A 57,671-nucleotide genomic window follows, 5' to 3' on the forward strand; every position below is an offset into this window, starting at 1 on the left:
TACGGATGCCGGTGGTGTTCTCGAATTTCTGGCGCGGTCCGCGGCAACGGCTCAGCAAATCCCCGCCGGGAGGGCGGTAGAGCAGGCCACGAATCTGTTTTCGATCTTCCCGCGGCGCTTCGCGATCGGGTAACCTTGAATGATACAGTGGAAATCTGCCGATTTTCGGAGCGCCGTTCGATCAGCCTTACAATGGTGCATCAGAACCACACTCGATTTCCGATGGTCGAATTTTACCGTACCTCACAACCTGCCCATCGCCGTGCCATGCCTGGCGTGTCCGACCGCCTGTCCCAGTCGACGTCCGATCCTCGCCTGCCAGCAACCGTATGAGTCAGAATGTCCTCGTCACCGGCGCCCACGGATTTGTCGGTCGGGCGGTGTCGCGTGCGCTGCGGCAACGCGGCGATGTCGTCACAGGCTTGGTGCGGCGCTCGGGTGGTCTAGGTGAAGGCGTGCGTGAATGGGTCGTCGATCATGACGACTTTCAATATCTCGACTTTGCCTGGCCCGAATCTCCGCGCTTCGACTGCGTCATTCATCTCGCGGCTCGTGTCCATCTGCTCAACGATACAGTGGCGGACCCGCTTGCTGCGTACCGCTCAACGAACGTCACTGGCGCCTTGCGTGTCGCCGCAGCAGCCCGCCACAAGGGCGCGCGTCGTTTCGTTTTTGTCAGCAGCATCAAGGCCGTTGGGGAAGCCAGCGCCGGCCGCCCTATCACCGAAGCAGACGAACCCGCGCCCACCGACCCCTATGGCATCTCCAAGCTCGAAGCCGAGCGCGCGCTGATCGAATACGGTCGTGAATCGGGCCTTGAAATCGTGATCGTGCGCCCACCGCTGGTCTACGGCCCGGGTGTGCGCGCCAACTTCCTGCAATTGATGAGCGCCATCGCCAAAGGCATTCCGCTGCCGCTCGGCTCAATCGCAGCCCGTCGCAGCCTTGTGTTCGTCGACAACCTGGCCGACGCGCTCGTGCACTGCACAACCGACCCGCGCGCCGCTGGCGAGACCTTCCATGTCACTGACGGTCGCGATTTAAGCGTCTCGGAACTTGCTCGTGCGCTCGCGAAGCAACTGCACGCACCCGGGCGCCTCGTACCGGTTCCCGTCGGCTTACTGCGCGTTGCCGGCCGGCTGACCGGTCGCTCGGCCCAGATCGACCGGCTAATCGGCGAACTGCGCCTCGACAGCTCGCACATCTGCGAACGCCTCGGCTGGTACCCGCCTCACACAGTCGAACATGGCTTGCTGCAGACAGCCGCCTGGTATCGCTCAACGCACTGACCGCACTGAACCCATTCTCAATGCCGATCGTTTCGCTCCTTGCCTCCCCCGCCGTGCACCTGCTCCTTTGGGGCGTCGCAGCGCTGTGTGCGTGCGCGGCGGTTCTGTGGTTTCTGCTCCGGAGCGGCCTTGCCTGGCGTCTTGCCACCGACATCCCGAACGACCGTTCGCTGCACACGCGCCCAACGCCGCGCGTCGGCGGCTGGGGCATCGTGCCGGTGGTCGTGATCCTGATCTGGCTCGCCGCCCCGGCGCTATGGTTGCCCGCGCTGCTGGCGGCGCTGCTGGCCGCGTTGTCGCAAATCGACGACCGCCGTGGTTTGCCCGCGCGGGTCCGGTTCGGTGGTCATGCAGCCGCTGTGGTTGCGCTGATCATCGTCTACCCGGCCGATGTGCCTTGGTGGGCCTTGGCGGCACTGGCGTTTTTACTCGTCTGGCTGGTCAATTTGTACAATTTCATGGATGGGTCGGACGGCCTCGCCGGCGGTATGGCTCTGTTCGGCTTCGGCGGCTACGCGATCGCCGCGTCCATTTCGACCCATCCGGCCCCTGAGCTTGCGCTGGCGTGTCTCGTGGTGGCGGGGGCGGCAGCGGGTTTTCTGCTGTTCAACTTTCATCCCGCACGGATCTTCCTCGGGGATGCAGGATCGGTCCCCTTGGGCTTTCTAGCGGGCGCGCTTGGCTACTGGGGCTGGCGCGAAAGCGTCTGGCCGATCTGGTTCCCGGCGCTCAGTTTTTCTCCGTTCATTGGCGACGCCTCGGTTACCCTGCTCAAACGACTGCTCCGTGGCGAAAAATTTTGGCAAGCGCACCGCGAACACTACTATCAAAGATTGGTGCAAGGCGGTTTCGGGCACGCGTCGACGGCACGAATTTGGTATTTCTTCATGGCCGCGGGCATAATGCTTGCTTTATGGGTACTGAGTTTTGCTGTGGTTTATCAATGGCTTGTTGTCGTCGCATGGGCTGCAGTGCTTGTGCTCGCCGGGCTTTTCATTGATCGCTACTGGCGGCGCCATGTGTCCCGTTCCGGGAAATCCTGAGGTTCTGCGCAATGAAAAGATTCAAAGCCCGATGGCTTTCGTTCAGTGCGTTTGCGTTCGACTTGTGCGCGGTGGCGCTGGCCTGGATGCTGGCCTACGTGATCCGTTTCAACGGACCGGTGCCCGCCCCGTTCTGGTCGAGTGGTCTGCACGCATTGGTCTGGGTGCTGCTGGTCTACGCGGTCATGTTCCGCAGCTACGGGCTGTATCGCGGCATGTGGGTCTTTGCCAGCTTGCCCGATCTCGTGAGAATCGCCAAGGCGATCGGCGTCGGCGCGGTGGTCGTGGTTATCGGTTCGGCACTGCTGCAGCCAGCCCCCGTCGTGCCACGCTCTGTCCTGATTGTTTCGCCGATGCTGCTTTTCCTCGGAATGGGCGGTTCGCGCGCGCTATACCGGGCTGCGAAGGAGTTCTATCGCTACGGCGGCCTCGTCGGGCAGGGCAAGCCTGTGCTGGTGCTGGGTGCGGGTAACGCAGGCGCAAACCTTGTGCGTGAGCTGAAACGCTCGGGCGAATGGCGTCTCGCGGGTCTGCTCGACGACGACCCGGTCAAGCAGGGCCGCGAAATATACGGCTACCGAGTGCTGGGTGCTATCAGCGATCTGCAGAAGATCACCGCTGAACTAAAGGTCGAGCACGTCATCATTGCGGTGCCTTCGGCTTCGGTAGAAGCGCATCGCCGCATTGCCACGCTGTGCGTGCGCGCAGGCGTACGCGCAATGACGCTGCCGGCGCTCACGCCGCTTACGCAAGGCCAGGCTTTCCTGTCGCGCGTGCGGCAGATTGATCTGGAGGACTTGCTAGGCCGCGATCCGGTTATGATCGACACGCAGCACGTCGAAGCCCTGCTCAAAAACCGCGTCGTGATGGTGACCGGCGCAGGCGGTTCGATCGGCTCGGAACTGTGCCGGCAAATCCTGCGTTTCGGACCAGTGCAACTGGTGGCATTCGATATCTCCGAGTTCTCGATCTACCGCCTCAACGAAGAGCTGCGTGATAAATATCCCGAAGTATCGGTGGTTCCGATCATCGGCGATGCGAAGGATTCGTTGCTTCTCGACCAGGTGATGGGGCGTTACTGTCCGCATATCGTTTTTCATGCTGCGGCCTACAAGCACGTACCGCTGATGGAAGAAGTGAATAGCTGGCAGGCGGTGCGCAACAACGTGCTCGGCACGTACCGGGTGGGACGCGCGGCAATCCGTCACGACGTCGCCCACTTTGTTTTGATCTCCACCGACAAGGCCGTCAATCCGACCAACGTCATGGGCGCAAGCAAGCGCCTTGCGGAGATGGCTTGTTCAGCGTTGCAGCAGGGCGCAAGACGCACGCAGTTCGAAACCGTTCGATTCGGCAATGTGCTTGGCAGCGCCGGCAGTGTGATCCCGAAGTTTCAGGAGCAGATTGCGCGCGGCGGTCCGGTGACGGTTACGCACCCTGAAATCACCCGCTTTTTCATGACGATTCCGGAGGCATCGCAACTGGTGTTGCAGGCGTCGAGCATGGGGCATGGCGGCGAAATTTTCATTCTCGACATGGGCAAGCCGGTGCGAATCGCCGACCTCGCGCATGATCTGATCCGTCTTTACGGTTTTACTGAAGAGCAGATTCGTGTGGTGTTCACCGGTCTGCGCCCGGGGGAAAAGCTGTACGAAGAATTGCTGGCAGACGACGAAACGACCACCCGTACGCCGCATTCGAAGTTGCGCATCGCACGGGCGCGTGAAGTGCCGGACAGCTTCATAGACAATCTGTTGCCCTGGCTCATGCAGCACCGCGTACTAAGCGACGACGAAGTTCGCCGCGACCTACGCCGCTGGGTACCGGAATATCAACCGGCCACTGCACCGGCATTGCGCAGCGTCAGCAACGTCACACCAGTGACACGCGTTTCCTAGCACTCATTCGCGGCACGGCTCCCCGCCGTTGTTGCTGTCACACATTAAAAAAGGCGCTCCAAGCGCCTTTTTTACTACCGCGACACATTCACCAAGCTAGCCAGAACCGCAGCAAAAATCAAAAACCCGCACAAGGATTCGGTGCCGCGGTAGTCGTGGCCTTGGTCGCCACCGCTTCCAGGCAACCCAAGCACCGATTTCATGCGCGCGGCTCACCGCTTCCCCTTCCTCACCACCATCCACCGCGGCGACTTGAACCGCACAATACTCACATAAAGCCAGACATAGGTCAGGGCAAACACCACCACAAAGCAGAACAGATGCAGCGTATGCCGCCAGAACAACGTCGCCGGCACGACCGCGATCAGACACAGCAACCAGAGGTACGGCGAGGTCAGCGAGTTCCGCCGCGTCAACTCCCGCGCTGTTCTGGTGCCGACCGCCCAGCGCATCAAGCGCTTATAAACCAGCATATGCAGATGCACGCCATCGGGAATCCCCGGCGACATCCCGCGAATGAACTTCTTCCGGTAGATCGAGAAGCAGGTCTCGAAGATCGGGTACATGAAAAGCAGCACCGGATACCACGCCGACACATCGCGATTGCGCATCACCAGCATGATCGACAGCTCGGCGAGCATGAAGCCAATGAAATACGCGCCGCCGTCGCCGAGGAAAATTAGCCCCGCCGGGAAATTCCAGATGAAGAAGCCGAGCACTGCGCCCATCATCATGAACGACGCCGACAGCACGATCGGGTCGGACACCTGGAACGCCACGTAAGCGAGCGAAGCGAACATCATGAACGCGACCATGGAGGCCAGGCCATTGAAGCCGTCGATGATATTGATCGCGTTGGCGAGCGCCGCGACGGCCAGCACGGTGACCGCGCAGGAGATCACCGCATATGAGAGCAGAAAGTCGAGCGGCGGCACGCTGATGCGCGTAACGGCGATATCCAGCAGGAAATAGGCGAGGGCGGCCGCTGCCATGGTGCAGACGAGCCGCGCGAGCGGCGACACGCGCTTGGTCAGATCCTCGGCCAGTCCTGAGCCAAACGCCGGCATGCCGCACGCGATCAGCCCGAGGATGCCGCCCGATACGGCGGGATAGGCATGGTGCAGTTGCACGGCGGACACGATCAGCCCGACCAGAATCCCGGCGCCGCCGATGCGGGGCACCGGTCGCACATGGAATTTCTGCACGCCGGCCAGATCGGTATCGGTGGAGAATTTTTCATGCAGATGCGCATAGCGCACGATCAACAGCGTGATCAGCAGTGAAACGAGAAAGCCGAGCGCGAAACTAAGCATGAAAGTGGGCCTGAGCGAAGACGCCGAATTATACAAACGAAACGCATGCCGTCCTGAAAAGCAACGCTTGCGCCAATTGCACGGGAAATCCCAGATAGTGACGCCCGAGGCGTCCGCAAACCCGTGCCCGTCATGGATTTCACCTATTTAACGAGGTCTTTGGGAGGCCGTTAACCTGGATGCGGCGAAGTATAAGTTGCAGGCGAAAAGACGGTCGCCGGCACATCGCGGGGTTCGCCGCCGATCAATGAGACGTTCCGGAGACCCAATGCTTAACAACCTCACCATTCGTGGCGGCCTGACGCTGGTGATCAGCGTATTCGTCGCTTTCCTGCTGATTGTGATCGGCGTCGGCTATGGCGCGCTCAAGCTCGCGAACAGCAGCCTCGACGAAACGCAGCATAATGCCGTGGCGCTGTCGCATCTGAAGGCAAGCTCGGAGAAGCTGCTGCAAGTGCAGCTCGCACTCGGCTCCTATCAGACACTCTTTAGCGTCGGCAAGCAAACGGACGACCTGTTGCCGGCCGCGCATAAGGTGCTGGTCGAATCGAACAAAGACTTCAGTGGTTACATGGCCGGCCCGTTCGCGAGCGAGGCTGAGAAGAAGCTGGCGCAGAGCGTCGAGCAGGCACGCTCCGCGCTCGTCGATAAGGCAATCGAGCCAGAGTTCAAGGCATTGAACGACTTCGACTTCAACACCTTCCGCAATATCCAGGGCGAAACGGCGAACGCCTTTTACGCCACCTATTCGAAGGCCATCGATGCCCTGCAGCGCTTGCAGATGGACAGCCAGCGCAAGCAGGCCGATTCGGCGGCCCAGCAATTCCAGATGGCGACGCTGCTGTTCGCGGCGATCGGTGCGATTGCCATTGTGATTGGAGTGATGGCGCGGATCGGTTTGTCGGCGGCGGTGGTCAAGCCGGTCAATGCGACCATCAAACATTTTGAGCGCATCGCCGCGGGTGATCTGACGATCGCAATCAAAAGCAAGTCGCGCAACGAGATGGGCCAGTTACTGAGCGCGCTGACGAAGATGCGCGACGGCCTCGTCGAGACGGTCGCGAAGGTGCGCGGCAGCACGACGGCGATTACGCAAGGTGCAAACGAGATTGCCTCGGGCAACGCCGATCTGTCGGCGCGCACCGAGCAGCAGGCGGCAGCGCTTCAGCAGACCGCGGCAAGCATGGAGCAGTTGTCGGCGACGGTGAAGCAGAACGCGGACAACGCGAAGCAGGCCAATCGGCTTGCGCATGGCGCGTTGGATACGGTGACGCGCGGCGGTACCGTGGTGTCGAGCGTCACCAAAACGATGGACGGAATCACCGAGTCATCGCGCAAGGTGGCGGAGATCATCGGCATGATCGAGGGGATCGCTTTTCAGACCAACATTCTGGCGTTGAACGCCGCGGTGGAAGCGGCCCGGGCCGGCGAGCAGGGGCGTGGGTTCGCGGTGGTGGCCTCGGAAGTGCGCAGCCTCGCCCAGCGGTCCGGCACGGCGGCCAAGGAAATCAAGGCGTTGATCGGCGATTCGGCGGCTCAGGTGCAGCAGGGAGCCTCGTTGGTGGCGGAAGCGAGCCGGACCATGAATGAGGCGATGCAATCGGTCGAACGCGTGACGGGCATCATGGGCGAGATCGAGGCAGCCGCGCTGGAGCAAAGCGAAGGGATCGAGCAGGTGAACAAAGCGATCACCCAGATCGATGAGGTCACACAGCACAACGCTGCGCTTGTCGAGGAAGCTGCTGCAGCGGCTAAGTCGCTCGAGGAGCAGGCCGCCGTTTTAAGGGAAGCTGTAGCGGTGTTCAGGGTTGATGATTCGCCGGCGAAACAGGAGAGGCACGTAGCGGCGGGCAACGCCAGGTTGGCTGGCGCGCCTGTTGCGTTTGCTGCGTCCTGATCCTGAACTGGTTGCTTACACGGTATCGGGTTGTCTGTTTGCCCTAGGCAAACAGACAACCCCGCCGCGGCCCGTGGCAAAAATTAGGCGCTAAACCCCTGCGGATTCGCCGACTGCCAGCGCCAGTGATCCGCGCACATCCGCTCGATCCCAAACTCCGCGCGCCATCCGAGTACATCCAAAGCCGCCGCCGGATCCGCAAAACACGAAGCCACGTCGCCCGGCCGGCGAGCCACGATCTCATAGGGTACAGGGCGCCCCGAAGCCTTCTCGAACGCCTTGACGACGTCGATCACGCTATACCCCTGGCCCGTCCCGAGATTCACCACAAAACTGGCATCGCGTTTAACCAGCGCATCCAATGCGGCCAGATGTCCACGCGCCAGGTCCACAACGTGGATATAGTCCCGCACCCCTGTGCCGTCCGGTGTTTCATAGTCGCCACCAAACACGCGCAGCTTCTCCAGCTTGCCGACAGCCACCTGGGCCACGTACGGCATCAGGTTATTCGGAATACCCGATGGATCCTCTCCAATCAACCCGCTCTCATGCGCGCCCACTGGATTGAAATATCGCAGCGTCGCGATCCGCCATGAAGCATCCGCCACTTCCAGATCACGCAAAACCTGTTCGGCAATCAGCTTTGACTGGCCATAAGGATTGGTTGCCGACAGCGGAAACGATTCGTCGATCGGCGAGCTCTCCGGCACGCCATACACCGTCGCCGATGAGCTGAACACGAACTGCTTCACGTTGCGATCGCGCATCACGCCGAGCAGCGCCAGCAAACTGCCGACGTTATTGCTGTAGTACTCGATCGGCTTGGCGACCGACTCGCCCACCGCCTTCAGCGCGGCAAAGTGAATCGCGCCGGTGATCGGGTGTGCGTCGAAAATACGATTGAGCGCCGCTTCATCGCGCGCATCGGCTTCGTAGAAGGTCACGGCCTTGCCGGTAATTTTCTCCACGCGCCGCAGCGATTCGCGGTTGCTGTTCACGAGATTGTCGATTACCACAACGTCGTAACCGCCGTTGAGCAGTTCGACACATGTGTGCGAGCCGATAAATCCTGCACCGCCCGTTACCAGAATCGTACCCTTCGTGGTCATGCTGTTGCTCCGTTAAAGTAAAACGCCCGTCATTTTCTGCACCAGGTCTTTATACGTTTCGACGACCACACGTTCGTCGAACTCTTGCGCGACTTTCTGTCGACCGCGTTCAGCCATTGCGCGGCGCTCGGCGCTGCTCATGTCGAGCATTTGCGCCAGCTTCGCCGTGAGACTCTCTACATTGCGCACTTCGCACAACAATCCGTTGACGCCGTCCGCCACCACTTCACGGCAGCCAGGCACATCCGTCGTGACAATCGGCCGGCCCATCGCAGAGGCTTCCATCAGCGTGCGAGGCACGCCTTCGCGATATGACGGCAGGACAACGCAGTCTGCCGCGGCGATGAAAGGCCGCACGTCGTGCGCCTCGCCAAGATACTCGATGATGCCTTCCTGCTCCCACGCGGCCACCTCTTCGCGTGTGATCGCGCTCGGGTTATCGACACCGACCGGGCCGAGCAACTGGAACCGCGCCTGCGGGTAACGTTCACGCAAACGCCGCGCCGCTTCGACATATTCGCCGACGCCCTTATCCCACAGGAGCCGCCCGATCAGCACGAACTTGAACTCCGCCTGCTCCGGCAGCGGCGTGAAGGCGAACTGTTCGAGATCGACGCCTTCACCATGCAGGAGCCGCGCACGCTCAGGATGCACCAACAAATTCTGCTCGACAAACGCGGCCTGGTCGTCGCGATTCAGAAACCAGATCTCACGCGGGAAGCGGAAGGCGAAACGGTACAGTTTTTTGGCGACCTGCGCAGCGCGGCTCTGCTGGATGAATACGTAGCCGAGCCCGGTCGTCACCGCCACCGACTGCACGCCCGCCAGTTTCGCCGCGACCGAGCCGTAGATGTTCGGCTTGATCGTGTAATGGAACACGACATGCGGGCGAATGCTTCTATACAAACGATACAACGACAAAAGTGTGCGCAAATCGTCGCGCGGGTTGGTGCCTTTGGACGCCACCGGCAATTCGATGCAGCGGCATCCCATCGCGGTGAGCAGCTCGAACGTGCGGTCGCGCGGCGCGAGCACCGTCACATCGACGCCGCGTCCAACCAGCATGCGGATCAGTCCTTGCCGATACGTATAGATTGCCCAGGCGGTGTTACAGACGAGTGTAATGCGTAGCGCGGGCGTCGACTTCAAGGCAGGCTTCATGCGGGAACGGGCTCGACGGTGAGTAACGGGTGAATGACGGGTGACTGACGGAACGGCATCAATGGCTCGCACGCGGCGCGAGCAGCGTGCGTTTGACCCGCTGCAATGCGCGGTAAGGTGTCACGAGATGCAGCAGATTTTTCGCGAGGCCCAGCCAATCGTACGGATTGGCGGCGTTGAAGTAGCGCAGTTGCAGTCGCAGCGTCGAGTTGACCTGACGGCGCCGTTTGGTCGCGCTAATGCCGCCTTCGTTCAGCTCGTAGTAGAGCCCGAGTTCCGGCAGATTCGCGCAGTCATAGCGCTCCATCAGGCGCACGAACAGATCGAGGTCTTCGGCGGAAGGATAGGCCGCGCGATAGTTGCCGACGGTGCGGACCGCGTCGATGCGCAGCATCATCGAAGGATGCGCGAGGCATGAGCGGAAGAAGCGCAGACGCCGAATTTCATTCGGTTCGGCGGGCGGCGTCAGCATGAAAAGTGGTTTGCCTTCACGCGTAACAACTTGCGTCCACATGCCGAGGCCGGCCACTTGCGGATGTAATTCCATGAACACGCGTTGTTTGGCAAGCCGTTGCGGCACGCTGCGGTCACCCGCGTCGATGCGTGCTGCGTAGCGAAAGCCGCGCTGTGCAAGGGCGTCGATGCCGGTTTGCAGTGCGCGTTCGATGCCGCCGTTCTGCGGCATACGCAGCACTTCGATCTTCATGTTCGAGATCGCCGGCGCGACGATCGGCGGCGTGCTGCCGTCGTCGACGATCAGTACGTGAACCAGCGCGCTTTCGCTAAACGAAGCCAGCGTGAGATCGACGTCGGCCTGGCCGTTGTACGCGGGCATCAGGACCGCGACGTCGTCGAGGGAATGCGCTGCGGCGGATGAATTCGTCATGGGCGCAATTTGAAACGAATGTAATAAAGATTAACTGACGCGGCAGCGAGATAACCGCCCGCAAGACCGACCAGCGCACCGTAAGCGCCAAGCCGCGGAATCGCCAGCAGATTGACGATGAACGCAACAGCCAGCGCCAGCAGCCACTTCGAGAGCAACACGAATTTGGCTTGATATTTCAGCACGATCAGATTGCCGATCGCTTCGATGCCGGCCGGCACGGAAAGCCACACGGCCCAACGGAAAATCTCGATCGCGCCTTCGAAGTCCGGTCCGAACACGCGGCGGATAATGAAGCCGGCCAGCAGATCCAGCACGAGCGCGCCGCTCACCATCAGCGCGGCGGTCATGGCGGTGAGCCGCCACACGTTGCGGCGCAATTGCGCGGCGTCCTGCACGCGGTAGACAAAGGCGGGCGCAATCGTCTGCGCGAGCATCAGCGCGAGCGTGATCCAGTTTTCGTTCAACTGCTGCGCGGCGGAATAGCGCCCGAGGTCGGCGAAGGAAATTGCCCGCTCGAGCATCAGTCTGTCCAGTTTCAGGAACAGATACATACAGATCAGGCCGAGCCAGAACACCGTGCCCGCAGTCGCGAAGTGCTTGAAGAGCGAACGGTCGACATGCCAGCCAAGCTTGCCGCCATGCCGGCGCATGTAATAGATCAGCAGAACCGCGCCGATCAACGCCGATTCGGCGGCCCACAGCCAGCCAAAGCGCGCGGGCATTGCCATCGCGCGCACCAGCAGATAGACGAAGCCGGCCTTCAGCACGGCAGTGCTCATGCTGGTGAGCAACTGCGGCTTGCTGTAGGTCATGCTTTGCAGCCACGCATTGATCACGCCGACGAACGGCTCGCGAAACAGCATTGTCACGGCGAGGCCGGCGAGCATCGCGCCCACCAGCGGGTCGAAAAAGTGCAAAGCGATGCCGATCCAGGTCAGCAGCAGCGCCGCGACGGAAACCGAAAAGCGCAGCGCGAAGGCGCTGCCGAGCACCGTGCCTAGCTGGGTGGGCGGCCGGCCGACGATGGTAGGAACCAGAATTTCCGCGCCGCATACCCAGGTGATCGGCGAAAGTACCGGCAGCAGCGTGTTCGCGTACTGCCATTTGCCGAAGGTGTCCGGCCCGAAGTAGCGCGCCAGCATGCCGCTGATCACGATCGCCACGCCGATCTGCGTAAGCCGCTCCAGCCCTAGCCAGACGATATTGGTGAAGGCGCGCGTGACGTCAGGATTGGCGAAGCGTTTGAGCGTCAGCATCCTGTGGACACTCGCCTATGCGGTTGCACGCGTTGTAGGTGTTGTACGAGGGGCGCAACGTGCGCCAGGGCGCTATATGTAACAGCCCACCTGGCCGGCTGTCGCGGCAACATTGCAAAAGCAGGGCGTCTAAGCATTAGAATGGGCGTCTATTAGGGCATGTCCGGAAGGCGCAATTATAAGTTGGAACCGGATCGCTTCCGGCAAGGGCGCGTCGCTCGGGTTTCAGATAGTTTTACCGATCCCTCGGCAATGCGCCGGTCAAAATTTTCCATTGCACGCAAGTGAGCCAACATGATCTCCAAATCTATTTTCAAGGCGTATGACATTCGCGGCGTCATCGGCAAGACGCTCGACGCCGACGCAGCACGTTCGATCGGCCGCGCATTCGGCAGCGAAGTGCGGGCGCAAGGCGGCGACGCCGTGGTGGTCGCGCGTGACGGCCGCCTGTCGGGTCCCGAGCTGATCCAGGCGCTGTCGGACGGTCTGCGTGCGGCTGGCGTCGACGTGGTGAACGTCGGCATGGTGCCGACTCCGGTCGGCTACTTCGCGGCCAGCGTGCCGTTGAAGCTCGACGGCGGCGAACGCCGCGTCGATTCGTGCATCGTCGTGACGGGTAGCCACAATCCGCCTGACTACAACGGCTTCAAGATGGTCCTGCGCGGCGCGGCCATTTACGGCGAGACGATCCTCGCGCTGCATCAGCGCATCGTCGACGAAAATTTCTCTGAAGGTAGCGGCACGTACACTGAGTACGATATTGCCGATGCGTATCTGGATCGCATCACCAGCGACATCAAGATCTCACGCCCGATCAAGATCGTGGTCGACACCGGCAATGGTGTGGCTGGCGGCCTCGCGCCGAAGCTCTTCAAGAAGCTCGGCTGCGAACTGGTCGAACTGTTCACGGAGATCGACGGCAACTTCCCGAATCATCACCCGGACCCGGCTCATCCCGAGAATCTGCAGGACGTGATTCGTGCGCTGAAGGAAACCGACGCTGAAATCGGTTTCGCGTTCGACGGCGACGGCGACCGTCTCGGCGTCGTTACCAAAGACGGCCAGATCATTTATCCGGACCGCCAGTTGATGCTGTTCGCCGAAGAAGTGCTGTCGCGCAACAAGGGCGCGCAGATCATTTACGATGTGAAGTGCACGCGCAATCTGGCCAAGTGGGTCAAGGACAAGGGCGGCGTGCCGCTGATGTGGAAGACCGGCCACTCGCTGGTCAAGGCGAAGCTGCGCGAAACCGGCGCGCCGCTGGCAGGCGAAATGAGCGGCCATGTGTTCTTCAAGGACCGCTGGTACGGTTTCGACGACGGCCTGTACACGGGCGCGCGTCTGCTGGAAATCCTCACACGCGTGGCGGATCCGAGCAAGCTGCTGAACTCGCTGCCGAACTCGAATTCCACGCCGGAACTGCAACTGAAGCTCGAAGAAGGCGAAAACTTCGAACTGATCGCGCGTTTGCAGCAAAACGCGAAGTTCACGGGCGCGGACGAGGTCGTGAAGATCGATGGCCTGCGTGTCGAGTACCCGGACGGCTTCGGCCTTGCGCGCTCGTCGAATACGACGCCGGTGGTGGTGATGCGTTTCGAGGCCGATAGCGACGAGGCGCTCAAGCGCATCCAGGAAGACTTCCGCCGCGTGATCATGGCGGAGAAGCCGGACGCGAAGCTGCCGTTCTAAAAGCTTGAGCGGCGCCGTGGTTCGTCATGAACCGCGGCTGCCGTCGAACGCGGCGCGGGTTTCACTGACCGCGCCGCGTTTTTTCATGCTACTTAGCTGTGGCGCGATAGAATTGCCGTCCTCGTGAGAAAACGCAGGGCCGCCCCAAGTTTTCTCACCCCCCCTCGGGGGGCCTGGCGCGAATGCGACAGGTTTGGGGGCTCTCTCAACGCATCTTCGGGCCGGATAGCCGGTTTTTCCACACTTGAGCGTGCAAAAGATACTGATCGTGAGGGTGTCGTCTTTGGGCGACGTCGTTCACAACATGCCGGTGATCGCCGACATCCGACGCCGCCATCCCGATGCCCAGATCGACTGGCTCGTCGAGGAAAGCTTCGTGGGGCTCGTGGAGCTCGTCAGCGGCGTGCGGCGGGCGATTCCCGTGTCGCTGCGGCGTTGGCGCAAGCGTCTCTTTTCGGTCGATAACTGGCGCGAGATCGGCGCGTTTCGCCGCGCGCTCGCCGCCGAGAACTACGACCTTGTGATCGACTGCCAGGGGCTCATCAAGACCGCGTGGGTCGCCAGCATGGCGCGCGGACCGGTGGTCGGCCTCGCCAACCGTACCGACGGCGCGGGCTTCGAATGGCCGGTGCGCTTCTTCTACGACAAGCGGGTGCCGATCGAACCGCGTACCCATGTGGTCGAGCGCACGCGCCAACTGGTGGCCGCGGCGCTGGACGACCCGCAGCCCCAACCCACCGATGAAATCGACTTCGGCCTCGACACCGGGCGCGCGGCGCTGGCTTTGTCGGAGGCGAATCTGAACCTGCCGGTGCCTTACGTGGTGTTCGTGCACGCCACCTCACGCGCCGACAAGCAGTGGCCCGATACCGCGTGGATCGAACTCGGTCAGTCACTGGTGCGGCGCGGTGCCTCGATCGTGCTGCCGTGGGGTAGCGAGGAAGAGCGCGTCACCAGCGAACGTCTGGCGAAGGAATTCGGCGCTGCGGCCATCGTGCCGCCCAAGCTGTCGTTGCCGGCGGTGGTCGGCCTGATCGAAGGCGCCGTCGCGACAGTCGGTGTTGACACAGGTCTAGTTCACATTGCCGCGGCGCTGAAGCGGCCGACAGTCGAGTTGTACAATTTCGCCACCGCGTGGCGTACCGGCGGCTACTGGTCGCCGAACGTCGTCAATCTCGGCACGGCCGGCAAGCCGCCCACGCTGCAGGAAGTCAAGTCCGCACTGGCCGGTTTCGGCCTGCTGTAATGGTGTGACGCGGCGCGCTTCGCCTTACGCTCCATCCGTTTTCAAGGGCGACCATGAACGAAACCCAGATCATCGAAGTAGCGAACGCTGACTGGCACGGACTCAATCTGTCCGTGCCGCGCGAGATGCTGCTGGCCGGCGTCGAACGCGGCAAAGTACTGTATTTCCCAAATCTGCGCTTTGCGATCGAAGGCGGCGAACAGGCTTTACTCGATCCCGCACTGGCCGATCCGAACCGCAAGAACATCAGTCTTGAGCCGAACGGTGGCGCCTTGCATGGCGTGGCGGGCGACGCGGTCACGCAATCGGCGGTGCGCGCGTTGATCGCGCGTTATCAGGCCAATGCGCGCACGCTGGTCGATGGACTCTTTCCCGAATACAACGGCAAGCTGCGCGTTGCGCCGACGAGCCTGCGGCTGCATCAGGTGGAAGGGCGCGAAACGTCGTGGCGTAAAGACGATAGCCGTCTGCATGTCGATGCATTTCCATCGCGGCCGAATTACGGCGAGCGCATTTTGCGTGTGTTCACCAACGTCAATCTGCACGGGGCGCCGCGCGTGTGGCGCGTCGGCGAACCGTTCGAGGATATGGCTAAGCGCTTCCTGCCGCGCATCAAACCGCAGATGCCAGGCTCGGCGTGGCTGCTGAACCTGCTGCACGTCACCAAATCGCCGCGCAGCGAGTACGACCATCTGATGCTGAATCTGCACGACGGCATGAAGGCCGATCTCGAGTATCAGAAGTCGAGCCCGCAGGAGACCATGCCGTTTCCGCCGGGCAGCGTGTGGGTGTGTTTCTCCGACCAGACTTCGCATGCGGTCATGTCCGGCCAGTTCATGCTGGAGCAGACCTTCTTCCTGCCGGTCAAGGCGATGGCGCAGCCGGACTGCGCACCGCTCGGTATTCTCGAGCGCCTGAAGGGCAGGGCGCTGGTTTGAGCGCCGCTGTCTCCGCCCCTGTCTCCTCTGCGCGTGTGGCCCCCTTTGCATTGAAACTCGAGCTGACATTCGCGCTGACATTCGAGACGGCACGTGCGTCGAAATCCGCGCCAATCAATGCGGAGTCCCGATGCTGAGGGCGATTTATAACGCGCTCTGGTGGATCGTCGCACCGCTTGCCGTGCTGCGTTTGCTGATCCGTTCGCGCAAGGAGCGTGGTTATCGCGAGCATATCGCCGAGCGTTTCGGTTACTCGCGCGGCCGGTTGCCGGAAGACAATGCGCCGTTGATCTGGGTGCATGCGGTGTCGGTGGGCGAGACGCGTGCTGCGCAACCGCTGATCGAAGCGCTGATCAAGGCGCGTCCCGACGCGCGAATTCTTTTGACGCATATGACGCCGAGTGGCCGCGCCACCGGCGAGCAGATTTTCGGCGACCGTGTCTTGCGCAGCTATCTGCCGTACGACATGCCGCATGCCGTGCGGCGGTTTTTGCGGACGTGGCGGCCGTCGCTCGGTCTGGTGATGGAAACCGAAGTGTGGCCGACGCTGATCGACGAATGCCGTCGCGCGGATGTGCCGCTGGTGCTGACCAATGCGCGGATGTCGGCGCGTTCGTACAAGCGCGCGGCGAAGTTCGGCAATGCGACCAGGGACGTGTTCGGCGGCTTCGCGCGGGTGCTGGCGCAGAGTCCGTCGGATGCTGAGCGGCTTACTGCGCTCGGTGCGCGTAACGCCGCGGTGCTCGGCAATCTGAAGTTCGACATGAGTACGCCGCCGGAACTGGCGGCGCGGGGTCATGCATGGCGTGCGGCGATCGGCACGCGGCCTGTGTGGGTCGCGGCGAGTACGCGCGAAGGCGAAGAGGAGCGGGTGCTGCAGGCATTCGCGGCGTTGGGCATCGACGATGCTTTGCTGATCCTGGTGCCGCGTCATCCGCAACGGTTTAACGAAGTGGCAGCGTTGGTTGAGAAGGCGGGTTTGCGTCTTGAGCGGCGTTCGGCTTGGGCGCCCGCGGCGACCGTGGCATCGGGCGCTGCTTCAACGGCAGGGGGGGGTGTACCCGCTCTGTCTTCAGACGTGAACGTGCTGCTTGGCGATTCGATGGGCGAGTTGGGTGCTTACTATGCCGCTTCGGATCTGGCGTTTATCGGCGGCAGTTTGCTGCCGCTGGGCGGGCAGAATCTGATTGAGGCATGCGCAGTTGGGGTGCCGGTGCTAATCGGGCCGCACGTGTTCAACTTCACCCAGGCGACGGCGGACGCGGTCGCGGCGGGTGCTGCGGTGCAGGTGCAAGATCCGGCCGATCTGGCACGGGCGCTTCGCGAGCTCTTCGGCGACAAGTCGCGACGGCTGGCGATGAGCGGCGCGGCCTCGGCGTTCGCCGCGCGCCATCGCGGCGCGACGGCACGGACTGTCGACGTGTTGATGGCGTTGTTGCCGGAGTGAGGGGCAGCGAAAGCGCCCCGACTTTAAACCTCCGGTGCGCGCCCCTTGCGCTTAAACCTTCAACAACCCCTTCTTCTCGATAAACTTCACCACCACATCCAGTCCGTCGAGCGCCTTCAGATTGCACATCACGAAGGGCCGCTCGCCGCGCATCTTCTTCGCGTCCGACGCCATGACCTCCAGATTCGCGCCGACCATTGGTGCGAGGTCGGTCTTGTTGATGATCAGCAGATCTGACTTTGTGATGCCGGGGCCGCCTTTGCGCGGAATCTTCTCACCGCCTGCCACGTCGATCACGTAAATCGTCAGGTCCGACAGTTCCGGGCTGAAAGTCGCCGCGAGATTGTCACCGCCCGATTCGATGAACACGATGTCCGCATCGGGAAAACGCGTCAGCATGCGGTCGACGGCTTCGAGGTTGATCGACGCGTCTTCGCGAATCGCCGTGTGCGGGCAGCCGCCCGTTTCCACACCCATGATCCGTTCGGCCGGCAACGCGCCCGCCACGGTCAGCAGACGCTGGTCTTCCTTCGTGTAGATGTCGTTGGTGATCGCGATGAGGTCGTACTGCTCGCGCATTGCCTTGCAGAGCATTTCGAGCAACGTGGTCTTGCCCGAGCCGACCGGGCCACCGACGCCCACGCGCAGCGGCGGCAGTTTCTTCGTGCGGACAGGCGAGTGAGCGGGGTGATGAGGTGCGTTCATGATGGTTTTCTTTATGAGCGAAAGAGCCGCGAATACTGCGACTCGTGACGCGCCGACAGAATGCCTAATTGTGGCGCGAAGGTGTTGATGTCTTCGGGTGAAGTGGCCAAGGCTCGCGTGACGGCGGCGTCAATCGGCTCCCGCAAGGCGACGATGATGCGTTGTCCGGCGAGTTGGCCGAGCGGCACGGCCTTCAATGCGGCGGCGGCCTGGTTTTCCACCCAGCTAAAGGCATAAGCGGCGAGCGCGGCGTCGGGCGCTGCATCGTGGGCGTACGCGGCGAAGGCGAAAGCCGTGGGTTGGGCCAAGGGTTTGAGCGATGCCAGCGTCACACGTCGTTCTGCGTCGCCCCATTCCAGCGAGACGCACAACTGTCGCAGCGACCAGCCCATCTGTTCCGTTTCGCGTCTCAGTTCAGCAGATTCGCGGCTTGCCAGGAATTCGCTGTTCGCTTCCTTTAAGCCGTCTGCGTCGTGTGCACGCCAGCGTTCCATTTGATGCGCGAGAAACGGTAGTTCGCCACGCGCGAGTACATCGGTTAAACCGCTCGCGATCCAATCGCGTGCGGAATCGGCGTCGGTGATGAGTTGCGCTTCGATTGCGGCTTCGAGACCCTGCGAGTAGCTGAACGCGCCGATCGGTAGTGCCGGTGACGCAAGATGCAGCAGCGCCGTGAGTTCAGCGATGCGCATGGTGGTGATGATGTCCGTGGCCGCACGATTCGTCGTGGACGTGATCGTCGTCGTTGTGATCGTGCGAATGCTCGTGGCCATGATGCTCGCCGAACACCTGCTGCGCGAGCGCGTAGTCTTCCGCGAAGGTCTCGTCGTGACCATGCTTGTGACCGCCGCCGTACGCGCCGGATTCCGGCTGGAACGGCATCGACACCTGATCCACGCTGACGCCGATGCGCTTCAACATATCGGCCAGCACCGGGTCGTATTCGAGTTTCAGATAATCCGCGCCGACTTCGACCGGCGTGTGGCGATTGCCGAGGTGATACGCGGCACGTGTCAGCGTCAACGCGTCTTTCGCGCGGACAACCAGCACCGCTTCGGGAGCGGCGACCACGCGCACCAGACCACCATCGTCGGCGACCAGCACATCGCCGTCACGCAACACGGTGCCGCGCGGCAGCAGCAGCGCGACTTCTTCGCCGTTATCGAGCGTTGCCGCGAGACGGCTCTTGCGACGGTCGTCGAAAGCCAGCGTCAAGGTCGGCGCGCGCTTCACCAGCACGGGCGCGAGCTTTAGATGCGGTGCAATCAGTTTGTCGATAGTGCGCATGGCTTAGAACAGAAAGTAGCGTTGCGCCATTGGCAGCACGGTGGCCGGTTCGCAGGTCAGCAATTGACCGTCGGCGATCACCTGATAGGTTTCCGGGTCGACGCTGATGACCGGGCGCCACGCGTTGTGAATCATGTTTGCCTTCGTGATATTGCGGCAGTTCTTCACGGCAACGATACGCTTGTTCAGGCCGTAGCGTTCGCCGACGCCCGCATCCGCCGCCATCTGCGAAACGAAGGTCAGGGAAGTGCGCCCCAGTGCACCGCCACGCGTTGCGAACATCTCGCGATAGTGAACGGGTTGAGGCGTGGGAATCGACGCGTTCGGGTCGCCCATCTGCGCCATCGCGATCATGCCGCCCTTCAGAATCAACGACGGTTTGATGCCGAAAAACGCGGGCTCCCAGAACACCAGGTCGGCCCACTTGCCAGGTTCGATCGAACCGACTTCATGCGAGATGCCGTGCGTGATGGCCGGATTGATCGTGTACTTGGCGATGTAACGCTTCGCGCGGAAATTGTCGTGCCGCGCGTTGTCTTCAGGCAGCGCGCCGCGTTGCACTTTCATCTTGTGCGCCGTCTGCCACGTACGGATGATCACTTCGCCCACGCGTCCCATCGCCTGCGAATCCGACGACAGCATCGACAACGCGCCGAGGTCGTGCAGGATGTCTTCGGCAGCAATCGTCTCGCGACGGATACGTGACTCGGCAAACGCGATATCTTCCGCAATCGACGGGTCCAGGTGGTGACACACCATCAACATGTCGAGATGTTCTTCGAGCGTATTGACGGTATACGGGCGCGTCGGATTGGTGGAGGAGGGCAATACGTTCGCTTCGCCGCACACCTTGATGATGTCCGGAGCGTGGCCGCCGCCGGCACCTTCCGTGTGATACGTGTGGATTGTGCGGCCCTTGAACGCGGCTACCGTCGCTTCGACAAAACCGGCCTCGTTCAAGGTATCCGTGTGAATCGCGACCTGCGTGTCGGTGTCGTCGGCGACGGAGAGGCAATTGTCGATCGCAGCCGGCGTCGTGCCCCAGTCTTCGTGCAGCTTCAGGCCGATCGCACCCGCGGCAATCTGCTCAAGCGCCGGTTGCGGCAGGCTCACGTTGCCCTTGCCGAGAAAGCCGAGATTCATCGGATAACCATCGGCCGCTTGCAGCATGCGTTCGAGATGCCACGGGCCCGGCGTGCAAGTCGTCGCGTTTGTGCCCGTTGCCGGACCTGTGCCGCCGCCGAGCATCGTCGTCACGCCGCTCGCGAGCGCTTCTTCGATCTGCTGCGGGCTGATGAAGTGAATGTGCGTATCGATGCCGCCCGCCGTCACGATCAGCCCTTCGCCGGCGATCACTTCGGTGGATGCGCCGATCGCGATCGTCACGTTCGGCTGGATGTCGGGATTGCCCGCTTTGCCGATCGCGGCGATGCGGCCGTTCTTGATGCCGATGTCGGCCTTGACGATGCCCCAGTGATCGAGAATCAGCGCGTTCGTCACGACGGTATCGACCACGTCGGCATGCACGCGTTGCGACTGGCCCATGCCGTCGCGAATCACTTTGCCGCCGCCGAATTTCACTTCTTCGCCGTAGGTTGTGAAGTCGCGCTCGACTTCGATCAGCAGCTCGGTATCGGCGAGGCGCACGCGGTCGCCGGTCGTGGGGCCGAACATCTCCGCGTACGCGCGGCGGCCAATGCGTAATGTCATGGTGTGGGTCCGGAAATGAGCAGGGTGGTCAGAGCACAGGCGCTCGAAGGGGCGTCAGAGCTTGCCCATCACCTTGCCGTTGAAGCCGTAGACGATGCGGTCACCCGCCAGTTCGACCAGTTCGACGGTGCGTTCCTGGCCGGGCTCGAAGCGCACCGCGGTTCCCGCTGCAATGTTCAGCCGGAAGCCGCGTGCCGCTTCGCGATCGAAGGAGAGCGCCTCGTTCACTTCGTAGAAGTGATAGTGCGAGCCGATCTGTACCGGACGGTCGCCGGTATTCGACACGACCACCGTGACAGTGGCGCGGCCCGCGTTGAGTTCGTGCTCGCCGTCGTCGATGAGGAGTTCGCCGGGAATCATGGGCCGCCTTACGGGATCGGGTGGTGAACGGTGACGAGCTTGGTGCCGTCGGGGAACGTGGCTTCGACCTGGATGTCGGGGATCATTTCCGGCACGCCTTCCATCACATCGGCGCGCGTGAGGAGCGTGGTGCCGTAGTGCATGACCTCGGCGACGGTTTTACCGTCACGGGCCGCTTCCATCAACGCGGCGCTGATAAAAGCGATCGCTTCCGGGTAATTCAGTTTGAGGCCGCGGGCGCGGCGCCGTTCTGCGAGCAGCGCGGCGGTGAAGATCAGCAGCTTGTCCTTCTCGCGAGGTGTCAGCTTCATCGGATGTCAGGTTGGGTTACGCCTGTCCCAGCGAGGACAGGCGTCGGATGCGATCGGGGTCGCGCTTCGTTGTGCGCTCTTGCGGCCGCTCGAAATGCGACGCGAAACAAACCGCGACAAGCTTACTGCCAGATCAGCTTACAAAGATATCGAGCTGAATTAACGACCCGCTTACAGATTGGCCGGCAAGGGCGCGCCGAACCACTTCTTCGACATCGTGTTGAGCGTGCCGTCCGCCTTCGCTTGGGCGATGGCGGCATTGACCTTCGCCTGGAGCCGGCTTTCATTCTTGTTCATGCCGACGAAACATGGTGAATCCTTTATAACGAACTTAGGCTCCGGACGACGCGGTGGATTCTTCGCATTGATTGCTGCGGCGACGATATTGCCGGCGGCGATCAACTGCACCTGACCTGAGAGAAACGCGGCGATGGTCGCGTTGTTATCCTCGAAGCGTTTGATGGTGGCATTCGGCGCCATTTGCGTGAGACCGATTTCTTCGAGCGCGCCGCGCGTGGCGCCGACCGTCTTGCCGGTGAGATCGGCCGGGCTGGTGACCTTGATGTCGGCGGGACCGAACACGCCCTGGTAGTACGGCGCATAGGCCGTCGAAAAATCGATGACCTTGTCGCGCTCGGGCGTTTTGCCGAGCGACGAGATCACCAGATCGACCTTACCCGTTTGCAGATACGGAATGCGGTTTGCGCTATTGACCGGCACGAGTTCAAGCTTCACGTTCATCGACTTCGCGAGCATCGCGGCGGTATCGATGTCATAGCCTTGCGGCTTCATATCGGCGCCGACCGAACCGAACGGCGGATAGTCCTCGGGAACCGCGACTTTGAGCACACCGGCTTTGGCGATGTTGTCGAGCGTATCCGCGTGAGCGGCGGGCGCATGGATTGCGAGGACGGGCGAGAGCAGCAGTGCAGCGAGCCAGGCGCGACGCGCGGGGCGAAGGGTCGATCGGATCATGTTGTGTGAGCGGTGGTGGCGAGAAGCGGTCGGCTGCGGTCAGGACGCGGCAGCATCGTGGGAGATTCGATGCAAAGTGTGTGCCATGGCGGTGCAGCATGGCGGGGCGGACCAACAGGGGATGCCGTGCACCAAATCAATGCGTCGACGCGGCCCAAATTGGTGCAATCACCGTCTTACGAAGGTGAAAGGCAGCCAAAGCCATCACAAAGCAGCATATAAAACACTCGAGAATGACGTGCCACCACGGCGCGCGCAGCGCCGCCGGAAGCATGACGCCCTTGTCACTGACGCGGAGTGTGCGAGAGCACCGATTCCAGATGCACCACTACCGCAACTGCGCGAGGGACCCGCTTAAGAATTAGCGGTGTGAAGCCGCTTTCTTTGCTTATCTTTCTTTGCGGCGGCAAAGAAAGTAAGTGCCGCCCCGCACAGGGGCAAACGCTAATAGACCACTAAGAAAGCAAGGAAAGGCCAAAGCCCAAAGAACCCAGACAAGAAAAGCCCAAAGAACCCAGATCAAGCAAAGTCCAACCCCGCAGACGCCCATCCAGGACTACGTCGCCCAAATCCGCAAAGGCACGGCCTCAACCCCATGCACAATGGGCCGCAATTGAAGCCAACACTGAGTCAAAGCACGCTGCAGCGTTTCCATCGACCGCGAAACCGCCCGCACGAGCAGAACACCTTCAGTGACACAGGAAGCCGCCGCCCGAATCGAATCGTCAAACGGCAACTGGGCAGTGAGCGTTTCAGCGAGCGCATCATCGCAGGCCGCCCCTACAGCCCACAGCGTCCCATACGCAGGAAACCCGGCAAGCCCTTGCGCGGCATCCCGCAATGAATCTTCCGCGGTGAGGCTCGCCCGCTCGAGCCACAGCGCCTCGCCATTCGCCCCAACGATCCGCGACACAGCCCGCAACTGCCCGTTCGACCATCGCTCACCTGCTGCTTGCCGCCCAAGCTGAGTCGCATCCCACCCAATTGCGGTAGCGCCTTCGCCAAGCGTCAGCGAAAAATCCAGCATCGCGTTGGCGTGATCGAAAACGATATTGTTCTGCGGCAGCCAGTCGAGCTTCGCCTGCGGACCGACGCGCACCGCAATATTCTGTCGTGCCGCACGGCCATTGGACTTGTACCACTTGGTTGCGCCGGGCGTGGTGATAACGGCATGCGCACTGTCGCCGACATCCACGTCGATATCGAGTTGATCGCCGCCCGCGATCCCGCCCGGCGGATGCACGATCACTGCGTGGCAGATCGCGTGGCCTTCCGGATAGAGCGGCCGTTGCACGCGCAACGGACCATCATGCAGCCGATGCTTGAGCGTCGCCCGTTCGCCGTCTTTGACGAAGCCGAGTTCGAGGCGCGCGCGCCATTGCGAGTGCGCAGTGGGTTGCGCGGTGGCGAGTGCAGCGTGGTTTTCGTGAAGCGACATGCGAGCGGACTTGCGAATGAATGAGCGGCTGGGCGCGGTATTGGGCACAGTAACGGACGCGGCAGCAGACGCGTCAATGTGCAGGGTGCCCGCACGCGTTAGGCAACGACGAGCCGCGTTGCCACAGGATGCGGCGAGAATAGCACGCGGCGCCGCTTGTGCTGTTTGTACTGCTAGTACTGCTGTGCCGGTCAGACGGCGATCAATGCACGCACGCCATCCGTATCCATGTTGGCGCCTTCACCGCCCGCGACGATTTCACCGCGGCTCATCACCCAATACCGATCGGCGATCTCTTTGGCGAAGTCGTAATACTGTTCGACGAGCAGCACGGTCATACCCATTTCTTCGACCAGCTGACGCAGCGTGCGGCCGATGTCCTGAATGATCGAGGGTTGGATACCTTCGGTGGGTTCATCGAGGATGAGCAATTGCGGATCGCTCATTAGCGCGCGGCCGATCGCGAGCTGTTGTTGCTGACCGCCGGAGAGATCGCCGCCGCGGCGGCTGCGCATGTCCTTCAGGACTGGGAACAGTTCGTAGATGCGGTCCGGGATCTTCTTCGGGGATTTTTTGCTGGCCGCGCCGACCAGGAGGTTTTCTTCGACGGTTAGGCGGGGGAAGATGTCACGGCCTTGCGGAACGTAGGCGAGGCCTTTCTCCACGCGCGAGTAGGTCGGCAGTTTGGTGATCGGTGTGCCGCGCCAGGCAATCGAACCGCTCTTGGTCTGGACGACACCCATCAGGCATCTAAGCAGCGTTGTCTTGCCCACGCCATTGCGGCCTAACAGGACGGTTAGCTTGCCGTCAGGTACGGTGAGTTTCACATCTCTGAGGATGTGGCTACCGCCGTAGTACTGGTTCAGGTTTTCAACTTCTAGCATTTGGGTGTTCCTTTGAAGCTGTGGTTTTTTGCCTGCTCGGCGTTTGTTCGTCTGTGTGCTTGCGGGGTTGGACTTTGCTTGATCTGGGTTCTTTGGGCTTTTCTTGTCTGGGTTCTTTGGGCTTTGGCCTTTCCTTGCTTTCTTAGTGGTCTATTAGCGTTTGCCCCTGTGCGGGGCGGCACTTACTTTCTTTGCCGCCGCAAAGAAAGATAAGCAAAGAAAGCGGCTTCACACCGCTAATTCTTAAGCGGGTCCCTCGCGCAGTTGCGGTAGTGGTGCATCTGGAATCGGTGCTCTCGCACACTCCGCGTCAGTGACAAGGGCGTCATACTTCCGGCGGCGCTGCGCGCGCCGAAGCGCGCTTCTTAAAACCGATTGCGGTGTTTTCGCACTCGCCCTCCATTCGGCGCTTCGCCGAGGCGAAGCCGATGGCTCCCACCACGCCGAAACGAAGCCCTTGGTTTCCCAGGCAACGCCGCCGTCGCCGAGGCGAAGCCGATGAGCCCCCAACACCCCCAACCGAAGCCCCGGGTTTCCCATGCGAACCCCTCCGCGACGCACGCAGTGCGGAGTGGGAGCTGATGATCCCTTTGTCGCTCACGCCGAATGTGCGAGAGCACGGATTCCAGATGCACCACAATCCCCTCCAAGCCAGGGGACCCGCTTATGAGCTAGCGGTGTGAAGCCGCTTTCTTTGCTTATCTTTCTTTGCGGCGGCAAAGAAAGTAAGTGCCGCCCCGCACAGGGGCAAACGCTAATAAACCACTAAGAAAGCAAGGAAAGGCCAAAGAAGCCAGACCGACGAAAGACCAAAGACGCCAGTTCAAGGAAAGCCCAAAGAACCCAGATCAAGAAAAGGCCAACGGCAAAAAAAACAAAAAAATCACCTCCCAAGATAAGACTCAATCACCGTCTCATCCCTCTTCACCTCATCAAGCGTGCCGTGCGCAAGAACGCGCCCTTCTGCCATCACCGTGACCTTCCCCTTCTCACCCGACAACGCCGCGACAAACTCCATATCATGTTCAACCACCATCATCGAACACGTCCCACGCAGGTGATTCAGCAACTCAGCCAACTGCATGGTCTCGTCATCGGTCATGCCTGCCGCAGGCTCGTCGAGCAACAGAAGCGCCGGTTGCTGCATCAGCAACATCCCGATCTCGAGCCGCTGTTTCTGTCCATGTGACAACTCACCAGCAAGCCGCCGAGCCTCACTTTCAAGACCAATCAAAGCCAACGTCTCTTCAATCCGCGCTTGCGCTTCACGATCGAGTCGCGCGCGCAAAGAAGCCCACCATCCCTTGTCAGCCTTCATCGCCAACTCAAGGTTCTCCCACACAGGATGTTGCTCAAAAACGGTCGGTTTCTGAAACTTCCGCCCAATACCCGCACGCGCAATAGACGGCTCATTCATCCGCGTCAGATCAATCGACTGCCCAAGAAAAACCTTCCCGGAATCCGGTTCAGTCTTCCCGGTAATGACATCCATCATCGTCGTCTTGCCGGCGCCATTCGGACCGATGATGCACCGCAATTCGCCCGCGTTGATCGACAAGGTCAACGCATTCAGCGCGCGAAATCCATCGAAACTCACGGTCACGTCTTCAAGGTACAGAATCGTCCCGTGCGAAATATCGATCTCGCCCGGCACCACCACGTGCCCCATGCTCGCGACGCCGCTCAACGACCGTTCAGCAGGCTCTTCAGGCAATGCAAGATCAGGAACCATCGGGTTTTCGTTCATGAGCGGTTCCTCTTGCGCGTGACCATGTCGATCAGCCCCATGATGCCGTTCGGCAGCAACAGCGGGACCAGCACGAAAATCAGACCAAGAAAGAACAGCCAGTATTCAGGGAAATTCGCCGTAAAAAAGCTCTTTGCGCCATTCACCGCGAATGCGCCGATGATCGGTCCGATCAAGGTGCCGCGCCCACCCACCGCAACCCAGATCGCCATCTCGATCGAGTTGCCTGGCGACATCTCGCCCGGGTTGATGATGCCGACCTGCGGCACATACAACGCCCCAGCAATCCCGCACAAAATCGCGGATACGGTCCACACGAACAGCTTGTACGCGAGCGGGCTGTAACCGAGGAACATCAGACGCGTTTCGCCGTCGCGCACCGCCGTGACCACGCGGCCGAGCTTCGACGTGACGATTGCCCGCGCGCCGATGAAGGCCAGAATCAACACGGCAAACGTGATCAGCAGAAGGACAGTGCGCGTGCCCGGATGCGTGATCGGAAAGCCGCCGATGCGCTTGAAATCGGTGAAGCCGTTATTGCCGCCGAAACCCGTTTCATTGCGATAGAACAGCAGCATGGCGGCAAACGTCATCGCCTGCGTGATGATCGATAGATACACGCCCTTCACCCGCGAGCGGAACGTGAAGAAGCCGAACACCCACGCGACCACGGCGGGCACCAGCACTACCAGCAGCAGCGCATAACCGAGATGCTGTGTGCCTTGCCAGTACCAGGGCAGTTGGTGCCAGTCGAGAAACACCATGAAGTCGGGTAGGTCGCTGCCGTATTTGCCTTCATGGCCGATCGAGCGCATGAGGTACATGCCGATCGCGTAGCCACCCAATGCAAAGAACAGCGCGTGTCCCAGGCTCAGAATGCCGCAATAGCCCCACACGAGATCGAGTGCCAGCGCGGCAATCGCGTAGCACATGAACTTGCCGGTGATCGTCATCGCATACGCGGACAGATGGAACGCGCTCGTCTCCGGGACCACCAGGGTGGCGAATGGCACGCCGAGACCGAACACGATGATCAGTGCGATCAGCGCAAGCCATGCGCGGCGCGACAGCAATGCGGGACGCGGCGGCAAGCCAAGCGCGAAGCCGGACTGCGCTTCGCGTCCGGCAGCAGCGCTACTGCTTGCTGCGCCGACGTGAGCCGATGAAGTTGCAGATGTCATGTTCATGCCTCCGCGCTACGGCCCTTGAGGGCGAACATGCCCTGCGGACGCTTCTGGATGAACAACACGATCAGCACGAGCACGGCGATCTTTGCTAGCACCGCGCCCCAGAATGGCTCGATCGCCTTGCTGACGAGCCCGAGACCGAAGCCGCCGATCACCGTGCCGGCGAGTTGGCCGACGCCACCGAGCACAACCGCCATGAATGAATCGATGATGTAGCTCTGGCCGAGGTCCGGACCCACATTGCCGATCTGCGACAGCGCGCAGCCACCCAGGCCGGCAATGCCCGCGCCGAATGCGAACGCATACGAATCGACGCGCGCGGTCTTCACACCGACGCACGCCGCCATGCGCCGGTTTTGCGTGACGGCTCGCACGAACAGGCCCAGGCGTGTTTTAGTCAGGACGGCCCACGCAATCCCGACGACGATCAGCGAAAACGCCAGAATCGCCAGCCGGTTGTACGGCAGGATCAGATTCGGCAGGACGGTCACGCCGCCGCTCATCCATGCAGGGTTGATCACCTGCACATTCTGCGCACCGAACAGCATGCGCGTCGCCTGAATCAGGATCAGGCTGACGCCGAAGGTGGTCAGCAGGGTTTCGAGCGGCCGACCGTACAAATGCTTCAACACGAGACGTTCGAGCACGATGCCGACCAGTCCGGCTGCGGCGAATGACGCCGGTACCGCGAGCAGCGGATACCAGTCGAACGCACCCGGCGCAAAACGCTGGAACAGGTTCTGCACCACGTAAGTGGCGTAGGCGCCAATCATCAGGAACTCGCCGTGCGCCATATTGATGACGCCGATCAACCCGTACGTGATCGCGAGACCGAGCGCGGCGAGCAGTAGCACGCTGCCGAGCGACAAGCCCGCGAACAGCGTGCCGGCGATCTGACTGCGGCGCTGGATCGAATCGAGTTCGTCGATGCCCTTTTGTGCGGCGGCGCGCACGCGGTCATCGGCTTCGTTGAAGGTGCCGTCCGGCTTCTTCGCGACGAGCGGACGCAGCAGTTCGTTCATGTCGAGATCGTGGCGCGCGGCGACCAGTTGCACGGCTTCGAGGCGTTTGGCCGGGTCGGCGTCGTGCAACGCGGTCATGGCCCACAGCGTGTCGAGGCGCTTCTTCAGCGCCGGGTCGGTTTCCTTCGCGCGAGCCGCATCGACAAGCGGTTTGATCGACGGATCGGGGTTTTGCAGCAGTGCGGTGATGGCGGCGTCGCGTGTGGCGGCGTCGGGCGAATCGAGTTGCAGGCCCGAGAGCGCGCCAGCCACTTTCGAGCGGAGCAGGTTGTTCAGGGTGACCGGTTGGGCGTCGCCCGCAGCGACCGTTTTGCCGGTGACGGCATCGCGAGCCGTGTCGCCGTCTTGCAGCAGCACGGCGCCTGAATCGGTGGCGAGCGCGCTGTCTTCGGAAAGCGCTTTGAGGACGGCGAGCGACTCTTTGTCGTGGTTTGCAATCAGCTTGTCGACGGCCGCGGTTTTTGCATCGAAGTCGTCGCCTGCGAGCGGCGCGACATCGGCCGGAGTGAGCGCAAGGGCGGTAAGCGGTGCGCTAACGATAAGCGCGAGCGCGAGACCGCTGATGCTGCGTCGTGCGAATTTCGGAAATGAAAACGCCATGATGGCCTTTGAAGAAAAACCGGCGAGGCGGCGCGGCATCGTGCGAAAGAGCCGCTGCCGCACCGTCGAATTGCTGCGCGTGGATGTCACGCCGTGGGTCGGTCGCCGGCGATCTGTTGCCGTGAGCCCAGATAACGCCAGACCCCAAGTCGAGATTCACGGTCCAACTGCACGACGCGGCTGGACCCTCCACCGAGAGATCATGTCGGATCGTGGCGGCGGCTAACCACGCTGTCGCTGCGATCCGTTCTGTCAGGCAACCCGCGAACGCTTCAGGAATGCCGGAATCGAACTGACCACATCCGGCTTGCTCGAATTGCCGGCGATGAACGGGCTCCACGGCTGCGCGCGGATCGCGGTCTTGGTCCGCCACACCACGTTGAACTGACCGTCGGCACGCACTTCGCCGATCATCACCGGTTTGTGCAGATGGTGATTGCCGTCCATTTCGAGCGTGAAGCCCGACGGTGCCGCAAACGTCTGACCGACCATCGCCACACGCACTTTGTCCACGTCCGTGCTCTTCGCTTTCTCGACGGCCTGCTTCCACATATGGATGCCGACGAAAGTCGCTTCCATCGGGTCATTGGTCACACGCTTGGTGCCGCCCGGCAGGTTGTTGTCCTTGACCCATGCGGCCCATTGCTTCTTGAACTTCTCGTTGGCCGGGTTGCGCAACGACATGAAGTAGTTCCATGCCGCGAGATTGCCGACTAATGGCTTTGTATCGATGCCGCGCAGTTCTTCTTCGCCGACCGAGAACGCGACGACCGGCACGTCGGACGCCTTCAGCCCCTGGTTGCCCAGTTCCTTGTAGAACGGCACGTTCGAGTCGCCGTTGACGGTCGAGATCACCGCGGTCTTGCCACCCTGCGAGAAGGTCTTGATGTTCGCGACGATGGTCTGATAGTCGCTGTGGCCGAACGGTGTGTAGACCTCCTGGATATCGGCTTCCTGCACGCCTTTCGACTTGAGGAACGAACGCAGAATCTTGTTGGTCGTGCGGGGATACACATAGTCGGTACCCAGCAGGAAGAAGCGCTTGGCGCCGCCGCCTTCCGTGCTTATCAGGTATTCGGTTGCCGGAATCGCCTGCTGATTCGGCGCTGCGCCCGTGTAGAACACGTTGCGCGACATTTCTTCGCCTTCGTACTGCACCGGGTAGAACAGCAGGCCGTTCAGTTCTTCGAACACCGGCAGCACCGACTTGCGCGACACCGAAGTCCAGCAGCCGAATACGACGGCGCACTTTTCCTGCGTGATCAGCTGGCGCGCTTTTTCGGCGAACAATGGCCAGTTCGACGCCGGATCCACGACGACAGGTTGCAGTTGGCGGCCCATGACGCCGCCGTTTTTGTTGATGTCCGCAATGGTCATCAGCGCGGTGTCTTTGAGCGATGTCTCCGAGATCGCCATCGTGCCAGACAGGGAATGTAGAACGCCTACCTTGATGGGACCGCTGCCCGACTGAGCATTCGCAAATGGGATCTTGCTGGCCAGCGCCAGTGCGCCCGACATCGAACCAAATTTCAACAGACTGCGACGTTTCATGTGCATCCCCTTGCCATTGATGGTGAGTGTTTATGGGCGTCGATTTCAGCCAGCAGGGCTTATCCTGCATGACTTGCCGCTTGTGTACTGCAAGGCACATGCCATGTGGCAATTTCGACTTGAAGTCTGCCCATCGCGTGCTACGACGCGGTGATGCGCCACACAAGTTATGCGTAACGCGGCTCAGAATTGGTGCAGGAGCAGGACGTGCGCCTCGTTCAGGTGCGTGTCGCGCCGCAACGAAGCGTGTCGATCGGCCAACGGGCAGCGACGGTGCATGACCGCCGCGCCTTTGTGCATGCGCCGTGCTCTGGCTACGCTGAAAGACCAACGACGCGGTGGAAGAAAAAAGGTCGGCTCCCTGACGGAGCCGACCTTTTTGTTTATCGCATGGATGTTGCTCTCGAAGATCAGAAAGCGATGAACGGTCCCGCCTGTTTGCCGATCGTCACGTTGTTGAGCGCCGTGTAGACGTTGCGGCCAAAGAAGAATGGCAACCCCCAGAGGAACATTCCCGCCGATGGCGAGCCCAGGCTGTCATAGGCCGCGTACTGACTCGCCAGCAGGCTCCAGCCGTTGGCCAGTGAGAATGGCACGGTGATCGGCATGGCAGCCTTGTCGAGACCCGTCAGGATGGCGGACAGGCCGAGCGTGGTTGACGGCGTATACCAGTCGCCCGAATAGGGAACCGTGTAATCCGCAAAGATGTTCGCATTGGAGCCGCTGTCGATGGCGCTCGAATAAGAGCGGCTCTTGTATGTGGTCTGGAAAAAACCATTCTGATCGAGCGCCAGGATATTCGGGTTCGACGGCATCGCGTTGTTCGACTGGGTGCCAATGCCAAATACCAGTTCACCCGTGGCACTCAACTGACCGCCCGCGGGCAACGCAGGCAGGCGAATGATCGTGCCGTTGTTGTCGGAGGTGAAGTTAGCCACCGGATTCATGACCTGTGTGTCGAGCGGTACGCGCGTGTTCGTACACGACGTCGCGGACGTGCAGTAATAGTAGGCGGCCGGTAAGACGGTTTGTGCCGCGGCCGGATAGTCTCGTTGTGCCGGGCCGATGCCGAGCACGCCGTTGGCGCCGAGCGCGGATACAGTGCCGAGGTTGTTGACACCGCGCGAAACGCAATCCGTCGGCGTGGCATACGTACCGTCGGCGATCACTTGCACAGGCAGATTGCCTGCCGTTTTGCCGCCGATCGTCACGTCGGCCCGCTTGATCGGCCCCCACGTGTATCCCGAGCCGAACACGGCGCATTCGGCAATCGGCGCGTTGCCGGTCGGATCATTGGTGGCCCCCGATTGTGCAGGCAGGCGGCCGGCGAGTGCCGGGCCCAGTGCGCTTGCCAGTACCCGCACACCGACCGAACCTGTATCCAGTTGCATGTGGTCGATGGTTGCGCATTGCGTGCTGCCCTGTACGCCAGGGATGCAAAGCGTGACGCTCACGTACGGCATGTTGGCGTAATTCCCGGTCCAACGTTCGACGGTGATCGGGACGGTGTTGACGTCGGGGACCGGGGTTGGGGTGGGCGTCGGAGTAGGACTCGGCGTAGGCGTAGGCGTGGGCGTGGGAGTCGGAGTCGGTGTGGGCGTGGGCGTGGGCGTGGGCGTGGGCGTCGGACTCGGAGTGGGTGTGGGACTCGGAGTGGGAGTAGGCACCGGGCTCGGAGTAGGCGTCGGCGTGGGAGTCGGAGCCGGCGCTGGTGTGGGGCTCGGTGCCGGACTCGGAGCAGGAGTCGGACCCGGAGCAGGCGAGGGCGTCGGGGCAGGACTCGGCGTAGGCGTAACCGGCGCCGGGTTGTCGTTGTTCTTTGTCGCGTTCGGGTCGCCGTTGTTGTCGCCGCCACCGCCGCCGCAGCCCGATAGCGCCACGCTGGCCGTCAGAAGCGCGAAGCAAAGCGTCTTGTTAAAAGTTTTCATGTTTGTATTCCGTGCATCGATGCGCCGCTTCACTGCAGTTCGTCCATGCGAACGTTGGCGGGGACGAGGCGTGGCAAATACGCTTTGCCAAAAAAGTGCCCAGGTCGGCCCGCTGATTCAACGTGAAAGCCGCCGTTGTGTTCGATCAACGGACCGGTGCCGCGCGCATGTGCCTGACCCGCCGAGGCGAAGTTGGGGAGGTAGCTGCCGAGTAGCACGCTCATATCCGGGCGCACGGGTCCCTGCCATGTGACAGCAAACACGACATTGGTTGGCAGCACGTATTCGCGGACCGAGACACCGTCGGCATCGCGCGATTCACGCACGGTATAAGCCGCAGAAGGGGAGGAATTAGGGGTGGCTGAGCGGAGCAACGTTTGCGGGGCCGAGCCCGTACCCGGTGCACCGCCCAACGCCGCATACGACGCGAGCGGCAATAGTGTCGCAGCAGCCAGCGCGATCTTTACAAATCTCATCACATTGCTCCAAAAATAGGTCGGAGCATGTTGCCTGCGGGCTATTAAAGAGAGTGGGGGAAAATTCCCAATGCAAAGTCAGAAACGACGACGGGAGGTGACGCTTCGCGGCGCCGCCTCCCGTGTCACATCTGAAAATCGTTAGAACGCGACGAACGGTCCAGTACGAGTGCCGATCTTGTTGGTCCCGATTACCGTGTACACGCTGCGGCCGTAGAAAAACGGGAGACCCCAGAGGAACATGCGGTTGTATGAGAGCTTCCACCCCACGTTGTTGTACGCAGCGTTGCCACTTGAAATCAGGTTGATGGCGTTATTGAGCGGGAAAGTCAACTTGTAAGGCGTACCGGAGCCGTTCGTTGCTTCCATCGTTGCTTCCAGGTTGAGCGTGCTCGTTGGTGTGTACCAGCCCGAGGTTGTGGGTATCGAGTTATCGGGGAAAGCGTATCCATTGGTGCCGCTGTCGATGGCACTCATGTTGAACACAGTCCCCTGATACTGGGTCGTAATGCTGCCGTACTGATCCACCGCAAAGTAGTTGGCATTGGCTGGCAGCACGTTATTCGGCTGTGTGCCGACACCGAATATCAACTGACCGGCGACGCCGGGCTCTCCGCTCGCGGACACCGCCGGCAGGCGGATGACCGTCCCGTTGTAATCGGCGTCGAATGCGGCGACAGGGTTCATCACTTCCTTGGCGGCCGTCATGCGCGTGCTGATGCATGAATTCTGCGACGGGCAGTAGTAATAGAGACCTGGCAGCGCGTTGTCGAGAGCGTCTTTGGAGTCAGACGTGAAGTTCGAAATCCCCAAGATACCGTTGGCGCCTAGACTTTGCGCGGTGCTGAGGTCGGCGCCGCCGTGCGCAACGCAATCCGACGGCGTATTGAACGCGCTATCGCCGATCACCTGGATCGGGATGTTGCTTGCCGTTCTGCTGCCGATTGTGATGTCGGCGCGCTTGACCGAGCCCCATGTGAAACCGGAGGCGAACGGCATGCATTCGGCGATCGGATAAGCGCCGCCTATGTAGCTGCCACCGGGTTTGTCGTCGACTGCGCCTACTTGCGTGAGCAACTGGGCATTCAACGCCTGAATCGCGCCGGCGGTGATACGTACGCCCGTTGACCCGGTATCGACCAGCATACGATCGACAGTCACGCACTGGCTCGCGCCCTGCGGCGTGCCCGGGACGCACACCTTGATCGAGGCGGACAGCATGTTGACGCCGCCCATTGAGTTGTCAACGCGAATCGGTACCGTATTGTTCTTGTCGGTTTTGATGTTGCTCGTGTTGCTCGTGTTGCCGGTGTTGCCTGCGTTACCCGTATTGCCTGAGCCGCCGGGTGTGTTGATCCAGTCGGGCGTAGCGTTCCAGCCGAGGGCGCTGCCTTGACCATTTCCTTCGCCGCTGCCACCGCACGCGGCAAGGACGACGCTTGCCCCTGCCATGATGACCCACAGCCTCTTCTTAAAAGTTTTCATATTTTGATTTTTCCGTACTCGACGTAGGTCTCACTGGAGGTCGCCCGGGTGTACGTTGGCAGGCATCAGGCGGGGCAGATAGGCTGCGCCCGTGAAGCGCCCCAAGCGGCCAGCCGATTCGATGCGAAAGTCGTCACTGCCCTCGACAAGCGGCCCAGTGCCGCGCGCGCGGCTTTCGCCGGCGCTGACGTAGGTGGGGAAATAGCTGCCGAGAAGCGCGGTCATGTCTGGGCGGATCGGACCATTCCATGTGACAGCGAACACGACGTTGCTGGGCAGCACGTATTCACGGATCGTGACGCCGTTGGCGTCGCGCGACTCGCGCATGGTGTAGGGCACCGCGGCTGCCGTTTTAGCCGCGACTGTTCCGATGGAGGACTGGGGCGTGGCGCGCAGCGTTGTCGGCGAGGAAGATGTGCCAGCACCCGGCGCACCGCCCAGCATTGCGTGTGATACGAGCGGAAACAGTGTTGCGGCCAGCATCGCGATCCTCAGAAGTCTCATCACTCGCTCCGAAAAAATAATCGGAGCATGGTGCCTGTGAGGTGTTTAGGAAACCATAAGAAACTTCCGAGATGATGACGAGAAGTGTCTCAACGAAAGAATCGCGTCAATTTCGTCTTAAATCATCCTAACTTATTAGGCAGAACAAGGCTTTGGATAAGACAAGGCTACTGACAACGACGGACGATCGCGATGACCCCCTACGCTGAATGCAAGGGCGGAAACCCTGAACTGTAGAAAAAGTGAACGGGAATACTATGGCTATTGCTGGGCCTGACCCCGCCGCATTCGGCATAGCCCGCCGCCCAACCTTCCCCGCAGCGCCTTTCGCGGCGACACCCGGATGCGGGACTGTGGGTACCTGCGGAAGCGCGGTCAACGAACCATCGTCGACCGGCGACAGCAGCGCGCTCAACTGCAGCACGTCTTGATCAGTGAGATTGGCCGTCGACGCCTTCAGCTTGAGGCTGTTGATCAGCGTGTCATAACGCGCCTTCGCCAGATCGCGACGCGCCGAAAACAGTTGATCTTGCGCATTGAGCACGTCGATATTGATCCGCACGCCGACCTGATAACCGAGCAGATTTGATTCAAGCGAGGTGTTCGCCGATCGCTCGGCCGTCTGCAGTGCGCGGACCTGTGCGAGTCCGCTCACCACGCCGAGAAACGCCTGCCGCGCCGATAGCGCCGCGTTGCGCCGGGCGGTATCGAGATCGGCGGCCGCCTGGTCTTCGAGTGCGAGCGTTTGACGTACACGGCTTTGCGTCGCGCCGCCCGCAAAGATTGGAATCGTGACCTGCACGCCGATCGTGCTGTTCGTGTACGACGACCCCAGGTTGCCCAGTTCGGCGGCGAGCGCCGGTGTGCCGGGCGCAGGTGTGTTCGCGCCGCTGCCGAAGCCGCCACCGAAATTGCCGCCAAAATTACCCGCGCCGGCCGCACCAAGACTGCTGCGCGAGCGGCTCGCCACCAGGTCGACGGTAGGCAGATGGCCGGCCTTCGCCTTCGAGGTCTCGCGTTGCGCGCTATCCAGTGCGATCTGCTTCAGCACGACCTGGTAGCTGCCATCGGTGGCCGCATCGACCCACAGATTGATGTCGGCGGGCACGGGTGGTGGCAGCGGTGCGCCGGCGGAGAGTCCATCCACCTGCTCGACGGAGTGCCCGACAATCTGCTGCAACGCCGCCAGTTTCACGGCGAGATCGTTCTGCGCGGCAATTTCCTGCGAGATCGCCTGATCGTATTTAGCCTGGGCTTCGTTGGTATCGGTAATCGTCGTGTTGCCGACTTCGAATGAACGTTTGGCCGATTCGAGTTGCTGCGCGATCGACGCTTTCTGCGAGCGCACAATCGCGAGGCTGTCCTGTGAGGAGAGTGCGTCGAAGTAAGCCTGGCCAAGCCGTACGATCAGGTCCTGACGGGCCTGCGCAAACGACGCCTGCGCCGAATCCACCGCGAGCTTGCCCTGCGCATAGCCGTACCAGCTATCGACGTGAATCAGCGGCTGCGTGAGCGAAATCGTGTAGCCGTTGCTGTTGCCGTAGGACGCAGGAAAGCCGCCGCCGAAATCGGTGCTCTGGCGATTTGCGGTAAGGGATGCGGAGACTTGCGGCAGCAGTTTGGCGCGGGCCAGCGGCAACTCTTCGCTATTGGCGGCGAGCGCTGCGCGCGCGCTTTGCAACTGCGCGTCGTTCGAGAGTGCTTCGTCGTAAAGCTGGGAGAGGCCGACGGCGTGCGCCGTGAGCGGAAACAACGCGAGAACGGCGCAATGAAGCGCCAGAGCGGCCGCGAGTACCGGCACTCGCTCACGAATCATCGCGGCCGTGCGGATCAGTAGGTAGGAACGGCCGGATCGACCTGACGCGACCACGCGTCGATCCCGCCTTGCAGATTGAAGACGTTGGTGTGGCCACGCGATTCGAGGAACATCGCGACCTGGGCGCTGCGCGCGCCGTGATGGCACACGCAGACGATTTGCGCGTCGTCGTCGAGTTCTTCGCTGCGCGCGGGAATCTCACGCATCGGAATCGACACGGCGCCGGCGATCGACGCCGTCTGGATTTCCCACGGTTCGCGCACGTCGAGCAGCACGAGCGCTGGGCGCGATTGATCGGCGAGCCATTCGGCGAGCGCGGGAGCGGTCAGATTTTGCATCTACAGGACATCCAGTTCAGAGGACGGCGGCGTGCCGCCGTACAGATAAACGTGCGAATTAAAACTTGAAGCGCGGCGGCTGCACGGCGTTGATCAGCGGCTCGACATAAGTTTCGAATACGTCGGCGATGCGGTATTGCTTCTCGTCGATACGCGTGATGATCTGCGCCTTCATGACCGGCGCGGTACCGACGAAAGCCGCCAGACGGCCGCCGACCTTCAGATGTTCGAGGATTTCCTGCGGCAGCACCGGCAGGCCGCCCGACACGCAGATCACGTCGTACGGTGCAGCGTTGGCCCAGCCGCGCGAGGCGTCGCCGGTGACGACTTCGGCGTTCAGCACGCCGTTGGCGATCAGGTTGTTCTTCGCCAGTTCTGCCAGTTCCGGTTCGATGTCGACCGTCAGCACGTGCTGCGCGCGGTGCGCAAGCAGAGCAGCCATGTAACCCGAGCCGGCGCCGATTTCGAGCACGCTTTCGTGTTTCTTCACCGCCAGTTCCTGCAGCACACGCGCTTCGACGCGCGGCGCCAGCATGTGCTGGCCGGCCGGCAGTGGCACTTCGAAGTCGACGAAGGCCAGATCGCGGTACACGGTGGGGACGAAGTTTTCACGCTTGACGATCGAGAGCAGATTCAGCACGTCCTGGTCGAGCACTTCCCAGGGGCGGATCTGCTGTTCGATCATGTTGAAACGCGCTTGCTCGATGTTCATGGTGGATTCGGCAGTATGGTTTGGCGAGTTTGCAATTCTTTGCCCCTGACTGGCGGCCTCGGGGTACAGCCTTGGGGCGCAACTCCGGGGTATATCGCCGGGGTACGTCCTGGTAAGCAGGCCGCGGCAGGGTAACTGCGGGATTGTACCAAATGACAGCGCGAATCCACGCCGTCGGGGGCAGTCCGCCGCCGGCCCGCACCTTGAGCCGGATCTCGCCGCGCCCGCCCGCCCCCGTGTTAATCCCTAGTGATCCGTGCTTGCGATTCCCGCTTGCATGGCGCAAAAATGTAATCGATTACATTCTCAAGGCAGATTCACTTGTCCAAGTCGTTGTCCAAAGCGGCCCCCGCGAAGTCGAAGACGCCCCCGCAGCCCGAGGTTCGGTCACTGAGGCCGGCCGAAGGCCTTTCGATTGCCCAGGTGGCGGAGCAGGCGGGTGTCTCGGTGGCGACCGTGTCGCGCGTGCTGAACGGCCACGAGAACGTGCGGCCCGCCACGCGCGACAAGGTATTGGCGGCCGTCGACGCCAGTGGCTATCGCGTCAACGAACTCGCGCGCAATCTGCGCACCGCCGAAAGCCGCCTGCTGCTGACGATGGTGCCTGACGTTGGCAACCCGTTCTACGCGGAGATCGTGCGCGGCATCGACAGCGTGGCGCGCCAGCACGGCTATTTCATGCTGCTATGCGACACAGGCGCGGACCCGGGCCGCGAGCGCAGCTATTTCGATCTGCTACGCCGCCGCCGCGCGGATGGCGCGATCTGCCTCGATCCCGCCACCATCCAGCAGGCGCTGGGCGAGGCATCCAGCGCGCTGCCGTGGGTCGCGTGCTGCGAGTTCGATCCGGCAATGGGCGTGCCGTACGTCGGCATCGACAATTATCGGGCGGCAGGCGACGCCGTGCGGCATCTGCTCGCTCGCGGGCATCGGCGTATCGGGTTGATCAATTCGGATGTCGACTACCTGTACGCGCGGCAGCGTCAGCAAGGTTATCTGGACGCGTTGACGGAAGCGGGCATCACGCCGGACGAGCGTTGGCGCATGAACCTGAACAGTCTCGACTACGAAGCGGGTGCTTCGGCTGCAGCCCTGCTGATGCAGCAGTCTCATGCACCTGACGCGGCGCCAAGCGCGATCTTCGCGGTGTCCGACACGCTGGCGATCGGCGTGATCCACGGCTTGCGCAGCGTCGGCAAGCGCGTGCCGGACGATGTCGCGGTGGTCGGCTTCGACGATATTTCGCTTGCCGCGCAAATCGATCCGCCACTGACCACCATCGCACAGCCGATGCGCGAACTCGGCGAAACCGCCGCGCGCCTCCTGCTGCAACGGCTCGCGAATCCGTTGGCGAACGTGCCGGGCGTGCTGTTGCCGCATCGGCTCGTGATCCGCAGGAGCGCGTAAGTCATGAGTCTCGCCATTCGCTTCGACGATATCCGCAAAGACTTCGGGCCGGTGCGCGTGCTGCACGGCGTGAGCTTCGAACTGGCGCCCGGGCGCATCTACGGTTTGCTCGGCGAGAACGGCGCGGGCAAGTCGACGTTGATGAAGATCCTCGCCGGCTACGAAACGGCGACCTCGGGCACCTTGCTGGTCGACGGGCACGTGCAGCGGTTCGTCGGTTCACGCGACGCGGAAGCTGCCGGCATCGTGCTGATTCACCAGGAGTTCAATCTCGCCGAGCATCTGACGATCGCACAGAACATGTATCTCGGCCATGAAAAAAAGCGTGGCTGGTTCGTCGACGATGCCGCAATGCGTGCCGAGGCGGCGCGCTTTCTCGCGCAGGTCGGCCTGGAGAAACCGCCGGATACAAAAGTGCGCGAATTGATCGTCGCGGAAAAGCAGATGGTGGAGATCGCCAAGGCGCTGTCGCGCCGCGCGCGTCTGCTCATCATGGATGAACCGACCGCCACGCTGACGCCGTCCGAAACCGAACGCCTCTTCACGCTGATGACGAAGCTGAAAGCCGACGGCGTGACCATCGTCTACATCTCGCACAAACTGGATGAAGTCGAGCGCATCACCGACGAAGTGATCGTGATGCGCGATGGCCGCTTTGTCGCGCGCAGCGAAACTGCGGGGCTCGCGCGGCAGCAGATGGCGAACCTGATGGTGGGGCGCGACGTGTCGGATATGTTCCCGGACAAGATCACGGTGCCCGCTGACGCGCCGATCGCATTGAAAGTGGAAGGCCTCGCCGTGCCGGACTGGGTCGAAGACCTCAGCTTCGACGTGCGCGCCGGCGAAGTGCTTGGCTTTGCAGGGCTGGTCGGCGCAGGCCGCACCGAAGCGTTCGAAGCGATCATCGGCTTACGCAAACGCACGTCGGGCCGCATCGAAATCGCCGGCCGCCGCGCCGATCTGAAGAGCCCGCGCGATGCAATGCGTCGCGGCCTCACGTATCTGAGCGAAGACCGCAAAGGCAAAGGCCTGCATGTGAATCTAAGCCTGCAGGACAACGTCACGCTGATGACGCTCGAACGCTACGCGCATCCCTTGCTCGACATGAAAGCGGGGCGCGCGGCGTTGACGAAGGCAGTGAGCGACTTCGGCATCCGCACGGGCGATCTGTCGAGCCGCGCGCGCATGCTCTCCGGCGGCAATCAGCAGAAGCTCGCGCTCGCCAAGTTCCTGCAACCCGATCCGAACGTGATTGTGCTCGACGAGCCGACTCGCGGCGTCGATGTCGGCGCGAAACGTGACATCTATTTCCTGATTCATCGTCTCGCCGCGCAGGGCCGCGCGGTGATCGTCATTTCATCCGAACTGATCGAGCTGATCGGCCTGTGCCATCGCGTTGCCGTCATGCGTGCGGGACGCCTGCAAGCCACGCTCACGCTCGAGCATCTGACCGAAGAGGAATTGATCGCCCATGCGACCGGCACCCACTGAAGCCGTCCAATCCGGCCGCGCGTTGCGCTTTGCGCATCGTCTGTATGCGCTCGGGCCGCTCGTCGGGCTGATCGTGCTGTGCATTGTCGGCACGCTGCTCAATCGCGATTTCGCGACGGTCGACAACATGATGAACGTGCTCACGCGTACATCGTTCATCGGCATCATCGCGGTCGGCATGACCTTTGTGATTATCTCGGGCGGCATCGATCTGTCAGTCGGATCGATGGCGGCACTGATCGCGGGCAGCATGATCTGGCTGATGAACGGACTCGCTGCCGGTGTCGGTGGCCATACGCTCGCACCCTTGCTGATTCTGACGCTCGGCATTGTGTTCGCGCTGGTGCTCGGCGGTTTGTTCGGCTGTGCGCACGGCCTGCTGATTACCAAAGGACGTATCGAGCCGTTCATCGTCACGCTGGGCACGTTGGGGATTTTTCGCGCGGTACTGACGTGGCTCGCGGATGGCGGCGCGCTGACCCTGGATAACTCATTGTCCGACTTATACGGTCCGGTTTACTACGCGAGCTTCTTTGGCGTACCGGTTCCGATCTGGGTGTTTCTGGTGGTTGCAGCAGGTGGCGCTTTGATCCTCAATCGCACCGCGTTCGGCCGCCACGTGCAGGCGATTGGTTCGAACGAACAGGTAGCGCGCTACGCAGCGATTCGAGTCGATACCGTGAAGATCGTCACGTACGTCCTGCTCGGCATCTGCGTCGGCGTGGCGACGGTCCTGTACGTGCCGCGGCTCGGTTCGGCAACGCCGACCACGGGCTTGCTTTGGGAACTCGAAGCGATTGCATCGGTGGTGGTGGGCGGCACTGCGCTCAAGGGCGGCGAAGGTCGCGTGATCGGCACGGTGATCGGCGCCATCCTGCTTTCGGTGATCGCCAATATTCTGAATCTGACCAGCATCATCAGCGTGTATCTGAACGCGGCGGTGCAGGGCATGGTGATTATCTTCGTCGCGTTTGTGCAACGTGGACGGCGGTAGCTGGTGAGCGTTGAGCTTCAAGGAATACATCGGCAAGTTCGAGAATCGGGGCGCATGAACGCCTCATAATTGGAGACAGAATCATGAAGCAGGTCATTCGAGCGGTTGGCGCCGGCATGCTGGCGTTGGGAATGCTGGGCACGGCAGGCGTTGCCCGTGCCGATGAAAAGGTCACGCTGGGCGTCGCGATTCCGACAGCCGACCACGGCTTTACGGGCGGCATTGTCTGGTGGGCGAACAAGGCGAAAACCGATCTGGAGAAAGCGCATCCCGATCTGAAAGTGATCGTGAAGACCGCGGCCGGCGCGCCCGAACAGGCGAACCAGTTGCAGGATCTGGTGACGGTGAACAAGATCAACGCACTGGTGATTTTCCCGTTCGAATCGGCCTCGCTCACGCAACCGGTCGCGCAGGTGAAGAAGAAGGGCGTGTACGTGACGGTGGTCGATCGCGGCCTGACGGACACCAGCGCACAGGATGCCTACGTTGCGGGCGACAACACCGCGTTCGGCAAAATCCCCGCCGAGTATCTGGCGAAGGAGTTGGGCGGCAAGGGCAACATCGTCGCGCTGCGCGGTATTCCAACCACGCTCGACAACGAACGCTGGACCGCATTCACGAACGTGATCAAGAACTATCCGGAGATGAAGATCCTCGACGGCAAGTATGCGAACTGGAATCGTGACGACGCGTTCAAGGTGATGCAGGACTATCTCACGCGCTTCAAGCACATCGACGCAGTCTGGGCCGCCGACGACGACATGGCCGTGGGTGTCATCAAAGCGATCGAGCAGGCCAGGCGTACCGACATCAAGATCGTGTTCGGCGGCGCGGGTTCGAAGGGCATGGTGAAGAACGTGATGGACGGTGCGCCGATGATCAAGGCGGATGTATCGTACTCGCCGAAATTCATCTACGACGCGATCAAGCTCACCGCCGAAGCGCGTCTGAAGGGCGACAAACTGCCGCCGACCACGATCATTCCCTCGGTGCTGATCACGAAGGAAAACGCGCAGCAGTTCTATTTTCCTGACTCGCCGTTCTGATCCTGGGCATCCGGAGCGCGCCTGCCGTGTGTCTGTCGAAGAGGCATGACAGGGGCGCCATAGTTCGAGGAACCGTACGATGAAAACCATCAAAGGGCCGGCGATCTTTCTCGCCCAGTTCATGGGCGACGAGGTGCCGTTCGACAGCCTTGCGCATCTGGCGGGCTGGGCGGCGAGTCTCGGCTTCAAGGGGATTCAGGTGCCGTGCGATACGCGCCTGATCGATCTCGAAAAGGCCGCGGCGAGTCAAACCTACTGCGACGAATTGCGTGAGATCGCGGACCATGCGGGCGTGACGATCACCGAACTGTCGACGCATCTGCAAGGGCAACTCGTCGCCGTGCATCCGGCCTATGACACGTTGTTCGATGGCTTTGCGGCGCCGCAGGTGCGCGGCAATCCTGCTGCGCGCACGCAGTGGGCGATCGAGCAGATGAAGCTGGCGGCAAAGGCGTCGCAGAGACTGGGGTTGAATACGCATGTGTCATTTTCAGGCGCGCTCGCGTGGCCCTACCTCTATCCCTGGCCGCAACGTCCCGCAGGTTTGGTCGAAGCCGCCTTCGACGAACTCGCGCGACGCTGGACGCCGATTCTCGATGCGTTCGACGAAGCCGGCGTCGATGTGTGCTACGAACTGCATCCGGGCGAAGACCTGCACGACGGCGTGACCTTCGAGCGCTTTCTGGACGCAGTGAAGCAGCATCCACGCGCGAACATCCTCTACGACCCGAGCCATTTCATCCTGCAGCAACTCGACTACCTCGCCTTCATCGACATCTATCACGAGCGCATCAAGGCGTTCCATGTGAAGGACGCTGAGTTTCGTCCGAACGGCAAGCAAGGCGTGTATGGCGGCTATAGCGGCTGGGTCGAACGCGCGGGGCGTTTCCGATCGCTCGGCGACGGGCAGATCGATTTCGGCGCGATCTTCTCGAAGATGGCGCAATACGATTTTCCGGGCTGGGCGGTGCTGGAATGGGAGTGCGCGCTAAAGCATCCACAGGACGGCGCGCGTGAAGGCGCGGAGTTCATACGCCGGCACATCATCCGCGTGGCCGAACATGCCTTCGACGATTTCGCGGGCAGTGGCGTGGATGCGGCGCAGGTAAAACATGTGCTGGGCATTTGACTTCGATCTGAAGGCGTCTTGATTGCAAGTTGACTGCGAATTGACCATGAAGCGAATGAAGCAGATCGCAACGGAGTGAACGCGATGCCACAAAGAAGACTCAGGCTCGGCATGGTCGGCGGCGGGCAGGGCGCGTTTATCGGCGCCGTGCATCGGATTGCGGCGCGGCTCGACGATCGGTTCGAATTGGTCGCTGGTGCGTTGTCGTCTGATCCACAGCGTGCGCAAGCCAGCGCGGCTGAAGCCGGTATCGCACGCAGCTATGCCGACTGGCGCGAGATGGCGCGCGCCGAAGCCGCGCGCGACGACGGTATCGACGCGGTTGCGATCGTCACGCCGAATCATCTGCATGCACCGGTGGCGACGGCTTTTCTCGAAGCGGGCATCCATGTGATCTGCGACAAGCCACTGGCGATTTCGCTGGCGGAAGGCGAAGCGCTGGCGAAGCTCGCTCGCGAGAGGAACAAGTTGTTCGCGCTGACACATACGTATTCCGGCTATCCTTTGGTGCGCCATGCTCGCGAGCTCGTCGAAAAAGGTGCGCTCGGCGAAATACGCGTGGTGCAGGTCGAGTACGCGCAGGACTGGCTGGCTGAACCGATAGAAACGAGCGGCACGAACAAACAGGCCGGCTGGCGCACGGATCCGTCGTTAGCGGGTCCCGCCGGCTGTCTCGGCGACATCGGCACGCATGCCTATCATCTCGCGGCCTTCATCACGGGGATGACGCCGTCGTCGCTATCCGCCGAGTTGCATACCTTTGTGCCGGGACGCTGTATCGACGACCACGTGCAGGCCATGCTGCGCTATCCGAACGGTGCGCGCGGCATGCTGTGGGCGAGCCAGGTGGCGAGCGGTGCGGAGAATGCTTTACGTCTGCGGGTTTATGGCACGAAGGCCAGTTTGAGCTTCGATCAGGAGAATCCGAACGAATTGTGGTTCACGCCGCTGGGCGGAACGGCAGAGCGCCTGACGCGCGGACGTGTGAAAAGCGCGGTCGCGGCGCACGCAACCCGTGTGCCACAGGGGCATCCTGAGGGCTATCTGGAAGCGTTCGCGCAGTTGTACAAGGATGCGGCGTTACAGATTGAAGCGTTGGATGCGGGTCAACAATTGCCCGCCGAAAGCCTCCTGCTCACAACGGTGGATGACGGTGTGGCGGGCCTGCGTTTTATCGACGCGGTATTGGCGAGCAGCGCGGTGGATGGTCAGTGGCGCGCAATAGAACCCGCTTGATCGTGAACACGTGACGCGCATACCCGGCAGCGAGGGGGGGGCATTGAGTCTCAACGCCGCCTGATTTTCAACCAGGCCTTGAGCGTGCCGAGGTCCTGGAACTCCACCAGATCGTACTCGAGCGACTCGATCTGTTGCTGCAGCATAAAAACGTCCGCTGTCAGCCCGTGCATTACCTTCTTCGGCGTGATGGAAGCCATCGGGTCGAGCCCGTAGCGTTCCTTGAACGCCGTTTCGACAAACATAATTTCGTCGTCGAGTTCGCCTACCTGCTCCTTCAGTATCTTGTTGTAATGCTTGAGCCGGTCTTCGCTCAGGTTATCGAGCGCGTTCTGATCGATGTGTTCCAGTTCCAGTTGCAATTCGAGCAACCGCAGCAGGTTGTTCTTGCTGTAGGCCTCGTTGACTCGTTGCATCAGCGCGGTTTTCCGTTTGCGTTCCTCTGGATCGGTTTCGCGATCGGGATGTAACGCGCTGGCCAGCTTACGATACACCTCGCGAATCGAGCGGCTCAGTTGCGCTTCTTCTTCCTCGCGGCGCGTTTCGGCCGCTATTTGCTTCGCCGTCTTCTTCTTCGGGGCGCATTGTGCCTGGCGCGCCTGATGTTCCGCCGCTTGCGCAGCTTCGTCCTGTTCGATATGCGCCTGCAGGCGATCCAGAACTTCATCGGGCGAGTTCATGTCGATGTCGTCCAGTTCGACACCTAATACCGTCTCCAGCATCGATTTCATTTCGTCTAACTCGGACGCCCTTTCGTCGTCGTAGTCGGACCCGCTGTGCCGGTTGTATAGCGCCTTCAACTCGTCGTTATCTTCTTCCCCGAGACACCTCGCCGCCAGATCGACAATGAATGCTGAAAGGGTGCGCCGTTCGGTCTGGGTGATACGTTTCTGGTTGCTCTGTTCGTCGAGAAGGTGCGCCATCCGCGCACGCAAATGTTGCATCTTCTGCGTCAGCGGCAGCAGTTCATTCACGTACTTTTTCTGGAAAGCTGACGCGAATTCTTCCCACGTGCTCAAACTGGCCCGTCGCTTTTCGATCTGTTTGATCAGCGTGTTAAACGCTTTCTGGCCCTTCGACAGGGTGGGTTGATTGTGGTCCGGCGCAATGCTGACGGAACTGGCGCTTGTCCTGGTCATGGAGCAGATATCTTCGGTCGTCAAATGGGGGCGACTGCCTAGCTGCCCTTGCTCTTCTTGAGCTGCTCTTCAAACGCTATATCGAGCTTGCTCGCCTTGCGCGGTTTCGGCGGTCCGAAACCGTCGACGAATTTGACGAAATCGTCGAGCGTCAGCGGATCGGAGACTTTCTTGTCCGTGCCACTCGATTTGTCGACCAGATAAAACAGGCCCCCGGACAGGCTGATCGCGGCGAACTGCGGGTTGCCGCTACGGGTTTTCAGCCGCTCGACGGCGTGGATGGCTCGGGTGGTGCGCATGGCGTGGGACTGCCGGTCGGGGAAAGACGTTTACTGTAGCAATTTCGCGAGGGGCGCGCGAAGTTGCTTCATTGCGCGCTCTTGCACCTCAAGCCTGGCGCCTGAACTTGCGGCGCAGCCAATCCGCCCAATCTTCCAGCACCGTATAGACCACCGGCACTACCACCAGCGTCAGAATCGACGACGTAATCACGCCACCGATCACCGTCTGCCCAAGCGGCCCGCGTTGCTCCCCACCTTCGCCGAGCGCCGCCGCCAGCGGCAGCATGCCGAAGATCATTGCCAGCGTGGTCATCAGAATCGGCCGCAGACGCACGCGCGCCGCTTCGAGTAGCGCCTCACGCCGTTCCATGACGCGGCCCTTGCCGGACGCGTCGAGCAGGGTGCCGCGCCGTGCCTGATTCGCGAAGTCGATCAGCAGAATTGCGTTCTTCGTCACAAGGCCCATGAGCATCACGAAGCCGATGATCGAAAACATATTCAACGTGCTGCCGAATAGCAGCAGTGCGATCAGCACGCCGACCAATGTGAGCGGCAGCGATGCCATGATGGCGAGAGGTTGCGCGAAGCTCGCGAACTGCGACGCGAGAATCATGTAGATGAAGATCACTGCGAGCGCCAACGCTTCCACCGCATACACGAACGATTCGTTCATGCTCTTGGTCGAGCCTTCGAAGCGGTAGTGGTAGCCCGCCGGCAGATGCATCGCGTCGAGCGTCTTCGCTACGTCCGCAGCCACTTCTCCGGGCGAGCGGCCATTCACGTTCGCCGACAGCATCACCTCACGTTGCAGGTCGCGCCGGTTCAACACATCGGGTCCGGTTGTCTTGACGATATCCGCGATCTGCCGCAACGGCACCAGCACGGGCGCGCCGTTAGCGTCGGTGCGGTTGGTCGCGATCATCAGCCTGGCAAGATCGTCGACGTCCTGGCGCTGCGAGCGCGGCAAGCGCACGCTGACGTCGTAGTCCTGGTCGTCGGGCGCGCGCCATGTGCTGATGGCGTCGCCGGAGAGTAGTGGCCGTAATGCGGTGCCGATATCGGCCACGCCCACGCCGAGGTCGGAGGCCAGTTCGCGCTTCACATTGACCGCAACGATCGGCTTATCCGCCTTCAGAGTCGAATCGAGGTCGACGAGCCCCGGAATCTTTGCCATCCGCACCTGAGCCGCGTCCGAAAGCCGGCGCAGTTCGTCGATGTTGTCGCCCTGCAAGCTCAACTGGATCGCTTTCGTGCTTCCCGCGCCGTCGGGCACGCCGATTTCCGTGATCGAGACGCCCGCCACCGAAGCGAGCCGCGCGCGAAACACCTGATTCAATTCGACCATGCCGCGCGTGCGGTCACGCCGGTCTTTCAGGCGCACGGTGATCAGCGCGGTGTTCTTGCCTTGCGTGTTGCCCGAGTTGACTGTCGCATAACTGAAGCGCACTTCGGGGTAAGTCGCGAGAATCGCCTGCACCTGTTTTACTTTTTCCGAGGTGGCTTCGAGCGAGGTGCCCACCGGCGTGTTCAAGCCGATCTGCGTCTCGGAGAAGTCCGCATTCGGCACGAACTCGGTGCCGACGAAGGGCACCAGAAACAGGCTGCCGAAGAACGTGGCCGCGGCCACGACCAACGTGATCGCGCGATGTTTCAGCGACCAGCCGAGCAGGCGCTGATAGAACGCGGTGAGCCGTTCGATCTGCTTGTCGAACAGATGCAGGGAACGTTCGATCACGCGTCCATAGCGATAGCCCTTGCGGCCGGTATCCGCGTCGTGCAGATCGGGGTCCGGCCAGATGGAGGACAGCATCGGATCGAGCGTGAACGACACGAACATCGAGATCAGTACGGCAGCGGCCACCGTGATGCCGAACTGATGGAAGAATCGGCCGATGATGCCGCCCATGAAGCCCACCGGCAAAAACACGGCGACGATCGAAAAGGTGGTCGCCAGCACGGCGAGCGCGATTTCCTTGGTGCCGTCGAGCGCGGCGGTGCGATGGTCCGCGCCGAGCTGCACGTGCCGCACGATGTTCTCGCGCACCACGATCGCGTCGTCGATCAGCAAGCCGACGCATAGGGACAGCGCCATCAGCGTGATCACGTTGATCGTGAAGCCGCACGCATACATCACCGCGAAGGTGCCGATCAGCGCGATCGGCAATGTGAGGCCGGTGATTACCGTGCTGCGCCACGAGCCGAGGAACAGGAAGACGATCAGCACCGTCAGCAGTGCGCCTTCGAGCAGGGTGCGCTTCACTTCATTGACGCTGTCTTCGATATTGATCGACGAATCGTCGGTGATGCTGAGCTGTACGCCCGGCGGCAGTTGCGGCTGCAAACGCGCGACTTCGTCACGTACGCCGTGCGCGACGTCCACGGTGTTCTCGCCCTGCGCCTTGATGATCGACAGAAACAGCGCGCGCTGGCCGTTGAGCAAGGCCATGCTGTCCGGTTCCTGCTGGCCATCCACCACATCGGCGACCTGATCGAGCGTGACCGGCTGTGTCGCGGAAGAAGCTGTCGGAATCGCTGACTGCGCGCCGCGCCGCGCGACGATGATGCGTTTGAAGTCGTCCGGTTTCTCGAAGCGGCCTTTGACCTGAACGGTCTGCTCGACATGGCTCGACGTGAGCGGGCCGGCCGGAATCTCCTGATTCTCGTTTTGCACCGCGCGAATCACCTGATCGACGCCGATCGAGAGTGCCTGCAGTTTCTCCGGATTCACGTCGATCTGCACTTGCCGTTTCACACCGCCCACCAGCGACACCGAGCCGACGCCGCGCACGGTTTCGAGCCGCTTGCGCACGATCTGATCGGCGACGGTGGTCAGATCGCGCGTGGACAGCGACGCGCCCGGCGCGTTCGAAATGGCCACGGTGATGATCGGCATATCTGACGGGTCATAACGCAGCACGCGCGGGTCCTTCACGCCGTCGCGCAGATCGGGGCGGATCAGCGCGATCTTGTCGCGCACATCCTGAGCCGCCTGCACCGCGTCCACGGACAGATCGAATTGCACGATCACGACCGACTGCGCGTCATAGGAACGCGAGGTGATTTCGTCGATGCCACTGATCGTGTTGACCGCTTCCTCGATCTTGCGCGTGACGTCGGATTCGACCGATTCCGGCGACGCGCCCGGATACGCGGTCTGCACGACCACGATCGGGAAGGTGATGTCGGGGAACTGATCGACCTTGAGCCGCTGATATGAAAACAGACCGATGACGAGGAACGCCATCATCATCATCGTGGCGAGCACCGGGTTGCCGATGCTGATACGGGTGAACCACATAGGCGCGAGCTCCGGTCAGCGTGCGCTGCTTGCGCCCGGCACGCTGGCCGCTTGCGGGGCGGCCTGCCCTGGTTGGGCGGCTGGTGTCGATTGGGCGGGCTGCACCACATGCACGGTGCTGCCGATCCGCAATGAGCCGAGGTTGTTCTTCACGATCTGCTGGCCGAGCGTCAATGGGCCGCCGACGATTTCGGTCCATGTGTCGCCATCGGCTTCGCCCGTCGCGCCGGTCTGCACCGGCTGCTCGACCAGCTTGCTGCCGGTGAGCGCGTAGACGCTGCGGCGTGTGCCGTCCGTGCGTATGGCGGTAGCGGGGACGACCAGCACGTTCTGCCGGCTGCCGACTGAGATCGTGCCGGTGCCGAACATGCCGACCCGCAGCGTGCCCGCCGGGTTGTCAACCTGCACATACACCATGATCGAACGCGACCCGGCTTGCGCGGCCGGGTTGATGCGCGTAATCGCGCCCTGGAGGGGGACGTCGATCCCGTCGAAAGCGATCTGGATCGGCTGCCCGATCCGCACGCGGCCGATCTCGCCGACGGGCACGGGCGCTTCCAGTTCGAGCGTGCGCAGATCGACCACGTCGAACAGTTTGGTATCGACCGCGACTTTCTCGCCCGGTTCGACTGAGCGCGAGGCAATCTGTCCATTGAGCGGCGAGCGCACGACGGTATCGTCCAAAGACAGATTCGACGACGCCAGCGCTGCCTTGGCCGCATCGAGATTCGCGCGGGCGATTTGATACTGGCTTTGCGCGGTGTCGAAGGCGTTCTTCGAAATGAAGCCTTTTTCGACCAGTACGCGGTTGTTGTCGAGCGTCTGTTTCGCGATGTCGAGCTGGCCGGCCATGGCGGCCATCTGGCCGCGCGTCTGTTCGGCACGGGCGACGTAGTCGCGGGCATCGATCTTCGCGAGGACCTGGCCGGCCTTGACCGGATCGCCTTCGCGCACCATGACATCGAGCGCCGAGCCGGCGACTTTCGATTTGACCGCGGCTTGCGTGACAGCGCGCAGCGAACCGGTCAGCGGCAGCGTTTCGGAGAGCGTGCGGCGGCTGACGGCGGCGAGGTCGTCAGGCGCGAATTCGATGACGGAGGAGGCGGTGTCCGTGGCGGCAGCCGGGGTGCTGCGCTTCCTGATGGCCTGGGCAATCGCGATGGCGAGGATCACGATAACCACGGCGGCGGCGATGATGATGCGTTTTCTGGTTTTTAGCATGCGTGGTCTGACGGACTTCACGAACTGGCGAGAGGCGGCGGTGGCCTTGTGATCCCAAGGCACCCCGCGCTCGCACGGAATCGGCAAAATTAGCCAGAACTCGCGGGCACTGCAAGCTGGCCGTCAGCATGTTACACGCAGCTTGCATGGTGCGTGCCGCTCGAACGGTGTGCTCGCGCGGCAGGCATGCGTATTGGTCCAAAAGTGACAAATTTAGACAGACTTAGACAGACTGACGGTGGCGCTGAGCAGTGGGATGCGCGTCGCTGAACCAGGGAGGAGCCCGCCGCGCATCACCCGCTCACTGACTCAGGTAAACGAATTTGCCGTTCCTGATGATGCCCATCACGCTGGCGCGCTGATCCAGACCGACGTGGTCCTTCGGGCTTGTGTTGACCACGCCGTTCGGCACGACCAGTTCATGCGCGTGCTCCAGTTCGTCGCGCAATGCCGCGCGGAAAGCCGGTGTGCCCGGCTGCGCCGTCTTCAATGCGCGCGCCACCGCGTCCTGCAAGCGCGGGTACACGCCTGCCGCGTCGCCCGCAAATTGCGTCACGCTGCCCGGGCCGAATTTCGCTTCGTATTCGTTGGTGAACGCGAGCGCCGCCTTCTTCGCCGGATGATCGGCCGGCAGGGTGCGCGCCACCACGACCGGCTGGGTCGGGAACAGCGTGCCCTCCACGTCCTTGCCGCCCAGCTTGATGAACTCGGGCGTGGCGATGCCGTGCGTCTGATAGATCGGGCCTTTGAAGCCGCGTTCGATCAGCGTGCGCTGCGGCAGCACGGTCGGCGTGCCGGCCCCGGCGATCAGGATCGCGTCCGGCCTGGCCGCCATCAGCTTGAGGATCTGGCCGGTGACGCTGGCGTCGGTGCGGTTATAGCGCTCGGTGGCGACCAACTGGATGTGGCGCAAAGCCGCGAACTTGCTGAACTCGTTGAGCCAGCTCTCGCCGTAACCGTCCGCGAAACCGATGAAGCCCACCGTCTTCACATTGTGGTTCGACATGTAGCGCGTCATCACATCGGCCATCGCGCTATCGGTCTGCGCCATCTTGTAGGCCCAGACCTTCTTGCCTTCCTGCGGCTCGACCACGCTCGCCGAGCCGATCAGCGTGATCATCGGCGTCTGGCTTTCCGCGACCGGATCGAGCGCGGCCATCGCGGCCGGCGTGATATTCGGGCCGACGATCACGTCGACGTGGTCCTCATTGATCAGCTTGCGGATGTTGCGCACCGCGTTGCCCGGGTCTGAAGCGTCGTCGAGGAAGATGTAGTCGGCTTTCTGGCCGGCGATCGTGGCCGGCCACATCAGCATCGCGTTCTTGCTTGTAATGCCGATCACGGCCGCGGGGCCGGTGCTCGACAGGTCGATGCCGACCTTGATGTCGGCGTGTGCTGCGGTGGCGAACAAGAGCGCGCCAAAACCAAAAGCGGCAGCGAGGCCGCTGATCTTTTTCTTATACGATTTCATCGAGGGGTCTCCGTAGCGGGAAGCGGGGTGATGTCAAAGTTCGTAGGTTTCGTGTTCGCCTTTGAGCGCCTGTTCGATCAGCTTGCGGTTCATGCTCGGCGACAATAGTTCGACGAGCGTATACACATAGCTGCGCAGATAAGCGCCCTGTTTCAGCGCGACCCGCGTGACGTTGCTACCGAACAGATGGCCGACCGGCATCGCGCGCAAATGGCGGTCGCGCTCGGCGTTGAACGCGATATCCGCCATGATGCCGACGCCCAGACCCAGTTCCACATAGGTTTTGATCACGTCCGCGTCGATCGCCTCCAGCACGATGTCCGGATGCAGCCCGCGCAGGCGGAACGCCTCGTTGATCTTGGTGCGGCCGGCGAACGCGTTGTCGTACGTAATCAGCGGATATTGGGTCAGATCATCCAACGACAAAAGTTTGCGGTCGAGCAGCGGATGATCCGGTTGCATCACGGCGACGTGGTGCCACTGGAAGCAGGGCAGCGAGATCAGTTCCTTATAGTTAGCGATCGCTTCGGTGGCGATGCAGAGGTCGGCCTGGTCGTGGATCACCATCTCGGCGACCTGCGTCGGGCTGCCTTGCAGAATTGAAAGGTGAACTTTAGGGAAGCGCTTCTTGAATTCGGCGATGGCGGCCGGAAGTGAGTAGCGCGCCTGCGTGTGGGTGGCGGCGATCACGAGATTGCCCTGATCTTGGGCCGCGTAATCTTTACCGACCCGTTTGAGGCTCTCGACCTCCTGCAGAATCTTCTCCACCGACTGCAAAATGATCCGCCCTGGCTCCGTCATCCCGCGCACCCGCTTGCCGTGTCGCGTGAAGATTTCGACGCCCAACTCGTCTTCCAGCTCGATGATCGCCTTGGAGACGCCCGGCTGGCTTGTAAACAGTGCTTTGGCCGCTTCGGTCAGGTTGAAATTCTGCCGCACAGCCTCGCGGACGAAGCGGAATTGATGCAGGTTCATATATAACCTCTCCGCATATCAAAAGAATTTTTTAGTCGTTTGAAATATAAGGCGAGTTTATTACGATCTGTCCATCTTTTTCAATATGGATATCTGTATTTGTCATAAGCAAATGAGAGATAGGTCTAAACCCTGACTCTCCTGAGCTGACAAACAGGGATATCCAGGGCGCGACGTAACCGGGTGGCCGGCCCCCGGAACGTTGTGTGTCACGCAAAAAATTGGGGTCCCCGAATGTACCAATACGATCAGTACGACCAGACCATCGTCGATGAACGGGTTGCGCAATACGCCGATCAGGTTCGCCGCCGCTTGTCGGGCGAATTGAGCGAAGAGGAGTTTCGTCCGCTGCGCCTGCAGAACGGCCTGTACATGCAGCGGCACGCGTACATGCACCGCATCGCGATTCCGTACGGCAATCTGCGCAGCGACCAGATGCGCGTGCTGGCCCAGATCGCGCGCGAACACGACCGCGGCTACGGCCATTTCTCGACGCGCTCGAACATCCAGTACAACTGGATCAAGCTTGAAGAAACGCCGGAAATCCTGCGCAAGCTTGCAGCGGTGCAAATGCACGGCATCCAGACCTCGGGCAACTGTATCCGTAACATCACGGCCGACCAGTTCGCTGGCGTAGCGCCGGATGAAGTCGTGGATCCGCGTCCGTGGGCAGAAATCCTGCGCCAATGGTCGACGTTCCACCCGGAATTTGCATGGCTGCCGCGTAAGTTCAAGATCGCCGTGTCGGGTTCGAAGGAAGACCGCGCTGCCGTGCAGATCCACGACATGGGCGTGTATCTGAAGAAGAACGAGCAGGGCGAACTGGTGGCCGACATTCTGGCCGGCGGCGGCATGGGCCGTACGCCGATCATCGGCGCGATCATCCGTAAGGATCTGCCGTGGCAACACCTGCTGACGTACTGCGAAGCCGTGCTGCGCGTGTACAACCGCTACGGCCGCCGCGACAATATGTACAAGGCGCGTATCAAGATTCTCGTGAAGGCGTTGAGCCCGGAGAAATTCTCGGCGCAGGTCGAAGAAGAATGGCAACACCTGAAGGACGGTCCGTCGACGCTGACGCAAGCTGAAGTCGACCGCGTGTCGCAATACTTCCAGCCGCCGGTGTATGAGAAGCTGGCCGACACGGACGCATCGTTCGAAAAGCATCTGCTGGAAAACCGTGCGTTCGCCCGTTGGGTCGAACGTAACGTGCGCCCGCACAAGGTGGAAGGTTATTCGTCGGTCACGTTGTCGCTGAAGCCGACCACGATCGCCCCGGGCGATGCAACCGACGCGCAGATGGAAGCGGTCGCCGATTGGGCCGATGAATACTCGCTCGGCGAAATCCGCGTGTCGCACGAACAGAACCTGATTCTCGCGAACGTGAAGAAGCGCGATCTGTTCGCGCTGTGGGAAAAGGCCAAGGCGCAGGGTTTCGCAACACCGAACATCGGCTTGCTGACCGACATCATCGCGTGCCCGGGTGGCGATTTCTGCTCGCTCGCGAATGCCAAGTCGATTCCGATCGCGCTGGCAATTCAGGAACGTTTCAACGATCTCGACTACGTGTACGACCTCGGCGATGTGTCGCTGAACATCTCGGGCTGTATCAATGCGTGCGGCCACCACCACGTCGGCAACATCGGCATTCTGGGTGTCGATAAGGACGGCTCGGAGTGGTATCAGGTGACGCTCGGCGGCGAGCAGGGTACGGGCGCCACGGGCGCGCATCTCGGCCGCGTGATCGGCCCGTCGTTCTCGGCGGAAGAAATGCCGGACGTGATGAGCAAAGTGATCGACACGTTCGTGGAGAATCGCCACGAAGGCGAGCGCTTCATCGAAACGTACAACCGCATCGGCATGGCCCCGTTCAAGGAACGTGTGTACGCCTCGCGTCAACCGGCTCACGCGTAACCGCGAAAAGGATACTGAACAGATGGCTTCTATTATCAAGAATCGCGCGATCGTCAACGATGACTGGACGGTGGTGCGCGCCGCTGAAGACGGTACGCTGCCCGCAGTCGATGCATTGCCGGCTGGCAAGGTGCTGGTGCCGCTCGCGCTGTGGCAGGCTTCCCGTGATGCATTGATCGCATCGCGCGGTACCGCTGAAATCGGTGTGTGGCTCGCACCGGATAGCGAACCAGCGGATATCGTCGGCGACTTCGACACGATCGCGCTGATCGGCGTGGACTTCCCGGTGTTCCGCGACGGCCGTGGTTATAGCATCGGCCGCCTGCTGCGCGAGCGTTATGGCTACAAGGGTGAACTGCGTGCGATCGGCGATGTGCTGCGCGATCAACTGACGTTTATGTTCCGCTGCGGCTTCGACGCTTACGCGCTGCGCGAGGACAAAGATTTCGACGACGCACTGAAGGCGTTCGACGAATTCAGCTTCAACTATCAGGGCGCGGTGAACTCATCGCCGCTGTTCCGCCGCCGCGAAGCAGGCGAACTGGCAAAGGCGTCGGCATGAGCGACGTCCAATCGCTCACGCCGGAACTCGCTGCGAAGGTCGAGCGCCTCGATGCGCTGCTCGACTCGATCGCCGCGCGTCACGCGAACGTGAAGCTCGCCAGCAGCCTCGCTGCGGAAGACATGCTGCTCACGCACGCGATTCTCTCGCGTGGTGTGAAGATCGGCATCTTCTCGCTGAACACGGGCCGCCTGCATGCGGAAACCCTCGGCATGCTCGATCGCGTGAAAGAGCGCTACGGGTATGATATCGAGCAGTTTCATCCGCAAGCTGCCGCGGTTGAAGAGTATGTTGGTTCGCATGGTCTGAACGCGTTTTACGAAAGCGTCGATCTGCGCAAGCGTTGCTGCGAAATCCGCAAGGTCGAGCCGCTGAACCGTGCGCTGTCGGATGTCAGCGCATGGGTGACGGGTCAACGCCGTGAACAGTCGGTGACGCGTGCCGAATTGCACGCGGAAGAGCACGACGCCGCGCGCGACATCGCCAAGTTCAACCCACTGACGGATTGGACCGAAGCTGAAGTGTGGGATTACCTGAAAGCGTTCGACGTACCGGTTAATCCACTGCATGCGCGCGGTTATCCGAGCATCGGCTGCGAGCCGTGTACCCGCGCGATTCGTCCGGGTGAAGACAGCCGGGCAGGGCGCTGGTGGTGGGAGTCGCGCGATACGAAGGAATGCGGGCTGCATATCACGACGATTACGCCGATCCCCGTCGGCCGCAGCGAGAACGCTTCGGCATAGCGCATTCAGGTAGTTCAGGCCTTGGTTTTTAGCTTGAACGCCGCACATACCGATTTGAATAGTTCCGCCTGGGCGAGCAACCGCTTGCCAGGCGAATCAACGAAGGACCCAAACATGAGCACCACGCTCGATTCCACTGTGAATGCACCGCTTACCAACACGGCGAACCGGATGGATCACCTCGATTGGCTCGAAGCCGAATCGATTCACATCCTGCGCGAACTGGTCGCCGAATGCAGCAAGCCCGCGCTGCTGTTTTCGGGCGGCAAGGATTCGGTGGTGGTGCTGCACCTCGCACTAAAGGCCTTTGGCATTGGCGCGAATCGCAAGACCGTGCTGCCGTTCCCGCTCGTGCATATCGACACCGGCCACAACTATGCCGAAGTGATCGACTTCCGCGATCGCCGTGCGAAAGAGATCGGCGCTGAACTGGTGGTGGGTCACGTCGAAGATTCGATCAAGCGCGGCACGGTGCGTCTGCGCCGCGAACTGGATTCGCGCAATGCGGCGCAAGCCGTGACGCTGCTCGAAACGATCGCGGAACATGAGTACA

49 protein-coding genes (1 of these 49 cut by a window edge) are annotated in these 57,671 nt (G+C 61.6%); 18 read left to right on the top strand and 31 right to left on the bottom strand.

Annotated features, from left to right (window positions below; genetic code table 11):
- Positions 1–329: 329 nt before the first annotated feature.
- The 3 genes from PQQ52_RS23330 to PQQ52_RS23340 are packed head-to-tail and all read left to right on the top strand — an operon-like array spanning position 330 to position 4,230.
- The gene (locus tag PQQ52_RS23330) at positions 330–1,289 is read left to right on the top strand and encodes a UDP-glucose 4-epimerase family protein (RefSeq protein ID WP_408216451.1); all 960 of its coding nucleotides are present in this window, start codon (positions 330–332) and stop codon (positions 1,287–1,289) included.
- A gap of 20 nt (positions 1,290–1,309) precedes the next feature.
- Positions 1,310–2,332 (top strand): MraY family glycosyltransferase, encoded by a 1,023-nt coding sequence (locus PQQ52_RS23335; protein ID WP_408216454.1) that lies wholly within the window; start codon positions 1,310–1,312, stop codon positions 2,330–2,332.
- Between the two features lie 11 nt (positions 2,333–2,343).
- Entirely contained in the window at positions 2,344–4,230 is a 1,887-nt protein-coding gene (locus PQQ52_RS23340; protein WP_408216457.1) for a polysaccharide biosynthesis protein, read from the top strand.
- Between the two features lie 212 nt (positions 4,231–4,442).
- On the opposite strand, the gene PQQ52_RS23345 is transcribed toward PQQ52_RS23340, so the two are convergent.
- Positions 4,443–5,543 carry an MraY family glycosyltransferase gene (locus tag PQQ52_RS23345; RefSeq protein WP_408216460.1) on the bottom strand — a complete coding sequence of 367 codons (1,101 nt, stop codon included), beginning with the start codon at positions 5,541–5,543 and terminating at the stop codon, positions 4,443–4,445.
- Positions 5,544–5,811: 268 nt separating this feature from the next.
- Here PQQ52_RS23345 and PQQ52_RS23350 point away from each other — a divergent pair, with 268 nt between their 5' ends.
- The gene (locus tag PQQ52_RS23350) at positions 5,812–7,440 is read left to right on the top strand and encodes a methyl-accepting chemotaxis protein (RefSeq protein ID WP_408216461.1); all 1,629 of its coding nucleotides are present in this window, start codon (positions 5,812–5,814) and stop codon (positions 7,438–7,440) included.
- An 83-nt stretch (positions 7,441–7,523) separates the two neighbouring features.
- On the opposite strand, the gene galE is transcribed toward PQQ52_RS23350, so the two are convergent.
- The 4 genes from galE to PQQ52_RS23370 are packed head-to-tail and all read right to left on the bottom strand — an operon-like array spanning position 7,524 to position 11,855.
- Positions 7,524–8,549, bottom strand: a complete 1,026-nt coding sequence (gene galE / locus PQQ52_RS23355) for a UDP-glucose 4-epimerase GalE (RefSeq protein WP_408216464.1) — start codon at positions 8,547–8,549, stop codon at positions 7,524–7,526.
- Positions 8,550–8,561: 12 nt separating this feature from the next.
- Entirely contained in the window at positions 8,562–9,710 is a 1,149-nt protein-coding gene (locus PQQ52_RS23360; protein ID WP_408216467.1) for a glycosyltransferase family 4 protein, read from the bottom strand.
- Between the two features lie 58 nt (positions 9,711–9,768).
- Positions 9,769–10,596, bottom strand: coding sequence for a glycosyltransferase (locus PQQ52_RS23365; protein WP_408216469.1), 828 nt, complete (start codon positions 10,594–10,596; stop codon positions 9,769–9,771).
- Complete coding sequence (locus PQQ52_RS23370; protein ID WP_408216471.1) at positions 10,593–11,855, bottom strand: oligosaccharide flippase family protein; 1,263 nt, start codon at positions 11,853–11,855, stop codon at positions 10,593–10,595. The genes PQQ52_RS23365 and PQQ52_RS23370 overlap by 4 nt, the downstream gene beginning before the upstream one ends.
- Before the next feature lie 294 nt (positions 11,856–12,149).
- Here PQQ52_RS23370 and PQQ52_RS23375 point away from each other — a divergent pair, with 294 nt between their 5' ends.
- From PQQ52_RS23375 to waaA, 4 genes are all read left to right on the top strand, one after another.
- The gene (locus PQQ52_RS23375; protein WP_408216474.1) at positions 12,150–13,544 is read left to right on the top strand and encodes a phosphomannomutase/phosphoglucomutase; all 1,395 of its coding nucleotides are present in this window, start codon (positions 12,150–12,152) and stop codon (positions 13,542–13,544) included.
- A 244-nt stretch (positions 13,545–13,788) separates the two neighbouring features.
- Positions 13,789–14,790 (top strand): lipopolysaccharide heptosyltransferase I, encoded by a 1,002-nt coding sequence (gene waaC / locus PQQ52_RS23380; RefSeq protein ID WP_408216477.1) that lies wholly within the window; start codon positions 13,789–13,791, stop codon positions 14,788–14,790.
- A 53-nt stretch (positions 14,791–14,843) separates the two neighbouring features.
- The gene (kdoO, locus tag PQQ52_RS23385; RefSeq protein WP_408216479.1) at positions 14,844–15,728 is read left to right on the top strand and encodes a Kdo hydroxylase KdoO; all 885 of its coding nucleotides are present in this window, start codon (positions 14,844–14,846) and stop codon (positions 15,726–15,728) included.
- 130 nt (positions 15,729–15,858) lie between these two features.
- A complete protein-coding gene (gene waaA, locus PQQ52_RS23390; RefSeq protein WP_408216481.1) occupies positions 15,859–17,175 on the top strand; it encodes a lipid IV(A) 3-deoxy-D-manno-octulosonic acid transferase in 1,317 nt (438 codons plus the stop codon).
- 51 nt (positions 17,176–17,226) lie between these two features.
- Here waaA and ureG read toward each other — a convergent pair whose 3' ends face one another.
- From ureG to PQQ52_RS23490, 20 genes are all read right to left on the bottom strand, one after another.
- Entirely contained in the window at positions 17,227–17,880 is a 654-nt protein-coding gene (gene ureG / locus PQQ52_RS23395; protein WP_408216484.1) for an urease accessory protein UreG, read from the bottom strand.
- An 11-nt stretch (positions 17,881–17,891) separates the two neighbouring features.
- Positions 17,892–18,572, bottom strand: a complete 681-nt coding sequence (locus PQQ52_RS23400) for an urease accessory protein UreF (RefSeq protein ID WP_408216599.1) — start codon at positions 18,570–18,572, stop codon at positions 17,892–17,894.
- The gene (gene ureE / locus PQQ52_RS23405) at positions 18,559–19,167 is read right to left on the bottom strand and encodes an urease accessory protein UreE (RefSeq protein ID WP_408216487.1); all 609 of its coding nucleotides are present in this window, start codon (positions 19,165–19,167) and stop codon (positions 18,559–18,561) included. The genes PQQ52_RS23400 and ureE overlap by 14 nt, the downstream gene beginning before the upstream one ends.
- Positions 19,168–19,170: 3 nt before the next feature.
- The gene (gene ureC, locus PQQ52_RS23410; protein WP_408216490.1) at positions 19,171–20,877 is read right to left on the bottom strand and encodes an urease subunit alpha; all 1,707 of its coding nucleotides are present in this window, start codon (positions 20,875–20,877) and stop codon (positions 19,171–19,173) included.
- Positions 20,878–20,931: 54 nt separating this feature from the next.
- Positions 20,932–21,237 (bottom strand): urease subunit beta, encoded by a 306-nt coding sequence (locus PQQ52_RS23415; RefSeq protein WP_408216493.1) that lies wholly within the window; start codon positions 21,235–21,237, stop codon positions 20,932–20,934.
- An 8-nt stretch (positions 21,238–21,245) separates the two neighbouring features.
- A complete protein-coding gene (ureA, locus tag PQQ52_RS23420) occupies positions 21,246–21,548 on the bottom strand; it encodes an urease subunit gamma (protein WP_074286085.1) in 303 nt (100 codons plus the stop codon).
- A gap of 171 nt (positions 21,549–21,719) precedes the next feature.
- Positions 21,720–22,523, bottom strand: coding sequence for a transporter substrate-binding domain-containing protein (locus PQQ52_RS23425; protein WP_408216496.1), 804 nt, complete (start codon positions 22,521–22,523; stop codon positions 21,720–21,722).
- Positions 22,524–23,079: 556 nt separating this feature from the next.
- On the bottom strand, positions 23,080–23,961 hold the full coding sequence (locus tag PQQ52_RS23430; RefSeq protein ID WP_408216499.1) for an urease accessory protein UreD: 882 nt from the start codon (positions 23,959–23,961) through the stop codon (positions 23,080–23,082).
- 191 nt (positions 23,962–24,152) lie between these two features.
- A complete protein-coding gene (gene urtE, locus PQQ52_RS23435) occupies positions 24,153–24,845 on the bottom strand; it encodes an urea ABC transporter ATP-binding subunit UrtE (protein ID WP_408216502.1) in 693 nt (230 codons plus the stop codon).
- An 883-nt stretch (positions 24,846–25,728) separates the two neighbouring features.
- Positions 25,729–26,592 carry an urea ABC transporter ATP-binding protein UrtD gene (urtD, locus tag PQQ52_RS23440; protein ID WP_408216504.1) on the bottom strand — a complete coding sequence of 288 codons (864 nt, stop codon included), beginning with the start codon at positions 26,590–26,592 and terminating at the stop codon, positions 25,729–25,731.
- Positions 26,589–27,773 (bottom strand): urea ABC transporter permease subunit UrtC, encoded by a 1,185-nt coding sequence (gene urtC, locus PQQ52_RS23445; protein WP_408216507.1) that lies wholly within the window; start codon positions 27,771–27,773, stop codon positions 26,589–26,591. Before urtC ends, urtD begins: the two co-directional genes overlap by 4 nt.
- A 2-nt stretch (positions 27,774–27,775) precedes the next feature.
- Positions 27,776–29,401: an urea ABC transporter permease subunit UrtB gene (gene urtB, locus PQQ52_RS23450; RefSeq protein WP_408216601.1), complete on the bottom strand. Its 1,626-nt coding sequence runs from the start codon at positions 29,399–29,401 to the stop codon at positions 27,776–27,778.
- 252 nt (positions 29,402–29,653) lie between these two features.
- Positions 29,654–30,952 carry an urea ABC transporter substrate-binding protein gene (gene urtA, locus PQQ52_RS23455; RefSeq protein WP_408216510.1) on the bottom strand — a complete coding sequence of 433 codons (1,299 nt, stop codon included), beginning with the start codon at positions 30,950–30,952 and terminating at the stop codon, positions 29,654–29,656.
- A 410-nt stretch (positions 30,953–31,362) separates the two neighbouring features.
- Entirely contained in the window at positions 31,363–32,880 is a 1,518-nt protein-coding gene (locus PQQ52_RS23460; RefSeq protein WP_408216513.1) for a DUF3443 domain-containing protein, read from the bottom strand.
- Positions 32,881–32,909: 29 nt separating this feature from the next.
- Entirely contained in the window at positions 32,910–33,356 is a 447-nt protein-coding gene (locus PQQ52_RS23465) for a DUF2844 domain-containing protein (protein WP_408216516.1), read from the bottom strand.
- A gap of 141 nt (positions 33,357–33,497) precedes the next feature.
- Positions 33,498–34,841: a DUF3443 domain-containing protein gene (locus PQQ52_RS23470; RefSeq protein ID WP_408216519.1), complete on the bottom strand. Its 1,344-nt coding sequence runs from the start codon at positions 34,839–34,841 to the stop codon at positions 33,498–33,500.
- A 30-nt stretch (positions 34,842–34,871) separates the two neighbouring features.
- Entirely contained in the window at positions 34,872–35,345 is a 474-nt protein-coding gene (locus PQQ52_RS23475) for a DUF2844 domain-containing protein (protein ID WP_408216522.1), read from the bottom strand.
- A gap of 127 nt (positions 35,346–35,472) precedes the next feature.
- A complete protein-coding gene (locus tag PQQ52_RS23480) occupies positions 35,473–37,161 on the bottom strand; it encodes a TolC family outer membrane protein (protein ID WP_408216525.1) in 1,689 nt (562 codons plus the stop codon).
- Positions 37,162–37,175: 14 nt separating this feature from the next.
- Positions 37,176–37,499: a rhodanese-like domain-containing protein gene (locus PQQ52_RS23485; RefSeq protein ID WP_408216528.1), complete on the bottom strand. Its 324-nt coding sequence runs from the start codon at positions 37,497–37,499 to the stop codon at positions 37,176–37,178.
- A 58-nt stretch (positions 37,500–37,557) separates the two neighbouring features.
- Positions 37,558–38,211: a protein-L-isoaspartate O-methyltransferase family protein gene (locus PQQ52_RS23490; RefSeq protein ID WP_097391616.1), complete on the bottom strand. Its 654-nt coding sequence runs from the start codon at positions 38,209–38,211 to the stop codon at positions 37,558–37,560.
- A 321-nt stretch (positions 38,212–38,532) separates the two neighbouring features.
- Here PQQ52_RS23490 and PQQ52_RS23495 point away from each other — a divergent pair, with 321 nt between their 5' ends.
- The 6 genes from PQQ52_RS23495 (at position 38,533) to PQQ52_RS23520 (ending at position 45,514) form a co-directional block, all read left to right on the top strand.
- Positions 38,533–39,618, top strand: coding sequence for a LacI family DNA-binding transcriptional regulator (locus PQQ52_RS23495; RefSeq protein ID WP_408216531.1), 1,086 nt, complete (start codon positions 38,533–38,535; stop codon positions 39,616–39,618).
- Positions 39,619–39,621: 3 nt separating this feature from the next.
- Complete coding sequence (locus tag PQQ52_RS23500; protein ID WP_408216534.1) at positions 39,622–41,109, top strand: sugar ABC transporter ATP-binding protein; 1,488 nt, start codon at positions 39,622–39,624, stop codon at positions 41,107–41,109.
- Positions 41,090–42,103, top strand: coding sequence for an ABC transporter permease (locus PQQ52_RS23505; protein ID WP_408216536.1), 1,014 nt, complete (start codon positions 41,090–41,092; stop codon positions 42,101–42,103). The genes PQQ52_RS23500 and PQQ52_RS23505 overlap by 20 nt, the downstream gene beginning before the upstream one ends.
- An 83-nt stretch (positions 42,104–42,186) precedes the next feature.
- On the top strand, positions 42,187–43,149 hold the full coding sequence (locus PQQ52_RS23510) for a substrate-binding domain-containing protein (RefSeq protein ID WP_408216539.1): 963 nt from the start codon (positions 42,187–42,189) through the stop codon (positions 43,147–43,149).
- A 79-nt stretch (positions 43,150–43,228) separates the two neighbouring features.
- Complete coding sequence (locus tag PQQ52_RS23515) at positions 43,229–44,278, top strand: sugar phosphate isomerase/epimerase family protein (protein ID WP_408216541.1); 1,050 nt, start codon at positions 43,229–43,231, stop codon at positions 44,276–44,278.
- 84 nt (positions 44,279–44,362) lie between these two features.
- Entirely contained in the window at positions 44,363–45,514 is a 1,152-nt protein-coding gene (locus tag PQQ52_RS23520; RefSeq protein ID WP_408216543.1) for a Gfo/Idh/MocA family protein, read from the top strand.
- 50 nt (positions 45,515–45,564) lie between these two features.
- Here the strand turns inward: PQQ52_RS23520 and PQQ52_RS23525 are convergent, their stop codons facing one another.
- From PQQ52_RS23525 to PQQ52_RS23550, 6 genes are all read right to left on the bottom strand, one after another.
- Positions 45,565–46,653, bottom strand: a complete 1,089-nt coding sequence (locus PQQ52_RS23525; protein WP_408216546.1) for a molecular chaperone DnaJ — start codon at positions 46,651–46,653, stop codon at positions 45,565–45,567.
- Between the two features lie 38 nt (positions 46,654–46,691).
- Positions 46,692–46,952, bottom strand: a complete 261-nt coding sequence (locus PQQ52_RS23530; RefSeq protein ID WP_172316393.1) for a hypothetical protein — start codon at positions 46,950–46,952, stop codon at positions 46,692–46,694.
- A gap of 88 nt (positions 46,953–47,040) precedes the next feature.
- The gene (locus tag PQQ52_RS23535) at positions 47,041–50,232 is read right to left on the bottom strand and encodes an efflux RND transporter permease subunit (RefSeq protein ID WP_408216549.1); all 3,192 of its coding nucleotides are present in this window, start codon (positions 50,230–50,232) and stop codon (positions 47,041–47,043) included.
- 15 nt (positions 50,233–50,247) lie between these two features.
- A complete protein-coding gene (locus PQQ52_RS23540; RefSeq protein WP_408216552.1) occupies positions 50,248–51,453 on the bottom strand; it encodes an efflux RND transporter periplasmic adaptor subunit in 1,206 nt (401 codons plus the stop codon).
- 301 nt (positions 51,454–51,754) lie between these two features.
- Positions 51,755–52,924 carry an ABC transporter substrate-binding protein gene (locus PQQ52_RS23545; protein WP_408216554.1) on the bottom strand — a complete coding sequence of 390 codons (1,170 nt, stop codon included), beginning with the start codon at positions 52,922–52,924 and terminating at the stop codon, positions 51,755–51,757.
- Positions 52,925–52,957: 33 nt separating this feature from the next.
- Complete coding sequence (locus PQQ52_RS23550; protein WP_408216557.1) at positions 52,958–53,899, bottom strand: CysB family HTH-type transcriptional regulator; 942 nt, start codon at positions 53,897–53,899, stop codon at positions 52,958–52,960.
- Between the two features lie 234 nt (positions 53,900–54,133).
- Here PQQ52_RS23550 and PQQ52_RS23555 point away from each other — a divergent pair, with 234 nt between their 5' ends.
- The 4 genes from PQQ52_RS23555 to cysD form a co-directional block, all read left to right on the top strand.
- Positions 54,134–55,813 (top strand): nitrite/sulfite reductase, encoded by a 1,680-nt coding sequence (locus PQQ52_RS23555; RefSeq protein WP_408216560.1) that lies wholly within the window; start codon positions 54,134–54,136, stop codon positions 55,811–55,813.
- A 22-nt stretch (positions 55,814–55,835) separates the two neighbouring features.
- Complete coding sequence (locus PQQ52_RS23560) at positions 55,836–56,375, top strand: DUF934 domain-containing protein (RefSeq protein ID WP_408216563.1); 540 nt, start codon at positions 55,836–55,838, stop codon at positions 56,373–56,375.
- Positions 56,372–57,118 (top strand): phosphoadenylyl-sulfate reductase, encoded by a 747-nt coding sequence (locus PQQ52_RS23565; protein WP_408216565.1) that lies wholly within the window; start codon positions 56,372–56,374, stop codon positions 57,116–57,118. The genes PQQ52_RS23560 and PQQ52_RS23565 overlap by 4 nt, the downstream gene beginning before the upstream one ends.
- Positions 57,119–57,232: 114 nt before the next feature.
- On the top strand, positions 57,233–57,671 hold the start of the coding sequence (gene cysD, locus PQQ52_RS23570) for a sulfate adenylyltransferase subunit CysD (protein ID WP_408216568.1). Its footprint extends 524 nt past the window's final position; 439 of the gene's 963 nt are visible here — the first part of the coding sequence; its start codon is at positions 57,233–57,235; its stop codon lies off the right edge, out of view.

This window comes from Paraburkholderia sediminicola (assembly GCF_046030555.1).
Taxonomy (GTDB): domain Bacteria; phylum Pseudomonadota; class Gammaproteobacteria; order Burkholderiales; family Burkholderiaceae; genus Paraburkholderia; species Paraburkholderia sediminicola_E.

Bases quoted from the DNA above. Each gene is read 5' to 3' on its own strand.
- PQQ52_RS23350 (WP_408216461.1), top strand. From the start codon at position 5,812: ATGCTTAACAACCTCACCATTCGTGGCGGCCTGACGCTGGTGATCAGC.
- PQQ52_RS23515 (WP_408216541.1), top strand. From the start codon at position 43,229: ATGAAAACCATCAAAGGGCCGGCGATCTTTCTCGCCCAGTTCATGGGC.
- PQQ52_RS23480 (WP_408216525.1), bottom strand. From the start codon at position 37,161: ATGATTCGTGAGCGAGTGCCGGTACTCGCGGCCGCTCTGGCGCTTCAT.
- PQQ52_RS23400 (WP_408216599.1), bottom strand. From the start codon at position 18,572: ATGCGCATCGCTGAACTCACGGCGCTGCTGCATCTTGCGTCACCGGCA.
- ureG (WP_408216484.1), bottom strand. From the start codon at position 17,880: ATGAACGCACCTCATCACCCCGCTCACTCGCCTGTCCGCACGAAGAAA.
- galE (WP_408216464.1), bottom strand. From the start codon at position 8,549: ATGACCACGAAGGGTACGATTCTGGTAACGGGCGGTGCAGGATTTATC.
- PQQ52_RS23460 (WP_408216513.1), bottom strand. From the start codon at position 32,880: ATGAAAACTTTTAACAAGACGCTTTGCTTCGCGCTTCTGACGGCCAGC.
- PQQ52_RS23505 (WP_408216536.1), top strand. From the start codon at position 41,090: ATGCGACCGGCACCCACTGAAGCCGTCCAATCCGGCCGCGCGTTGCGC.
- PQQ52_RS23370 (WP_408216471.1), bottom strand. From the start codon at position 11,855: ATGCTGACGCTCAAACGCTTCGCCAATCCTGACGTCACGCGCGCCTTC.
- urtE (WP_408216502.1), bottom strand. From the start codon at position 24,845: ATGCTAGAAGTTGAAAACCTGAACCAGTACTACGGCGGTAGCCACATC.
- PQQ52_RS23340 (WP_408216457.1), top strand. From the start codon at position 2,344: ATGAAAAGATTCAAAGCCCGATGGCTTTCGTTCAGTGCGTTTGCGTTC.
- PQQ52_RS23345 (WP_408216460.1), bottom strand. From the start codon at position 5,543: ATGCTTAGTTTCGCGCTCGGCTTTCTCGTTTCACTGCTGATCACGCTG.
- PQQ52_RS23525 (WP_408216546.1), bottom strand. From the start codon at position 46,653: ATGACCAGGACAAGCGCCAGTTCCGTCAGCATTGCGCCGGACCACAAT.
- PQQ52_RS23555 (WP_408216560.1), top strand. From the start codon at position 54,134: ATGTACCAATACGATCAGTACGACCAGACCATCGTCGATGAACGGGTT.
- PQQ52_RS23530 (WP_172316393.1), bottom strand. From the start codon at position 46,952: ATGCGCACCACCCGAGCCATCCACGCCGTCGAGCGGCTGAAAACCCGT.
- PQQ52_RS23335 (WP_408216454.1), top strand. From the start codon at position 1,310: ATGCCGATCGTTTCGCTCCTTGCCTCCCCCGCCGTGCACCTGCTCCTT.
- urtB (WP_408216601.1), bottom strand. From the start codon at position 29,401: ATGGCGTTTTCATTTCCGAAATTCGCACGACGCAGCATCAGCGGTCTC.
- PQQ52_RS23500 (WP_408216534.1), top strand. From the start codon at position 39,622: ATGAGTCTCGCCATTCGCTTCGACGATATCCGCAAAGACTTCGGGCCG.
- kdoO (WP_408216479.1), top strand. From the start codon at position 14,844: ATGAACGAAACCCAGATCATCGAAGTAGCGAACGCTGACTGGCACGGA.
- PQQ52_RS23540 (WP_408216552.1), bottom strand. From the start codon at position 51,453: ATGCTAAAAACCAGAAAACGCATCATCATCGCCGCCGCCGTGGTTATC.
- PQQ52_RS23430 (WP_408216499.1), bottom strand. From the start codon at position 23,961: ATGTCGCTTCACGAAAACCACGCTGCACTCGCCACCGCGCAACCCACT.
- PQQ52_RS23375 (WP_408216474.1), top strand. From the start codon at position 12,150: ATGATCTCCAAATCTATTTTCAAGGCGTATGACATTCGCGGCGTCATC.
- PQQ52_RS23560 (WP_408216563.1), top strand. From the start codon at position 55,836: ATGGCTTCTATTATCAAGAATCGCGCGATCGTCAACGATGACTGGACG.
- PQQ52_RS23330 (WP_408216451.1), top strand. From the start codon at position 330: ATGAGTCAGAATGTCCTCGTCACCGGCGCCCACGGATTTGTCGGTCGG.
- PQQ52_RS23490 (WP_097391616.1), bottom strand. From the start codon at position 38,211: ATGAACATCGAGCAAGCGCGTTTCAACATGATCGAACAGCAGATCCGC.
- urtD (WP_408216504.1), bottom strand. From the start codon at position 26,592: ATGAACGAAAACCCGATGGTTCCTGATCTTGCATTGCCTGAAGAGCCT.
- urtA (WP_408216510.1), bottom strand. From the start codon at position 30,952: ATGAAACGTCGCAGTCTGTTGAAATTTGGTTCGATGTCGGGCGCACTG.
- ureE (WP_408216487.1), bottom strand. From the start codon at position 19,167: ATGCGCACTATCGACAAACTGATTGCACCGCATCTAAAGCTCGCGCCC.
- PQQ52_RS23485 (WP_408216528.1), bottom strand. From the start codon at position 37,499: ATGCAAAATCTGACCGCTCCCGCGCTCGCCGAATGGCTCGCCGATCAA.
- urtC (WP_408216507.1), bottom strand. From the start codon at position 27,773: ATGACATCTGCAACTTCATCGGCTCACGTCGGCGCAGCAAGCAGTAGC.
- PQQ52_RS23365 (WP_408216469.1), bottom strand. From the start codon at position 10,596: ATGACGAATTCATCCGCCGCAGCGCATTCCCTCGACGACGTCGCGGTC.
- waaA (WP_408216481.1), top strand. From the start codon at position 15,859: ATGCTGAGGGCGATTTATAACGCGCTCTGGTGGATCGTCGCACCGCTT.
- PQQ52_RS23415 (WP_408216493.1), bottom strand. From the start codon at position 21,237: ATGATTCCCGGCGAACTCCTCATCGACGACGGCGAGCACGAACTCAAC.
- PQQ52_RS23535 (WP_408216549.1), bottom strand. From the start codon at position 50,232: ATGTGGTTCACCCGTATCAGCATCGGCAACCCGGTGCTCGCCACGATG.
- PQQ52_RS23470 (WP_408216519.1), bottom strand. From the start codon at position 34,841: ATGAAAACTTTTAAGAAGAGGCTGTGGGTCATCATGGCAGGGGCAAGC.
- PQQ52_RS23475 (WP_408216522.1), bottom strand. From the start codon at position 35,345: ATGAGACTTCTGAGGATCGCGATGCTGGCCGCAACACTGTTTCCGCTC.
- ureA (WP_074286085.1), bottom strand. From the start codon at position 21,548: ATGAAGCTGACACCTCGCGAGAAGGACAAGCTGCTGATCTTCACCGCC.
- PQQ52_RS23550 (WP_408216557.1), bottom strand. From the start codon at position 53,899: ATGAACCTGCATCAATTCCGCTTCGTCCGCGAGGCTGTGCGGCAGAAT.
- PQQ52_RS23565 (WP_408216565.1), top strand. From the start codon at position 56,372: ATGAGCGACGTCCAATCGCTCACGCCGGAACTCGCTGCGAAGGTCGAG.
- PQQ52_RS23360 (WP_408216467.1), bottom strand. From the start codon at position 9,710: ATGAAGCCTGCCTTGAAGTCGACGCCCGCGCTACGCATTACACTCGTC.
- PQQ52_RS23425 (WP_408216496.1), bottom strand. From the start codon at position 22,523: ATGATCCGATCGACCCTTCGCCCCGCGCGTCGCGCCTGGCTCGCTGCA.
- PQQ52_RS23510 (WP_408216539.1), top strand. From the start codon at position 42,187: ATGAAGCAGGTCATTCGAGCGGTTGGCGCCGGCATGCTGGCGTTGGGA.
- PQQ52_RS23545 (WP_408216554.1), bottom strand. From the start codon at position 52,924: ATGAAATCGTATAAGAAAAAGATCAGCGGCCTCGCTGCCGCTTTTGGT.
- PQQ52_RS23465 (WP_408216516.1), bottom strand. From the start codon at position 33,356: ATGAGATTTGTAAAGATCGCGCTGGCTGCTGCGACACTATTGCCGCTC.
- ureC (WP_408216490.1), bottom strand. From the start codon at position 20,877: ATGACATTACGCATTGGCCGCCGCGCGTACGCGGAGATGTTCGGCCCC.
- PQQ52_RS23520 (WP_408216543.1), top strand. From the start codon at position 44,363: ATGCCACAAAGAAGACTCAGGCTCGGCATGGTCGGCGGCGGGCAGGGC.